The organism is Vibrio sabulosilitoris (assembly GCF_055391395.1).
Genome location: NZ_AP029599.1, coordinates 1,434,333 through 1,492,003 on the forward strand (window position 1 = coordinate 1,434,333; position 57,671 = coordinate 1,492,003).

54 protein-coding genes (2 of these 54 cut by a window edge) are annotated in these 57,671 nt (G+C 50.3%); 44 read left to right on the forward strand and 10 right to left on the reverse strand.

The window, feature by feature from the left end:
- The 4 genes in view from fliP to flhB are tightly spaced (at most 27 nt apart) and all read left to right on the forward strand, a layout consistent with a single transcriptional unit that may run on beyond the window.
- On the forward strand, positions 1-298 hold the final stretch of the coding sequence (gene fliP / locus ACZ5R2_RS06885) for a flagellar type III secretion system pore protein FliP (protein ID WP_464901569.1). Its footprint begins 560 nt before the window's first position; 298 of the gene's 858 nt are visible here — the last part of the coding sequence; its start codon lies off the left edge, out of view; it ends in the stop codon at positions 296-298.
- Positions 299-311: 13 nt separating this feature from the next.
- The gene (gene fliQ / locus ACZ5R2_RS06890; protein ID WP_438460647.1) at positions 312-581 is read left to right on the forward strand and encodes a flagellar biosynthesis protein FliQ; all 270 of its coding nucleotides are present in this window, start codon (positions 312-314) and stop codon (positions 579-581) included.
- A gap of 8 nt (positions 582-589) precedes the next feature.
- Entirely contained in the window at positions 590-1,372 is a 783-nt protein-coding gene (gene fliR / locus ACZ5R2_RS06895) for a flagellar biosynthetic protein FliR (RefSeq protein WP_464901570.1), read from the forward strand.
- Between the two features lie 27 nt (positions 1,373-1,399).
- Positions 1,400-2,530 carry a flagellar biosynthesis protein FlhB gene (gene flhB, locus ACZ5R2_RS06900; RefSeq protein ID WP_464901571.1) on the forward strand — a complete coding sequence of 377 codons (1,131 nt, stop codon included), beginning with the start codon at positions 1,400-1,402 and terminating at the stop codon, positions 2,528-2,530.
- A 22-nt stretch (positions 2,531-2,552) separates the two neighbouring features.
- On the opposite strand, the gene smrB is transcribed toward flhB, so the two are convergent.
- Complete coding sequence (gene smrB / locus ACZ5R2_RS06905; protein ID WP_464901572.1) at positions 2,553-3,083, reverse strand: endonuclease SmrB; 531 nt, start codon at positions 3,081-3,083, stop codon at positions 2,553-2,555.
- A gap of 61 nt (positions 3,084-3,144) precedes the next feature.
- Between smrB and prmB the strand changes: the two genes are divergently transcribed.
- Positions 3,145-4,077: a 50S ribosomal protein L3 N(5)-glutamine methyltransferase gene (gene prmB / locus ACZ5R2_RS06910; protein ID WP_464901573.1), complete on the forward strand. Its 933-nt coding sequence runs from the start codon at positions 3,145-3,147 to the stop codon at positions 4,075-4,077.
- Between the two features lie 423 nt (positions 4,078-4,500).
- A complete protein-coding gene (aroC, locus tag ACZ5R2_RS06915) occupies positions 4,501-5,586 on the forward strand; it encodes a chorismate synthase (RefSeq protein WP_464901574.1) in 1,086 nt (361 codons plus the stop codon).
- A 198-nt stretch (positions 5,587-5,784) separates the two neighbouring features.
- Here the strand turns inward: aroC and ACZ5R2_RS06920 are convergent, their stop codons facing one another.
- The 3 genes from ACZ5R2_RS06920 to ACZ5R2_RS06930 are packed head-to-tail and all read right to left on the reverse strand — an operon-like array spanning position 5,785 to position 8,444.
- Positions 5,785-7,158 (reverse strand): sensor histidine kinase, encoded by a 1,374-nt coding sequence (locus tag ACZ5R2_RS06920; protein ID WP_464901575.1) that lies wholly within the window; start codon positions 7,156-7,158, stop codon positions 5,785-5,787.
- A gap of 5 nt (positions 7,159-7,163) precedes the next feature.
- Complete coding sequence (locus ACZ5R2_RS06925; protein WP_464901576.1) at positions 7,164-7,847, reverse strand: response regulator transcription factor; 684 nt, start codon at positions 7,845-7,847, stop codon at positions 7,164-7,166.
- 12 nt (positions 7,848-7,859) lie between these two features.
- Positions 7,860-8,444 carry a PepSY domain-containing protein gene (locus ACZ5R2_RS06930; RefSeq protein WP_464901577.1) on the reverse strand — a complete coding sequence of 195 codons (585 nt, stop codon included), beginning with the start codon at positions 8,442-8,444 and terminating at the stop codon, positions 7,860-7,862.
- A gap of 283 nt (positions 8,445-8,727) precedes the next feature.
- Between ACZ5R2_RS06930 and ACZ5R2_RS06935 the strand changes: the two genes are divergently transcribed.
- The 3 genes from ACZ5R2_RS06935 to ACZ5R2_RS06945 all read left to right on the forward strand — a co-directional run bounded on the left by ACZ5R2_RS06935 (position 8,728) and on the right by ACZ5R2_RS06945 (position 10,295).
- On the forward strand, positions 8,728-9,258 hold the full coding sequence (locus ACZ5R2_RS06935; protein ID WP_464901578.1) for an elongation factor P hydroxylase: 531 nt from the start codon (positions 8,728-8,730) through the stop codon (positions 9,256-9,258).
- A 43-nt stretch (positions 9,259-9,301) separates the two neighbouring features.
- The gene (locus ACZ5R2_RS06940) at positions 9,302-9,565 is read left to right on the forward strand and encodes a YfcL family protein (RefSeq protein WP_464901579.1); all 264 of its coding nucleotides are present in this window, start codon (positions 9,302-9,304) and stop codon (positions 9,563-9,565) included.
- A 205-nt stretch (positions 9,566-9,770) separates the two neighbouring features.
- On the forward strand, positions 9,771-10,295 hold the full coding sequence (locus ACZ5R2_RS06945; protein WP_464901580.1) for an NADPH-dependent FMN reductase: 525 nt from the start codon (positions 9,771-9,773) through the stop codon (positions 10,293-10,295).
- Positions 10,296-10,366: 71 nt separating this feature from the next.
- On the opposite strand, the gene mnmC is transcribed toward ACZ5R2_RS06945, so the two are convergent.
- Positions 10,367-12,397 carry a bifunctional tRNA (5-methylaminomethyl-2-thiouridine)(34)-methyltransferase MnmC2/FAD-dependent 5-carboxymethylaminomethyl-2-thiouridine(34) oxidoreductase MnmC1 gene (gene mnmC, locus ACZ5R2_RS06950; protein WP_464902326.1) on the reverse strand — a complete coding sequence of 677 codons (2,031 nt, stop codon included), beginning with the start codon at positions 12,395-12,397 and terminating at the stop codon, positions 10,367-10,369.
- Positions 12,398-12,579: 182 nt separating this feature from the next.
- Between mnmC and fabB the strand changes: the two genes are divergently transcribed.
- The 10 genes from fabB (at position 12,580) to purF (ending at position 26,025) form a co-directional block, all read left to right on the forward strand.
- Positions 12,580-13,791, forward strand: coding sequence for a beta-ketoacyl-ACP synthase I (gene fabB, locus ACZ5R2_RS06955; RefSeq protein ID WP_464901581.1), 1,212 nt, complete (start codon positions 12,580-12,582; stop codon positions 13,789-13,791).
- 183 nt (positions 13,792-13,974) lie between these two features.
- Positions 13,975-15,108 (forward strand): 4-phosphoerythronate dehydrogenase, encoded by a 1,134-nt coding sequence (locus ACZ5R2_RS06960; RefSeq protein ID WP_464901582.1) that lies wholly within the window; start codon positions 13,975-13,977, stop codon positions 15,106-15,108.
- Positions 15,105-16,118 carry an aspartate-semialdehyde dehydrogenase gene (locus ACZ5R2_RS06965; protein ID WP_438460662.1) on the forward strand — a complete coding sequence of 338 codons (1,014 nt, stop codon included), beginning with the start codon at positions 15,105-15,107 and terminating at the stop codon, positions 16,116-16,118. The genes ACZ5R2_RS06960 and ACZ5R2_RS06965 overlap by 4 nt, the downstream gene beginning before the upstream one ends.
- Positions 16,119-16,287: 169 nt before the next feature.
- Positions 16,288-19,716: a FimV/HubP family polar landmark protein gene (locus tag ACZ5R2_RS06970; RefSeq protein WP_464901583.1), complete on the forward strand. Its 3,429-nt coding sequence runs from the start codon at positions 16,288-16,290 to the stop codon at positions 19,714-19,716.
- Between the two features lie 302 nt (positions 19,717-20,018).
- Positions 20,019-20,813, forward strand: coding sequence for a tRNA pseudouridine(38-40) synthase TruA (gene truA, locus ACZ5R2_RS06975; RefSeq protein WP_438460664.1), 795 nt, complete (start codon positions 20,019-20,021; stop codon positions 20,811-20,813).
- A 298-nt stretch (positions 20,814-21,111) separates the two neighbouring features.
- A complete protein-coding gene (gene accD, locus ACZ5R2_RS06980) occupies positions 21,112-22,038 on the forward strand; it encodes an acetyl-CoA carboxylase, carboxyltransferase subunit beta (RefSeq protein ID WP_464901584.1) in 927 nt (308 codons plus the stop codon).
- Between the two features lie 37 nt (positions 22,039-22,075).
- Positions 22,076-23,344, forward strand: a complete 1,269-nt coding sequence (gene folC / locus ACZ5R2_RS06985) for a bifunctional tetrahydrofolate synthase/dihydrofolate synthase (protein ID WP_464901585.1) — start codon at positions 22,076-22,078, stop codon at positions 23,342-23,344.
- Positions 23,345-23,923, forward strand: a complete 579-nt coding sequence (locus tag ACZ5R2_RS06990; protein ID WP_464901586.1) for an SPOR domain-containing protein — start codon at positions 23,345-23,347, stop codon at positions 23,921-23,923. It begins immediately after the preceding gene.
- A gap of 62 nt (positions 23,924-23,985) precedes the next feature.
- Positions 23,986-24,477: a CvpA family protein gene (locus ACZ5R2_RS06995; protein WP_438460668.1), complete on the forward strand. Its 492-nt coding sequence runs from the start codon at positions 23,986-23,988 to the stop codon at positions 24,475-24,477.
- Between the two features lie 30 nt (positions 24,478-24,507).
- Complete coding sequence (purF, locus tag ACZ5R2_RS07000) at positions 24,508-26,025, forward strand: amidophosphoribosyltransferase (protein WP_464901587.1); 1,518 nt, start codon at positions 24,508-24,510, stop codon at positions 26,023-26,025.
- Between the two features lie 80 nt (positions 26,026-26,105).
- Here the strand turns inward: purF and znuB are convergent, their stop codons facing one another.
- Together znuB and znuC are read right to left on the reverse strand one after the other, a co-directional pair.
- On the reverse strand, positions 26,106-26,891 hold the full coding sequence (gene znuB, locus ACZ5R2_RS07005) for a zinc ABC transporter permease subunit ZnuB (RefSeq protein ID WP_464902327.1): 786 nt from the start codon (positions 26,889-26,891) through the stop codon (positions 26,106-26,108).
- Positions 26,884-27,666, reverse strand: coding sequence for a zinc ABC transporter ATP-binding protein ZnuC (gene znuC, locus ACZ5R2_RS07010; RefSeq protein WP_464901588.1), 783 nt, complete (start codon positions 27,664-27,666; stop codon positions 26,884-26,886). The genes znuB and znuC overlap by 8 nt, the downstream gene beginning before the upstream one ends.
- Before the next feature lie 87 nt (positions 27,667-27,753).
- Between znuC and ACZ5R2_RS07015 the strand changes: the two genes are divergently transcribed.
- From ACZ5R2_RS07015 to ACZ5R2_RS07035, 5 genes are all read left to right on the forward strand, one after another.
- On the forward strand, positions 27,754-28,629 hold the full coding sequence (locus tag ACZ5R2_RS07015) for a zinc ABC transporter substrate-binding protein (protein WP_464901589.1): 876 nt from the start codon (positions 27,754-27,756) through the stop codon (positions 28,627-28,629).
- A gap of 492 nt (positions 28,630-29,121) precedes the next feature.
- Positions 29,122-29,958, forward strand: coding sequence for a helix-turn-helix transcriptional regulator (locus ACZ5R2_RS07020; RefSeq protein ID WP_464901590.1), 837 nt, complete (start codon positions 29,122-29,124; stop codon positions 29,956-29,958).
- A gap of 621 nt (positions 29,959-30,579) precedes the next feature.
- Positions 30,580-30,810 (forward strand): FeoA family protein, encoded by a 231-nt coding sequence (locus ACZ5R2_RS07025; protein WP_464901591.1) that lies wholly within the window; start codon positions 30,580-30,582, stop codon positions 30,808-30,810.
- Positions 30,807-33,083, forward strand: a complete 2,277-nt coding sequence (gene feoB, locus ACZ5R2_RS07030) for a Fe(2+) transporter permease subunit FeoB (RefSeq protein ID WP_464901592.1) — start codon at positions 30,807-30,809, stop codon at positions 33,081-33,083. Before ACZ5R2_RS07025 ends, feoB begins: the two co-directional genes overlap by 4 nt.
- Positions 33,080-33,310, forward strand: a complete 231-nt coding sequence (locus tag ACZ5R2_RS07035) for a FeoC-like transcriptional regulator (RefSeq protein ID WP_464901593.1) — start codon at positions 33,080-33,082, stop codon at positions 33,308-33,310. Before feoB ends, ACZ5R2_RS07035 begins: the two co-directional genes overlap by 4 nt.
- Positions 33,311-33,412: 102 nt before the next feature.
- On the opposite strand, the gene ACZ5R2_RS07040 is transcribed toward ACZ5R2_RS07035, so the two are convergent.
- On the reverse strand, positions 33,413-33,841 hold the full coding sequence (locus ACZ5R2_RS07040; RefSeq protein ID WP_464902328.1) for an HIT family protein: 429 nt from the start codon (positions 33,839-33,841) through the stop codon (positions 33,413-33,415).
- 132 nt (positions 33,842-33,973) lie between these two features.
- On the reverse strand, positions 33,974-35,707 hold the full coding sequence (gene argS / locus ACZ5R2_RS07045) for an arginine--tRNA ligase (protein WP_464901594.1): 1,734 nt from the start codon (positions 35,705-35,707) through the stop codon (positions 33,974-33,976).
- 178 nt (positions 35,708-35,885) lie between these two features.
- Between argS and ACZ5R2_RS07050 the strand changes: the two genes are divergently transcribed.
- Positions 35,886-36,476 carry a VOC family protein gene (locus ACZ5R2_RS07050; protein ID WP_464901595.1) on the forward strand — a complete coding sequence of 197 codons (591 nt, stop codon included), beginning with the start codon at positions 35,886-35,888 and terminating at the stop codon, positions 36,474-36,476.
- On the opposite strand, the gene ACZ5R2_RS07055 is transcribed toward ACZ5R2_RS07050, so the two are convergent.
- Complete coding sequence (locus ACZ5R2_RS07055) at positions 36,473-39,250, reverse strand: insulinase family protein (RefSeq protein WP_464901596.1); 2,778 nt, start codon at positions 39,248-39,250, stop codon at positions 36,473-36,475. The two genes, ACZ5R2_RS07050 and ACZ5R2_RS07055, sit on opposite strands and share 4 nt — an antisense overlap.
- A gap of 368 nt (positions 39,251-39,618) precedes the next feature.
- Between ACZ5R2_RS07055 and sixA the strand changes: the two genes are divergently transcribed.
- The 19 genes from sixA to ACZ5R2_RS07150 all read left to right on the forward strand — a co-directional run.
- The gene (sixA, locus tag ACZ5R2_RS07060) at positions 39,619-40,077 is read left to right on the forward strand and encodes a phosphohistidine phosphatase SixA (protein ID WP_464901597.1); all 459 of its coding nucleotides are present in this window, start codon (positions 39,619-39,621) and stop codon (positions 40,075-40,077) included.
- A 149-nt stretch (positions 40,078-40,226) separates the two neighbouring features.
- Complete coding sequence (flhA, locus tag ACZ5R2_RS07065) at positions 40,227-42,320, forward strand: flagellar biosynthesis protein FlhA (RefSeq protein WP_464901598.1); 2,094 nt, start codon at positions 40,227-40,229, stop codon at positions 42,318-42,320.
- Positions 42,321-42,425: 105 nt separating this feature from the next.
- Positions 42,426-43,988, forward strand: coding sequence for a flagellar biosynthesis protein FlhF (gene flhF, locus ACZ5R2_RS07070; RefSeq protein WP_464901599.1), 1,563 nt, complete (start codon positions 42,426-42,428; stop codon positions 43,986-43,988).
- A gap of 12 nt (positions 43,989-44,000) precedes the next feature.
- The gene (locus tag ACZ5R2_RS07075) at positions 44,001-44,888 is read left to right on the forward strand and encodes a MinD/ParA family protein (protein WP_464901600.1); all 888 of its coding nucleotides are present in this window, start codon (positions 44,001-44,003) and stop codon (positions 44,886-44,888) included.
- On the forward strand, positions 44,881-45,615 hold the full coding sequence (locus tag ACZ5R2_RS07080; RefSeq protein ID WP_464901601.1) for an RNA polymerase sigma factor FliA: 735 nt from the start codon (positions 44,881-44,883) through the stop codon (positions 45,613-45,615). The genes ACZ5R2_RS07075 and ACZ5R2_RS07080 overlap by 8 nt, the downstream gene beginning before the upstream one ends.
- 42 nt (positions 45,616-45,657) lie before the next feature.
- Positions 45,658-46,026 (forward strand): chemotaxis response regulator CheY, encoded by a 369-nt coding sequence (cheY, locus tag ACZ5R2_RS07085; RefSeq protein WP_438460787.1) that lies wholly within the window; start codon positions 45,658-45,660, stop codon positions 46,024-46,026.
- A gap of 63 nt (positions 46,027-46,089) precedes the next feature.
- Complete coding sequence (locus tag ACZ5R2_RS07090) at positions 46,090-46,806, forward strand: protein phosphatase CheZ (RefSeq protein WP_464901602.1); 717 nt, start codon at positions 46,090-46,092, stop codon at positions 46,804-46,806.
- Between the two features lie 9 nt (positions 46,807-46,815).
- Entirely contained in the window at positions 46,816-49,014 is a 2,199-nt protein-coding gene (locus ACZ5R2_RS07095) for a chemotaxis protein CheA (protein ID WP_464901603.1), read from the forward strand.
- Between the two features lie 26 nt (positions 49,015-49,040).
- Positions 49,041-50,171: a protein-glutamate methylesterase/protein-glutamine glutaminase gene (locus tag ACZ5R2_RS07100; protein WP_464901604.1), complete on the forward strand. Its 1,131-nt coding sequence runs from the start codon at positions 49,041-49,043 to the stop codon at positions 50,169-50,171.
- A 1-nt stretch (position 50,172) separates the two neighbouring features.
- Positions 50,173-50,949 carry a ParA family protein gene (locus ACZ5R2_RS07105; RefSeq protein WP_464901605.1) on the forward strand — a complete coding sequence of 259 codons (777 nt, stop codon included), beginning with the start codon at positions 50,173-50,175 and terminating at the stop codon, positions 50,947-50,949.
- Positions 50,942-51,919: a chemotaxis protein CheW gene (locus ACZ5R2_RS07110; RefSeq protein WP_464901606.1), complete on the forward strand. Its 978-nt coding sequence runs from the start codon at positions 50,942-50,944 to the stop codon at positions 51,917-51,919. The genes ACZ5R2_RS07105 and ACZ5R2_RS07110 overlap by 8 nt, the downstream gene beginning before the upstream one ends.
- 34 nt (positions 51,920-51,953) lie before the next feature.
- Positions 51,954-52,448, forward strand: coding sequence for a chemotaxis protein CheW (locus ACZ5R2_RS07115; protein WP_438460690.1), 495 nt, complete (start codon positions 51,954-51,956; stop codon positions 52,446-52,448).
- Between the two features lie 36 nt (positions 52,449-52,484).
- Positions 52,485-52,970 (forward strand): DUF2802 domain-containing protein, encoded by a 486-nt coding sequence (locus ACZ5R2_RS07120; RefSeq protein WP_464901607.1) that lies wholly within the window; start codon positions 52,485-52,487, stop codon positions 52,968-52,970.
- A gap of 177 nt (positions 52,971-53,147) precedes the next feature.
- Complete coding sequence (ccmA, locus tag ACZ5R2_RS07125; protein WP_464901608.1) at positions 53,148-53,771, forward strand: cytochrome c biogenesis heme-transporting ATPase CcmA; 624 nt, start codon at positions 53,148-53,150, stop codon at positions 53,769-53,771.
- Positions 53,771-54,439: a heme exporter protein CcmB gene (gene ccmB, locus ACZ5R2_RS07130; protein ID WP_464901609.1), complete on the forward strand. Its 669-nt coding sequence runs from the start codon at positions 53,771-53,773 to the stop codon at positions 54,437-54,439. Before ccmA ends, ccmB begins: the two co-directional genes overlap by 1 nt.
- Before the next feature lie 89 nt (positions 54,440-54,528).
- Entirely contained in the window at positions 54,529-55,296 is a 768-nt protein-coding gene (locus ACZ5R2_RS07135) for a heme ABC transporter permease (protein ID WP_464901610.1), read from the forward strand.
- A gap of 10 nt (positions 55,297-55,306) precedes the next feature.
- A complete protein-coding gene (gene ccmD / locus ACZ5R2_RS07140; RefSeq protein WP_464901611.1) occupies positions 55,307-55,513 on the forward strand; it encodes a heme exporter protein CcmD in 207 nt (68 codons plus the stop codon).
- Between the two features lie 16 nt (positions 55,514-55,529).
- Complete coding sequence (gene ccmE / locus ACZ5R2_RS07145) at positions 55,530-56,009, forward strand: cytochrome c maturation protein CcmE (RefSeq protein WP_464901612.1); 480 nt, start codon at positions 55,530-55,532, stop codon at positions 56,007-56,009.
- Positions 56,009-57,671: the 5' portion of a heme lyase CcmF/NrfE family subunit gene (locus ACZ5R2_RS07150; protein WP_464901613.1), read on the forward strand. Its footprint extends 320 nt past the window's final position; the window shows 1,663 of its 1,983 coding nt (coding positions 1-1,663); its start codon is at positions 56,009-56,011; the stop codon falls past the right edge of the window. Before ccmE ends, ACZ5R2_RS07150 begins: the two co-directional genes overlap by 1 nt.

Consider the following 57,671-nt stretch of genomic DNA (forward strand, 5'->3'; position numbering starts at 1 on the left):
TCTCGAGACCTTCGTTGGTATCTCGGGCGCCGAGGCGCAAAACCCAGAAGATGTCTCGATGGCGATCTTGATCCCGGCGTTTATTACCTCTGAGCTAAAAACCGCGTTTCAGATTGGCTTTATGCTGTTCTTACCGTTTTTGATCATCGATTTGGTTGTCGCCTCGGTATTGATGGCGATGGGTATGATGATGCTGTCACCGATGATTGTCTCCTTGCCGTTTAAGCTGATGCTGTTTGTCCTCGTTGATGGCTGGAATCTGATCTTATCCACGCTTGCCGGCAGCTTTGCCCTATGACGGAGCCCACCCTATGACCCCAGAGCTGTTTGTTGAGCTGTTTCGTGAGGCACTTTGGCTAGTGCTTATGCTGGTGTGCGCGATCATTATTCCTAGTCTGTTGGTGGGTCTAATTGTGGCGATTTTCCAAGCCGCTACCTCGATCAACGAGCAGACCCTGTCGTTTCTGCCACGTTTGATTGTCACCATATTGGCACTGATGACCTTTGCCCATTGGGGCACTCAGGTGATGATGGAGTTCTTCTTTAGCCTTATCGAGCGCGTGCCGAATATCGTCTACTAGGAGTCGGCATGGAGTACCCAACCTCAGTCGTATTAGATTGGATTGCCAACTACTTTTGGCCGCTCACGCGTATCTCCTCGATGCTAATGGTGATGACGGTAACCGGGGCGCGTTTTGTGCCCGCTAGAATCCGGCTCTACCTCAGCCTGGCCATCACATTGGCTGTGATGCCCGCTATCCCCGCTGTACCAAACGATATTGAGCTGCTGTCACTGGGTGGGTTTATCCTCCTGTTTGAGCAGATCGTGATTGGCGTGGCCATGGGCACGATTACCACCTTTATTCTGCAGACTTTTGTTTTGCTCGGTCAGATCCTCGGCATGCAGTCCAGTTTGGGCTTTGCCTCTATGGTTGACCCGGCTAACGGACAAAATACGCCGGTACTTGGTCAGCTATTTATGATGGTGGCGACCCTGTTTTTCCTCGGTACAGATGGGCATCTAAAGATGATCCAGCTGGTGGTAATGAGCTTTAAAAGCCTGCCGATTGGCAGTGGGGGGATCAGTACACTGGGGTTTGAGGAGATTGCCTCTTGGCTTGGGATCATGTTCAAGGTCGCGCTGAGCATGGCACTGTCTGGGATTATCGCGCTATTAACCATCAATCTTTCGTTTGGTGTGATGACCCGTGCCGCGCCCCAACTGAATATCTTTTCACTTGGCTTTGCCTTTGCTCTGATGGTAGGGCTGTTTATTTGTTGGTATTTGCTCAGCGGTTTACTGAATCATTATGAGTTGTTTTGGGTCGATGGGGAGCAGCAGGTATGCCGACTGATCAATATCGACTGCTAGTTATCAAGCTTGAATTAGGAGGCTGATTTGGCAGAATCTGACGGCCAAGAACGCACTGAAGAGGCCACCCCCCGAAGGAAACAGCAAGCCCAGGAGAAGGGACAAGTCGCCCGCTCCAAGGAGCTTGCATCGGTATCGGTTTTAATTGTCGGCTCGGTGGCCTTGATGTGGTTTGGCGAGTTTCTTGCCAGCGGTCTTGGTCAGGCGATGGCCCGTTTATTCTCACTTAGCCGCGAAGAGATCTATGATCTCGGTAAGCTAAGCCATATTGCCTTTAGTGCCTTGGGCAACTTGATTTTGCCTCTGCTGTTGATCCTGATTATTCTGTTTTGCGCCGCACTAGCTGGAGCTGCGGGGCTAGGCGGTATTCGCTTCTCAGCAGAAGCGGCAAGACCAAAACTGTCTAAGCTCAACCCCCTTAGCGGCTTTAAGCGTATGCTGGGTAAGCAGAGCTTTGTCGAGCTGATCAAGTCGATTCTTAAGGTTAGCCTTGTTGCAGGAGTAGCGTTCTTTTTGATCCTGCAGTCCCAAGCTTCATTGATGCAATTGAGTACCGATGTTTTTCCACAAAATATCTTTCATGCTCTGGATATCCTGCTGAATTTTGTCTTGTTGATCAGTTGCTCTCTGCTGGTGGTGGTAGCAATCGATATTCCGTTTCAGATTTGGCAGCACAACGAACAGCTTAAGATGACCAAGCAAGAGGTTAAGGATGAGTTTAAAGACACCGAGGGTAAGCCCGAGGTGAAAGGGCGTATTCGTATGCTCCAGCGTGAGGCGGCTCAGCGACGGATGATGGCCGATGTCCCTCAGGCGGATGTGATCGTGACCAATCCGGAGCACTTCTCAGTGGCACTGCGCTACAAGCAGAAAACCGATAAGGCGCCGGTGGTGGTGGCGAAAGGGGTTGATCACATGGCACTCAAGATCCGTGAAGTGGCGCGCGAGCACGATATCTACGTGATCCCCGCGCCGCCGCTAGCCCGAGCGCTGTATCATACCACCGAGCTCGAGCAGGAGATCCCTGATGGGCTGTTTGCAGCCGTCGCGCAGATACTCGCTTATGTCTTCCAGCTTAAGCAATATCGCAGAAGTGGCGGCCAGCGCCCGGTGCTCAAGAGCGAAAATATGCCGATCCCACCAGAACTGCGCCACTAGCGAAAATAACGCCAACAGCGGATTATTTTTCTGGGATAGAGAGCAGAACCAACAGGGCACCATCACCGCCAAACTCAAGCGGCGCCTGGTGGAAGGCCATCACATCTGGGTGCTGTGCTAACCACAATGGCACCTTCTGTTTTAGAATATGCTTGCCGATACCGTGCTGCACGCAGGCACAACTTACCTTCTGTTTTACGCAGTAGGCTATCATTGATCCAAGCTCGCGTTTCGCTTCCATTTGGGTCATGCCATGCATATCGAGAAACACGTCGGGAACATAGACGCCGCGACGCAGGCGCTTGACCTCGTATTTGGAGACATCATCGCGCGCATAGCGAGTCGGTCCCTCGTCACTGAGCAGGGGAACAAACTCATCGGAGAAATAAAACTCGGTATCAGAGGCCTCACGGGCAGTGCGAGTGACTTCTTTCTGCTTTGTGTTTCTTTTTGGTGCCTGGACTATGGTATCCTGTGCGAACTTTTTTACGCCCTTTACTTCTTCATAAAACAGCGAGAAGTCATCGTCAAAATCGGTGTCTTTGTAGCTCATGGGTAAATCTTTACTTAATTACAACTTATGAAGGGTATTGTAGCGCTTTTTGGAGGCAACTTTGGATAAGATTTTTGTAGAAGAAGCAGTATCAGAGCTTCACACGCTTCAAGACATGATTCGTTGGACGGTGAGTCGTTTCAACGCCGCGAATTTATTTTATGGTCACGGCACCGATAATGCTTGGGATGAAGCGGTTCAATTGATCCTACCAACGCTGTATTTGCCGATCGACGTGCCTCCGCATGTATTGAATTCACGCCTGACCAGCAGCGAGCGCCTGCGTATTGTTGAGCGTGTGGTTAAGCGCATCAATGAGCGCACACCAACGGCGTACCTCACCAACCGAGCTTGGTTCTGCGGTCTTGAGTTTTTCGTTGATGAGCGCGTCTTGGTGCCACGTTCGCCAATCGGTGAGTTAATCCAAGCAAGTTTTGAGCCGTGGCTTGTAGAAGAGCCAACGCGTATCATGGATATGTGTACCGGCAGTGGTTGTATCGCGATTGCTTGTGCCCACGCCTTCCCGGACGCTGAGGTGGATGCGATTGATATCTCAACCGACGCGCTGCAAGTCGCTGAGCAGAACGTGCAAGACCACGGTATGGAGCAACAGGTGTTCCCAATCCGCTCGGACCTGTTCCGTGATCTGCCAAAAGAGGCGTACAACCTGATCGTGACCAATCCACCTTACGTGGATGAAGAGGACATGAACAGTCTGCCAGATGAGTTTACTCACGAGCCTGAACTTGGCCTAGCCGCTGGCAGCGATGGCCTAAAATTGGTCCGCCGCATCCTAGCTAATGCGCCAGACTACCTAACCGAAAAAGGCATCTTGGTGTGTGAAGTTGGCAACTCAATGGTGCACATGATGGAGCAGTACCCAGAGATCCCATTCACCTGGATCGAGTTCGCAAACGGCGGCCACGGCGTATTCATGATCACGCGCGAGCAAATGATCGAACATGCTGAGCATTTTGCGTTGTACAAAGACTAACCAAAGTCGATGGCTGATAGCGCTGCCCTAGGGTGGCGCTTTTTTATTTCCCTTTAGCTAAGAGGCGAGAAGCGAGATCGCTGCGCTGCGAGAGGCGAGGAGGTAACCGCGTGTGGTTAACTCCTCGCCTCTCACTTATATTTCCTGTGGATAGGGTAACGTGAACTTCACTAGTGCCCCTTTGCCCTGCCAAGTTCACTAGATGTTAGTGATAGGCGAGAGGCAAGATCGTTGTGTTGCGAGAGGCGAGGAGTGAGCCGCGCGAGTCAAACTTCCTCGATTTTCGCCTCTAGATTCTCGCTTCTTTTTCCTTTACTTCCCAAGCCAATAAAGACACTATGATTCCATTAACAACAGGATGAAGGTTGTGTTACGTGCTAGCTTAAGTAGATAGCGCCTAACCAGCGAGAGATAGAGGAAAAAATGGCAGGTAATAGCATAGGACAGCATTTTCGTGTCACCACGTTTGGTGAGAGTCATGGTATCGCATTGGGGTGTGTGGTGGATGGCTGTCCTCCAGGTCTTGAGCTGACTGAGGCTGATCTTCAAACCGACTTAGATCGTCGCCGTCCCGGCACATCAAAATACACCACTCAGCGCCGCGAACCGGATGAAGTCAAGATTCTGTCTGGGGTATTTGAGGGCCGAACCACAGGTACATCAATTGGGTTGCTGATAGAAAACACCGACCAACGCTCAAAAGACTACTCTGAGATCAAAGATAAGTTCCGTCCAGGTCACGCCGATTACACCTACCATCAAAAGTATGGCAACCGCGACTATCGTGGTGGTGGTCGTTCATCGGCGCGTGAGACTGCGATGCGCGTTGCCGCCGGTGCCGTGGCGAAAAAGTACCTTAAGCAAGAGTTTGGCATCGAGATCCGAGCCTACCTATCACAGATGGGTGACGTCGCGATTGATAAAGTCGATTGGGATGAGATTGAGAACAATGCCTTCTTTTGTCCTGATGTGGATAAGGTTGAGGCATTTGATCAGCTGATCCGTGACCTAAAAAAGCAGGGTGACTCCATTGGAGCCAAGCTGCAAGTGGTTGCGACCAACGTGCCAGTAGGACTTGGCGAGCCAGTTTTTGATCGCCTAGATGCTGACATCGCGCATGCGCTAATGAGCATTAACGCCGTTAAAGGCGTTGAAATCGGCGATGGTTTTGATGTGGTTGCTCAAAAGGGCAGCGAGCACCGCGATACCCTATCGCCACAAGGTTTTGGCAGTAATCACGCTGGCGGCATCCTCGGTGGCATCTCTACTGGTCAAGATATTGTTGCGAGCATCGCACTCAAGCCAACCTCAAGCATTACGGTGCCGGGTAAGACGATCACCAAGCAGGGTGAGCCAACCGAACTGATCACTAAGGGCCGTCACGACCCATGTGTTGGCATCCGAGCTGTGCCTATCGCTGAGGCAATGTTGGCCATTGTGGTGATGGATCACCTGCTGCGCCATCGTGGTCAGAATTACGGAGTGGTTACCGAAACCCCGGTTATCTGACGGACTTTGTTTGAACAATGGAAGCCCCTAAAGCGTGCTAGCGTTTTGGGGGCTTTTATGTTTTTCCTTTGGAAAAGAAGCGAGAGGCGAGATCGCTTTGCTGCGAGAGGCGAGGATGAATCGCGCGTGACTCACTCCTCGAGCCCCGGAGGGCAAAGCCCGTCCTCGACCCTCGCACCCTAAAGAGGCTTTGCCCGCTTAAAATTGGATTGTAACTTTTAGACCTGTAGCGTTTTTGTCGTCTGTGTAATCGAGTGAGATATGGGCTTGATGGAGCTTGGCGACGACGGCAACTAACGATAGACCAAGGCCGTGTCCTGGGGTGTGGCGGCTTTTGTCTACGCGAAATAGGCGGCGAAAGACTTTTTGTCGATGCTCTGGGGCGATGCCGGGGCCGTTATCGGCGACGATGAGCTGACGGTGATTGAGAGCAATAGAGATCTTGGCTCCTTCATTGCAGTGGTGGTGAGCATTTTCTATCAGGTTGTACACCAGGCGAAATAGAAGTGACGGTTGGCCCTTAAAAGGGGTAGGGGTGAGGCTTGCTTGAATCGTCTGGTGTTTTTGTTCAAGCTGTAGCTCGGCTAATTCGATGGCATCGTTGACAATCTTTGTTAGGTCAAGGGTGGTAAAAGCAGAGCGGTCATGCATGGTCTCGAGCTTGCTCAGCTCAAGCATAGCGTTGAAGGTGCGCAGCATCGAGTCAAACTCTTGGTTGAGCTGGTGGATGTGCTGCTGTTGTTGAGTTGGGTCGGCACAGCTATCTAGTAGATCGAGTCGGTTTTTTATCCGCGTCATCGGCGTTCTTAAGTCGTGGGCGATCGCGTCGGTTGCCGCTTGTATCTGGCTGATTGACGATTCAATCTCGTCGAGCATTTGATTGATATACAGAGCAATATTGTCCCACTCATCCTCGCGACCCCGCAGTGCGATTCGACTGCTAAATTGCCCTTGCTCTATCTGTGCGACGACACGGTGAATCTGATCAAGTTGACGAGTAAGCTGACGTTGTACCACAAGACCTGGCAGAAAAGCGATCAGCGAGGTACATGCCATCACAATCAGGGCGGCATTGATAAAGTTTTCTTGGATTTGGTGGATGTAGCTGTTGTCAGTCGCCACCAAGATTTGATTATCAGCGACCTCAAACGTACAGCCCTCGAGGGTGGTAAAGGTATCATTTGAGTCGAGATAGACGGGAAAGCGCTTGAGCATAGGGCATGGAGTGAGAAAGCTTGGCACATGCGTTAGTGAGCCTTGTACGTGGCCTTGTGGGTCTTTAATGACGGTTAAGATGCTCTCGTTTTGATACAAGGAGTCTCTCAACTGGTCCTCTAAAGGCTCGGCTGGATTAAGCTCGTGGGCGCTTTGGATCTGCTCAACGTGCTGAGCAATCAGTTGGCGCTGCGAGTGGAGCAGCGGTTGGATGCTTAATTGGTAGATGGCCAGCAGCGCTAGGGCAACAATCAACCACAACATCACGGCGATGCTCAGCGACAATCGCCACAGGGAGTGACGGTGCCAAAGTCGACTTGTCTGACTCAAGAGTCGTGTCAGCGACAAACGACGCATCGTATTCAGTCCAACTTGATCATGCGATAGCCAGAGCCTCGCACGGTTTCAATAAGGTCGGGATAGTCTGGGCGTTCAAGCTTCTTGCGTAACCTTGCAATATGCACATCAATTACATTGGTTTGCGGATCAAAATTGTACTCCCACACGGCCTCAAAAAGTAGCGAGCGAGTGACCACTTGACCGATATGCTGCATCAGATAGCGCAGTAGTTTGAACTCTTTGGCCTGAAGATCAACTTTCTCCCCAGCAAGGTTGGCATGATGACAGAGTAGGTCGAGCTCAAGATGTCCATTAGCAAGCTTGTGCTCGACCCCACTTTGAACGGACTGGGAACGGTTGGCTAAGATCTCGATTCGCGCGATCAATTCAGCCAAAGCAAACGGCTTGGTCAGGTAGTCGTCACCACCCTGTTTCAGCCCCTTTACTCGCTCGTCTACGCTATCAAGGGCACTCAAGATTAGCACACGCGCACCAACATTGGCGGCGCGCAGGGTGCTTAATACTGTTAGTCCATCGAGGTTTGGCAGCATACGATCCAAGACAATAACATCGTATTGTCCCTCGAGCCCTAAAAACAGGCCATCTTGACCATTTTCGGCTGTGTCAACTGCCCAGCCTTGCTGGCGCAGCGACTGGCACAGGTAGGCATTGGTTTCCTTATCGTCTTCAACGACCAGTAGCTTCATGTCCACTCCTACTTAATGGTTGCGCTGTTTTTTGAGCATTGGTATCTCTTCACCAGAGGCCACATCAACCAGCAGCTTGTGTTTGCCCGTCTCTGTTGAGGCAAGTTTCACCTCATAAAAGACCAAGCCATCTTTGGTTTCTAGCTCTGCTTCCACCAACTTGGCGGCGTATTTCTCTTCGAGTTTAGGTATTACACTGAGAATATCAAACTGAGACTTGGCGACCTCTTGTATAGCAACTTGTTCATCTTTATCAATTTTACTAAATCCAAAACTACTCAAGTCGCTGGTCTTTTGCTCCAACACCGTCAGGTCATTGACTGCATAACTGACTTTGTGATGGCTGTTTTCATCAAGATCAACCCACTCAAATTGATAGGCAACTTGCTCGTCGCGGTGATCATCCAGCTCAACCTCGGTGATCACGCCATTGATCAGCTCACGAACAGCAGGCGATAGGGACTCGATGCTGGTATTGGATGATTCGAGCGCGAGCAAGTGAAAGCGCGTATCATCATCGGCGATGGTATACCCAGACATACCTAGGGTTGAGATTAGAATGGCCGTCGTCATTGGTTTCATATTCAGCGGGTTCATAGTTAAGTTCCTCACGGTTAGTGAACAGTCACGAGGGCGATCAAATTGGTCAGGGCGAATAGTCCCAAACCAGCACCACCACAAATAGCAAGGGCTCTTCTTTGTCTGGCTTTCATAGTGCTCTCCTCTCGTTGATGGGGTGACTATACCGAGAGTGAATAAACTCAAAGTGGAGCGAAGATGAAATAAAGTTAATCTTGTTTGTAACCTCTCTCGATGCCGCTTTACCCGTGAGGTAAAAAGAGTAAGAATAGCCAAATAATTTTTATAACACTAAGTCAGCATGAAACACCGTTATCAAGACTTGATTAACCTGTTCAACGATACCTTTTTTATCGAATTTAACACCAAGCTAGAGCTAGGCGGAGATGAGCCGATCTATCTTCCCGCCGGGCAAGGTGCCAGCCACCATCGGATTATTTTTGCCCGTGGCTTTTATGCCTCAGCATTGCATGAAATTGCCCATTGGTGTGTAGCAGGGCCACAAAGGCGCCTACTCGAGGACTTTGGCTATTGGTACGAACCCGACGGCCGAACAGCCGAGGTTCAGGCAAGATTTGAGCAGGTGGAAGTTCGTCCCCAGGCGTACGAGTGGATTTTGGCTCGCAGCGCTGGGTTTGAGTTTAATGTCAGCTGTGACAACCTGCATGGCGATTTTGAGCCGGACCGTCTCGGCTTTATGACCAAAGTGCAGGCTGAAGTCATCGCAATTTTAGCCCAAGGGCTGCCACCGCGTGTTCTTGCCCTGTCTGAGGCGCTACGTGGTTTCTATCAAACCCCGCCGCTTAAGTCCCAACACTTTACTGTGAGCTGATTAATGGCTCTAAACACAATTTGATAGCTCAAAAGGAAATCCTGTGATCATTGATTTTGAAGAAAAGCTCCTAAACCTAATTGATCAACGTATTGAAACCGCCTCCGACGATGAACTGTTCGCCGGTGGTTATCTGCGTGGTCATATCTCACTCTCAGCCGCCGATTGCGAAGAGCAAGGCATCAATGACGTTGAGGTGCTAAAGCAGCAAATCGAGAACAGTTTAGAAGCGGCTAAAGCGGAACTAACCCCAGCCGACCGCGTTATTGTCCAAGATTTATGGCATGAACTCGCGGCTCACGCCTGACGGCTAAGAGCAGAGGCGAGAATCGAGAGGCGAGAAATTTAACGCGTGTGGTGTACTCCTCGCACCTCGGAACGAAGTGTAACCCGCCCCTCGAACCTGTCTCTTAGGTGGAAATTTTCGAACAAGTTGATGAAATTAATCGTATTGTGAATTTAGACTGAGCGGCGTAGGCTTAATGTAAACCTGTTTAGGAGAGGAAAACAGTATGAAGATCATAGCTTTCGGTGCGTCTACTAGCTCAACATCAATTAATCGTGCACTAGCCACATACGCGGCGAACTTGGTCGAGGGGGCGGAGGTGACCGTGCTCGATATTAGTGATTATCAAGTACCGCTATTTAGTGAAGACATGGAAAAGGAGATCGGTCAGGCCGAGGGCGCTCAGGCGTTTTTGCGCGACTTGGCGCAGGCGGACGCGTATGTGATCTCCTTTGCTGAGCACAATGCTCATCATCCTGCGGCGTATAAAAACCTGTTTGATTGGTCGACACGTATTGACCGCGCCGTGTTCAAGGATAAACCCGCGGTTTATCTAGCCACCTCTCCAGGCCCTGGTGGCGGCCAGCTAGTGCTAGCGGCAGCGACCAACTCGGCGCCTTATTTTGGCGGTAACGTCAAAGCCTCGGTTTCCTTGCCGAGCTTTTATGATAACTTCGACCCAGAGTCAGGCAAAGTCACCAATCAAGACTATGCTGAGCAGATTGCTCAAGCAATGCAGAAGTTGGTTTAGGCGTTAAACAAAACCCTTCAAACAAAAAAGGATCGCACTGGGCGATCCTTTTTTATGCTTAGCTAGTTAACCTATCGGGTGATGGCCTTGCCTTTACGCAGCTTTCGCACCCACATTCGCGCGGGATGAATGGCCTCAAGTAGGTCGACGGCGAGAGGAAGTGGGTCGCCATGAATTTGCGAAGCCAGTACCTCGGCTAGAAGCGGGGCAGAGCTTAGACCACGTGAGCCCAGCCCCAGCATGCAGTAGAGGTCTGGGTGGCACGGAAGCTCTGGTGCACTGTCTTCATCGAGCTGTTGCAGGTTGTGATAGTGCTGAGTCACCGACTCAAGCTGGCTAAGATTACCCACCATCGGCAGGTGATCGCGACTGACGCAGCGGATCCCTTGGCGAGACTCATCATCACTGACATCAACGCTGAGTGGCCAACTTGCATTAGGTAGGCAACGAATGAGTTTTTCTCGATTATCATGCTGAGCCTGTGGGTCAAATTCGGTATCGAGATGGGCTCGGTCGTATGAAGCGCCGATGCAGTGGTGTTGATTAGCCGGATTGACCGGGGTCATATAGCCGTCATAGCACAATACGGTATTGAGCTGGGTCAGTTGTTCATTGGTCGGGATATGGCTCACTTGACCTTTGACTTTTCCTAGTGGCAGCGATTGGGTCAGGTTCAATTGGTCAAATTGCGCCCCATTGGCGACGATAACAATCTGATGTTCAAACGTTTGCTCGCCACTGGTTAAATGCCAACCCGCCTCGCTGCGCTCTAGCGCATTAATCTCAGTGTCAAAATGCGCGTTAAACATCGCATTCTGGGCTAACTGCGCCAAGATGCCACTGGTCATCTGTGCTGGGCTAAGCCAGCCGCCAAGTGGGTAGTGGACACTGGCCATGTTCACATCCAGCCCAAGTGTTTGGTTGGTTTGAGCGGTATCTAGCGCCTGGACCAACGCATCATCGAAAGGACCGGCGGCCATTTTAGACAGCTTAGTGGTTGATGCCTCGTCCCACATCAGTTGGGTAACACCGCACCAATCATGGTCAAACTCAAACTGCTCGGCCATTTGATTAACAAACTGACGGGCGTAAAGAAAACTCGGCGCGAAAATGCGCGATACCGTGTCATGCTGGCCGTTGAGTAGCGGATAGACCGCGCCTTGGCGATTACCTGACGCGCCCTGCGCCGGCTGGCTATCTTTGCAGTATAAGGTGACCTTAGCGCCACGCCGTATAAGGCTTTGGGCGAGCGTCGCTGAGGCAATGCCCCCACCGATGATCGCAATATCAAGCGCTTGGCTACCGCTGTCAGCAAGGTGAGCACTGCCTTGGTAGTGATACCACGGCTTGCTGTTGCCCCGTTGGGTTCGGGTAGGGAATTGGCCGGCGAGCATCTCACGCTTGGTGCCAAAGCCCTTGACTTTCTTCATCGCAAAGCCAGATTCAATCAGACCACGACGCACAAAGCCTGCAGCGGTAAAGGTGGCGCAGGTTGCCTCAGACTTGGCGAGATTGGCCATGCCATCGAACAGTTGTTGGTTCCACATTTCAGGGTTTTTGCTCGGCGCGAAACCGTCCAAGAACCACGCGTCGACAACACCTTGGTCACTGGTTGGCACTAAGGGCATACAGTCCTTGATGTCGCCAAACCAGAGATCGAGTGTGATCGCGCCATCGGCCAGCACAATACGATGACATTCTGGCACAGCGATAGGGTAGTGGGCTTGGAGCTGCTCGGCGTACTTCGCCAGCTCAGGCCAGGCCTGATGGGCCTTGACTAAGTCATCGAGTTTAACTGGGAACTTTTCAAAGCTGATGAAGTGCAACTCTCTCAACGCTGCTTCTGGGTGTTGCTGGCAAAATTGCTCAAAGGCTTGCCAGGTAGCAAGAAAGTTGAGACCGGTACCAAAGCCGGTTTCTGCGACCACAAAGCGTCTTTGTTCATACGATTGCCATCTTGATGGCAGATGATTTTGCTCGATAAACACATAACGTGTTTCCTCAAGCCCGTTGACGTTGGAGAAGTAGACATCGTCGAATTGATCTGAGACGGGTGTTCCGGCTTCGTTCCAGCCAAGTTGTGCATTGGTGATGGATGGCATAATGTAGGGAGTGCTTGACAATAATCGCCTAATTGTACTCATAACACGTCGTCTCGGCTAGGTGACGATGCCTCGCTGGCACAAAAGTACACTCAGGACGGTTTTTGTTACGGAAAGCTGACCACTTTGGGTGGTCAACTTAGTTATTATCTAGCGGATTTCAAAAATTTTAGGATATGTTCATGAAACGAGTCGTCATCACCGGTATGGGTATTGTATCGAGTATCGGTAACAACGTTGAAGAAGTACTTGCATCGTTGAAAGCAGGGAAGTCAGGAATCACCGCCTCTGAGCAGTTTAAGGAGCAAGGCTTGCGCTCTCAGGTATGGGGTGATCTTAAGATGAACCCGGCTGAACATATTGACCGTAAAAAAATGCGCTTTATGGGTGATGCGGCGGCATACGCCTACCTGTCGATGGAGCAGGCGATTGCCGACTCTGGCCTGACAGAAGAGCAGGTTTCCAATGAACGCACCGGTATCGTGGCGGGCTCTGGTGGCGCATCATCACTTAACCAAGTCGCGGCGGTTGATATCTTGCGTGAGAAGGGTGTTAAGCGTGTGGGTCCTTACATGGTGCCTCGCACTATGGCGTCAACGGTATCGGCTTGTTTGGCCACACCGTTTAAAATTCGTGGCGTTAACTACTCGATGAGCTCAGCCTGTGCAACTTCTGCACACTGTATCGGTCACGCGATGGAGCTTATCCAGCTTGGCAAACAGGACGTAGTGTTCGCCGGTGGTGGTGAAGAGCTTGATTGGTCATTGACCATGATGTTCGATGCGATGGGTGCATTATCGACCAAGTACAACGACACCCCAGATCAGGCGTCACGTACTTACGATGCCAATCGCGATGGTTTTGTTATCTCGGGCGGCGGCGGTATGCTGGTCGTCGAAGAGCTGGAACACGCTCTAGCTCGCGGTGCGAAGATCTACGGTGAGATCGTGGGTTACGGTGCAACATCAGATGGTTATGACATGGTAGCGCCATCAGGCGAAGGCGCCATTCGCTGTATGAAGATGGCGATGCAGGACGTGGACTCGGTGGATTATGTCAACACCCATGGCACCTCAACGCCAGTCGGTGATGTGAAAGAGCTGGGCGCGATTCAGGAAGTGTTTGCTGGTAACAGCCCGGCTATCTCAGCGACGAAAGCGATGACTGGCCATGCACTAGGCGCGGCCGGTGTACACGAAGCGATCTATTCTACCCTGATGCTTGAGCACGGCTTTATTGCGCCGAGCATCAATGTTGAGCAGTTGGACGAAGCCGCACAAGGCCTGGATATTGTGACTCAGGCGCGCGAAGCAGACTTGACGACCGTGATGTCAAACAGCTTTGGTTTTGGCGGCACTAACGCCACGCTAGTGATTAAGAAATACCAAGGCTAACCTGTTTCCAGAGCGGACTAGCACTGCTAGTCGAACAGACGCAGGCACTATTCCATGGAGAGCGGAATAGACGCCTTTTGTTCTGGAAGATTGCCCGGCTAATTTAGCCGGGCTTTTTTATGGACACCAGGCGGTGAATTTTGCACAATCTGGCCAAAACCACCGATAGAAGAAGTCATTACAATGAAAATCATAGTCGATGAGAATATGCCTTACGCGCAGGCGCTGTTTGAACAGCTCGGTGAGGTGGTATTAAAACCCGGGCGCAGCCTGACCGCTGATGACCTTGTCGATGTGGATGCCTTGATGATCCGCTCTGTCACTAAGGTGAACCAATCCTTGATCAGTAAAGCCAACAAGCTCAAGTTTGTTGGCACTGCAACCGCGGGTATGGATCATGTTGACCAAGCGCTGCTTGCCGAGCGGGGTATCCACTTTACGGCAGCACCAGGTTGCAACAAAGTGGGCGTCGCGGAGTACGTGTTCAGTGTGATGATGGTACTGGCTCAGCAGCAAGGATTTTCGGTGTTTGATAAAACCGTGGGTATCGTCGGTGCTGGCCAAGTCGGCAGCTACTTGGCACAGTGTTTACGCGGGATTGGTATCAAGGTGTTGCTTAACGATCCACCTAAGCAAGCGATGGGCGACCAGCGTGAGTTCACGCCGCTTGATACGCTGCTTGAACAAGCGGATATCATTACCCTACATACGCCAATCACCCGTGACGGTGAGCATCCAACGCACCATCTTATCGATCAATCGGTACTGGATAACCTGCGTGGTGAGCAAATCTTGATTAATGCCGCGCGTGGACCGGTAGTGGACAATCAAGCCCTCAGGCAGCGACTAGAGGCCAACGACGGCTTTACAGCAGCGCTAGATGTATTTGAATTTGAGCCTCAAGTGGATATGCAATTGCTGCCGCTATTAGCCTTCGCAACTCCCCATGTCGCTGGCTATGGCCTTGAGGGGAAAGCTCGTGGTACGACTATGATCTATAACTCTTTTTGTGAGTTCTTAGGCCGAGAGCAGCGTGCCGATGCGGCGCAATTGCTGCCCACTGCACCCGTGCCGAGCGTCAAGCTAGATCGTGCTTGGGATGAAGCAACGCTGCACAATTTAACCCAAATCATCTATGATGTGCGCAAAGACGATAGCCTGTTCCGTCGTGAGATCGCCAAGCCTGGCGCCTTTGACCAAATGCGCAAGCAGTATTGGGACCGACGCGAATACAGCGCTATTACCCTAACTGGGGATGAAACGTGCAATCTTGCACCGTTGAATAAACTAGGTTTTCAAATCGAGGAAAGAAAATGAGTCAACAATTTAATGTAGCGGTTCTAGGCGCGACTGGCGCGGTGGGTGAGACCATTCTAGAGGTGTTACAAGAGCGTCAATTTCCTGTTGGTGAGATTTTTCTTCTAGCGAGTGAGCGCAGTGCCGGCAAGACGGTGCGCTTTAACGGTAAAACGGTTATCGTACAGAACGTGGAAGAGTTTGATTGGTCTCAGGCGCACATTGGCCTGTTCTCGGCGGGTGGTGAGCTCTCTGAGAAGTGGGCGCCAATCGCAGCGGATGCGGGTGTGGTGGTGATCGACAACACCTCTCACTTCCGTTACGACTACGATATTCCACTTGTTGTGCCAGAGGTTAACCCTGAGGCGATCGCGGAGTTCCGTAACCGCAATATTATTGCCAACCCGAACTGTTCAACGATTCAGATGTTGGTGGCGCTTAAGCCAATTCATGATGCTGTGGGTATCGAGCGCATCAATGTGTCAACCTACCAATCGGTATCGGGTGCGGGCAAATCAGGCATTGATGAGCTGGCAGGTCAAACGGCCAAGCTGCTTAATGGTCGCCCAGCAGAGCCTGAGCAGTTCTCTCAGCAGATCGCATTCAACTGTATCCCACAGATCGATAAGTTCATGGATAACGGCTACACCAAAGAAGAGATGAAGATGGTGTGGGAGACGCAAAAAATCTTTAATGACCCGTCGATCACGGTCAACCCAACCTGCGTACGTGTACCTGTCTTTTACGGTCATGCTGAGGCGGTGCATTTAGAAACCAGCTCACCGATTGATGCCCAGGAAGTGGCTCAACTGCTTGAGCAAACTGAGGGGGTTGAGGTGTTCCACGGTGAAGACTTCCCAACCCAAGTGCGAGATTCTGGTGGCAAAGACCACGTTATGGTCGGTCGTATTCGCAACGACATTAGTCACCATAGCGGTGTTAATCTGTGGGTGGTGGCTGATAATGTGCGTAAAGGCGCAGCGACTAACGCAGTGCAGATTGCTGAAGTATTAATCCGCGATTACTACTAATCGCTGGTTAAGAAAACACCAAGGCTCACATTCGTGGGCCTTTTTTGTGAGTTTGATGCGGGATTCCCCGCTAAATCACTATTTTTTATTATTTTCCCTCTAGTTTTGCCCCTAGTATCCGATATATTTAATAGTTAACATTCTGCTATTGCCTTCTACTGAGCTTTCTATGCAATTTTCATCTTCACGTCTTTGGCTTCCGATCGCGATTCTATTCGGAGTCGGGATTACTCAAGTCAGCGCCGACACCATTCGTGTCAAAGGCCCTAATGGTGAGGTGCTTGCGGCACCGCAGTACTCGCAGGTTATCACCCGTGAAGTCATTCCATCAGCAGAACCCTCTCAATTTTATGGTCCTGTCAGCAGCGAAGAAACGCTGTGGCAGATAGCCATGCGTTTTCGTCCCGATGCGCAGGTCTCAACTCAACAGATGTTGCTGGCGATCTATCAGCTAAACCCTGGTGCATTCGAAGCGCAGAATATCCACAAGTTGATCCCGGGAAGTCGCCTAAGGATCCCATCGCCTGCTCAAGTGCAAAGTGTCACGACCGAGCAAGCGGTTCGAGTTATGAACTCACATCAAGCACGGTTGACGGCCACGCCGGCAGTGACCCCAGAGCCGGTGGTCACGCCTGAGCACTTGCCAGAGCCAGCGCCGATTGTCGCCGCGCAGCCTGAGGTAACGCATCCTGAGGTGATTGAGCCGCCACAAACCGCAGCCCCAGCATCAGAGCAAGTTGTATCGCCAGTACTGGAACCAGCGGTAGAGCCGAGTGTGACGGCTGAGCCCACCCAGGTCAAAGCGCTAAAACAAGAGCTTGAACTCTCTGAGAGCGAATTGATGGCGCTAGAAGAGCGCAATCACCAGCTGCGTCTAATGCTTGCTGATGTGCAAAATGAGCTGTCAGTACTGCGTGACGAGGTCACTGATGAGCAGCGTATACGTAGCGAAGTGGAAAAAATGCTCCAACTCGAGCGTGAGCGCTTGGCCGAGCAGCAGCGCCTGGCACCCTCTGGGTTAGACAAGCTGGCCAACTCACCAGTGTGGTTAACCCTGTTGGCGGTGATACCGGGTCTATTGATCCTTGCTGGTGTGATAGCGTTTATCAAGCGTCGCACTCAACAGTCGGCAGAACCACAGCCTGACTCTGCTGAGCCACAGGCACCTATGGCAGGAGCACCACAAGTGCTCGCTTTAGATAGTGACGACGAAGAGGAAGGGTTGTTACTCGATGAAGAGTTGTTTGCCGATGCAGACTTGTACACGGGTGACCAAGACGGTGAAACTGACAAGCAACCAGATATTTTTGCTGACCTTGGCGATGACGATAGCCTCGATCTGAGTCTAGATGACGACAGCATGTTTGATGTGCTGGACGGCGGTGATATTGATGAGGAGCTTGATCAACTGGCGCGCAATGCCAGCAACACTACGGTAGGCAGTGATGAAAAACCGCTTGGTCTTGAGGAGATGGAGCGAGTTCTGGATGACGTTGACTTGGATACCAACCTCAGTGACGACTTTGATCTCTCAGAAGATGAAGAGATTGATATGCCGTTCATCACGGCAGATGAGGAGCCGTTGCTAGGTGATACTCTCGATCAGCAGATGCTGGATGAACTGCTACAAGACTTGACGCCAAGTACGTCTGACTCACCTGAGCAAGCCTTAGACGATGAGCTTGAACTCACCAGCGACAGTCTTGAGCTGGGAAGCAATAGTCTAGAGCCCGACTCGCTTGACGACAGCACGGCCCTTCTCGATGAACTGCTTGATGAACAAGAGTTGACCAGCATTGACCAGGAGAGCACCGATTTACTCGATGAACTGGTTGCCTCATCAGAGCAAGATTTGGATTTGTCCGACTCTGAGCAGATGCTTGACGAGCTCTTCAGTGAGGATGACGAAAGCTGGGCCGACACACTACTCAATGGTGATGATGACCACTTATCTGATGGGACTGAACTGTTTGATGAGTTGCTTGAAATTGAACAGAGTTCGGTGAGTCAAACGCAGCAACCGTCAGTGGAAATTGACACACCGTCGCGTACACCAGAGCAGGATCCCTTAGCTGAGCAGACCAGCGAACTATCAACGGAAATCGATCTATCACACTCGCGAGAGCCAGAATCATCGTTGATTGAGACGCAAGACGCTGGTTTAACCCATGAGCAAGACAATCAATTTGATACAGATTCAGGGGCGAACGAAATCCAGCCAGCAGAGGTGATTGATCTCGAGTCCGCCAATGAATTTGGCGTGCCTCAGGATGACGATTGGCTGATTGAGTCAGCGATAGAGAGCGAAGCAGAGCCAACTGCAGAAGAGCAGGCTCTGGAACCCATTGAACTGGATAGCTCGCAAACCGAATCAGAGACAGAAGCGCTAGACATTGAGTCCATGCACGATGATTTCCATTGTTTGGATGACAGCAAGCGAGTAGAACTTACTGAGCAGGACACGCGTGATAGCGCGGAAGAGCTGGTATCGCAGACAACACCACAACCTGATGCGATGCAAACTTTGACGGATGAGGCACTTCACTTTGATGAAGAGCAGCTGCCGGAGTTTACGGAGCAGGATGCACTAGGCAGTATTGATGAAATGCCTGAGCCTATGGTAGAGCTTGAGCCTGTGCTCGAATCTCAGCCATCGATGGATGAGCCACTGCATTTCGACGATGCACAACTGCCACAGTTTACTGAACAAGAAGCGCTTGGTGAGGATTGGTCGGATGAGGGGAATTCGATTAGCTTCGATCAAACGCCATTACCAGAGCCCCGGACTAATGAGGCTGAAGAGGTGGCGCATGCGTCTGAAGGTGTAGTGAACACAGCGGATGAAGACGGCTCTACTCATGCAGGGCAACCCAATGACTTCCTCGATGATTCATTGCAGTTGGATCCTGAACAAGCTCAAGAGCAGGATGCACTGTTCGATCTCTTCCAGTCCGGTGATGTCTCGAGCGATGCCGCGCAACAAATCGATGAAGATGTTCTCAACGATTGGCTGAGTGAGACGGAAACAGAGCCTTCAACGCCACTAGAATCGGCAAACTTCTCACCAGAGCAGGTGGATACGGCAGGGCTGGATATTGATTCCATGCTCGAGATGGGCGGTGAGGATTGGGATGGTTTCCAACTTGACCAAGCCACAGATGATGTTGCCGAGGCCAAGTCAGACATTCCGGCTGAGGAGCAACCCATTTGGCAGCAAGACAACCCAGTTGCACAGGCTCAGCTTGAGGATGAAGACTGGTCTCAACAGCAAGATTTCAACCCGAGCGATGCACAGTTTAAGACCATCGAACAACTAATGGCCGAAGCTGATGAGCAGGCAAGTGTTGACGCTCAAGAGCAAGAAGAGGAGCTTGATCTGAACGTCGGTTTGGATGAGTTTCCAGACGTGATTGGTGAGGTAGACTTTGCCGATGTCGATCTCGATGCAGAGGCGTCAGGAAAGATTGATCTGGCGAAAATTTATTTAGAAATGAACGATACCCAAGGCGCAATCAAGCTGCTCGAAGAGGCCATTGTTGATGGTGACGATCAAGTTCGCCGCGAAGCGAAGAACCTCATCGACGATATAAGATCTTAAAAACAGGGGCTGGGTTCGGGGACGGGCTTCGCCCTACGAGGTGCGAGCTGCCCATCGCGCGGCTTGCTCCTCGCTACCCAGAATGCAGTGTAGCTTGAAACCGTCTACGCTCATAATGTAAAGATATGTGTTCGGGTACAGCTAGAGTGAGTGAGGCGTTTGAAGCGTGTATCAGACTCCTCGCGACTCGGAACGAAGTGTAACCCGCCCCTCGAAACTGCTTCTCGAACCTGTTTTGTAATTCTGGCAACTTAGATTGACTTGGGTATAATTCCCGACCCGGATCACAAAGCGAGAGAAACATGAGAATAGCGTTAGGTATTGAATACGATGGTGCGAACTACTTTGGCTGGCAACGTCAGCGAGAGGTGATCAGTGTTCAAGCGTGCTTAGAAAAAGCCCTGAGTAAGGTTGCCAATCACCCGGTTGAGGTTCAATGTGCTGGGCGTACGGACGCTGGGGTTCATGGCACCGGGCAAGTGGTGCACTTTGATACCACGGCTAAGCGCAACATGGCGGCCTGGACGATGGGCGTAAACACCAATATGCCTAAAGATATCGCTGTGCGCTGGGCCAAAGAGGTACCAGAAGAGTTTCATGCTCGTTTTAGTGCGACTGCACGTCGCTACCGCTATGTGATTTTCAACTCCCCCTTTCGTGGCGGCATACTCGCAAAAGGCGTGAGCCATTATCATGGTGAGCTTGATGTGGCTCTGATGCAAAAAGCCGGACAGTTCCTGCTCGGCGAGAATGACTTCACCTCATTCCGTGCCGTGCATTGTCAATCAAATAGTCCTTGGCGTAACTTGATGCATCTGAATGTTACTCGTCACGGCCAGTATGTGGTGATTGACATTAAGGCCAATGCGTTTGTCCATCATATGGTGCGCAACATCACAGGTTCACTGATCACCGTCGGTCGCGGTGAGCAACCGCCGGAGTGGATTGAATGGCTATTGGCAGCCAAAGATCGCAAACTAGCTTCCGCAACCGCCAAAGCAGAAGGGCTTTATCTGGTGGATGTTGATTACCCCCAAGACTTCGAATTACCTCGCTTGCCAATGGGGCCACTGTTTTTGCCGGAGAATTTGAACTAGACTGACAAAACAGTGAACCATAGGCGACATTTGCTGGTGTTTAAGTAATATTATACTAACGGCAAGTGGTTGATTAGCTTGTCGCTTTAGTCATGGGTTGTAGTGAAAACAGGAAGTGTTTCATGACGCTTACGTGTCTTCGTCGGGTGAGTAAAAACCCAGCGTTTAACCTGTCGTGAAATAGGTACAACCAGTTTTTGATCCACAGTTTATCGTTAATATGCTTTAATCCTCCAGCATATTTAAAGAATTGATATCTTTTGCAAGGTTGCGAAAGAAAAGAGAAAAAAGGTCCTCCATGAGTTGGCTCGAAAAGATTTTAGACAAGACTAATATTGTTAGCTCTCGCAAAGCGTCTATCCCCGAAGGGGTTTGGACCAAGTGTACATCCTGTGAGCAGGTGCTTTATCACGCTGAGCTTGAGCGCAACCTAGAAGTATGTCCTAAGTGTGACCACCATATGCGCATGCCCGCACGTCGTCGTTTAGAAACCTTTTTGGATGAAGGGAATCGACAAGAACTGGCGACAGAGTTGGAACCAACCGACAAGTTGAAGTTCAAGGATTCTAAGCGCTACAAAGATCGTCTAGCCGCGGCACAAAAGGCCAGCGGTGAGAAAGACGCTTTGGTGGTGATGAAAGGCGAACTGCTTGGCTTGCCAGTGGTCGCATGTGCGTTTGAGTTCTCGTTTATGGGTGGCTCGATGGGTTCTGTGGTTGGCGCTCGCTTTGTCAAAGCGGTTGAAGCGGCGATGGAGAACGAGTGTGGCTTGGTATGTTTTTCTGCCAGTGGCGGTGCACGTATGCAAGAGGCACTGATGTCGCTGATGCAGATGGCAAAAACCAGCGCTGCATTAGAGCGACTCACGGCGAAAGGGCTACCGTTTATTTCTGTGATGACTGACCCGACCATGGGTGGCGTGTCAGCCAGTTTGGCGATGCTGGGTGATATCAATATCGGTGAGCCGAATGCTCTGATTGGTTTTGCGGGCCGTCGCGTGATTGAGCAAACCGTGCGCGAAGACCTACCAGAAGGCTTCCAGCGCAGCGAGTTCCTACTTGAGCACGGTGCGATTGATATGATCGTCGACCGACGTGAAATGCGTCAGCGTGTTGGTGGTTTGATCGCCAAGATGACCAATACTGACTCACCTTTGGTGGTTTCTGTGGACCAAACTCCCGTAGAAGCCCCTTATGAAGTACCAGAAGCAGAAGAAAAAGGGTAAAGTAGAGCTAATTCAAACCGCTATTTTGGTTGATTAGATGACCCAACAAATTGCACCACAAGCCACATCGCCTCTTTCGGTGTGGCTTGATTATTTAAACCATATCCATACCTCTGCGATCGACCTTGGTCTAGAGCGTGTCTCTCAGGTTTGCCAGCGAGCGAGCCTAACCAAACCAGCCCCAACGGTAATAACGGTTGCCGGCACTAATGGCAAGGGATCAACCTGTGCCTTGATGGAAGCGATCCTGCTTGATGCAGGATACTCCGTTGGCGTGTATAGCTCTCCTCATCTTATTCGCTATAACGAGCGGGTGAGAATCAATGGCGTTGATCAACCTGATGAGGCGCATACAGAGGCATTTGCCTATATCGAGCAGCAGCGTGGTGATATCAGCTTAAGCTTATTTGAATTTGGCACCTTAGCCGCCCTTTACCAATTCAAGCAGCAGCAAGTGGATGTTGTCCTGCTAGAAGTGGGGCTCGGTGGTCGTTTGGATGCGACTAATGTGGTTGAGCATGACGTGTCGGTGATCACTAGTTTGGCGATTGACCATGTCGATTGGCTGGGTGATGACATCAATGTGATTGGCTTTGAAAAAGCCGGGATCTTTCGCAGCAACAAACCGGCAGTGTGTGGTCAGCCGCAGGCTCCGGCGACCGTGGCCGGTCACGCCGATGATATCGGTGCTAAGCTGCATCAAGTCGGGATTCAATATGACTACGCGCTCGAGCCAGGGAATAAGACTTGGTGCTGGAAGAGTGGCTCATTTAGCCTCGACGATCTACCGGTTCCAGCGCTTCCGCTGGCTAACGCGGCAACTGCCTTGATGGCACTGGGTTGTGCTGAGCTGGACATCAGTGATGTCAATATTGTTAAGGGTCTTGAAACCGCTGAGCTTCCAGGGCGGATGCAAAAAATCGCCGCGAATCCAGAGGTACTCTTGGATGTGGCGCACAACCCTCATTCGGCGCAGTACTTAGTCGAGCAGATCAAACAGCAATACCCAAATACGGTGATTCATACCGTGGTGGCGATGCTGCACGATAAAGACATTGCCGCCACCCTCACGCAATTGAGCGAGATCTCAGCCAATTGGTACCCTGCTTCCCTAGAGGGGCCGCGAGCGGCTACCGCTAAGGAGCTGTGTCAGCATTTGCCACAAGTTGTCGCCAGTTATGACAACCCAGCGGCGGCATTCCAAGCTGCACAAGTAAAGGCGCAGCCTGGTGAGCTGATTTTGGTGGTGGGCTCTTTCCATACGGTTGGCGAGGTGCTGGCGTTTATTGAGCAACAAGGAGACTAAATGGTCAGTAAGTTTCAAAGCCGCTTGGTCGGTACCATTATCTTAGTGGCGGTGGGGATCATCGTCCTACCCGATGTGTTTGATGGCAAGAAGCAGCACTATACCGATGAGGTTGCTAGTATACCGATCAAACCATTGGTGGATGAAAACCCTGAGGTGTTTGAGGTGCTAGAGCCTGAAGTGGATGAGATAAAGCTACCGGACTCACCCGTTGAGATGGTGATTGCGGATGTGCCTTCCGTTGAGCCGAGTGAGTCTGAGGTCGATGACAAAGCCACGCAGCCTGTGGAGGATATTGTCGAGGTGGTGGTGAGCGAAGTGCCAGAGCGAAACCAATACCAGGACTCTGGCTGGATAATCCAGTTGGTGGCGCTGCGCAATAAAGACAACGCGATCAATATGGCAAAAGACTTGCGAGACCGCGGCTATCGAGCTCATACCAAAGATGAAAATGGTCTGACTCGGGTGATTATCGGCCCTGATGTGTCAAAAACTAACCTTGAGAAACAACTGACCGAGCTGGAAGGAATTACCAGCTTAAAAGGTCAATTGCTTAAGTTTAAACCACTAAACCCTTAAGAAAACGTTTGCGTCAGCGTTTTTTCTGTTAAAATGCGCGCCAACTTAATAATGAAGCTGCCATGAATACATTAGATATTGTCATTTTGAGTGTGATCGGCCTATCGGCGTTGATCAGTTTGGTTAGAGGATTCACCAAAGAGGCGCTGTCTCTGGTGGTGTGGTTTGGCGCCTTTTTTATCGCCAGTAATTACTATGCCAAACTTGCGGTCTACTTTGACAATATTCAGGATGACCTTGTGCGCAACGGTGCCGCGATTGCAGCCTTGTTTATAGCGACCCTAGTCGTTGGCGCAGTGGTGAACTACGTAATCGGACAGCTAGTACAAAAAACCGGTCTTTCTGGAACAGACCGCGTTTTAGGGATTGTCTTTGGTGGGTTACGTGGGGTACTGATTGTATCGGCAGCACTATTTTTTTTGGATGCGTTCACTTCGTTTCCAGAGTCAGAGTGGTGGAAAAACTCGCAATTGGTCAGTGAATTTAGACTGATCATCGCGCCGTTTTTCGAGCACTTAACTGAAACTTCAAGCTTTTTATCCGGCGCATTATAGCGCCGTCACAGTTAAACCGAGGGTAAACACATGTGTGGTATCGTAGGAATCGTTGGGAATTCCCTGGTAAATCAGTCAATCTATGACGCTTTGACTGTTTTGCAGCACCGTGGTCAAGATGCGGCGGGAATTTGTACCATCGATAGCAATCGTTTTCGTCTACGCAAAGCCAATGGATTGGTAAAAGATGTGTTTGAAGCAAAACACATGCAGCGCTTGCAGGGAACGGTGGGTATTGGTCACGTGCGTTACCCAACGGCTGGCAGCTCAAGCGCATCTGAGGCTCAGCCTTTTTACGTCAACTCTCCATTTGGTATCTCACTGGCGCATAACGGTAACCTAACCAATGCCCATAAAGTTCGTGAGAAGCTATTCGAAAAAGACCGTCGTCACGTTAACACCACATCAGATTCAGAGGTTCTACTTAACGTACTCGCTCATGAAATCGACATGGTGAAAGGCAATGTGACCGTGGAAGACGTGTTCCGCGCGATCACTAACGTTCATCGCACGATTCGTGGCGCTTATGCGGTTGTAGCAATGATCATTGGCCATGGCCTTGTGGCGTTTCGCGATCCAAATGGTATCCGTCCACTTTGCCTTGGTAAGCGTGAGACGCAAGATGGCCGTATTGAGTACATGGTAGCCTCTGAGTCGGTTGCACTTGATGCGGTAGGCTTTGACTTTATGCGTGATGTGGCGCCCGGTGAAGCGGTTTACATTACCTTTGATGGCCAACTTCACACTCAGCAGTGTGCCGACAACCCATCTCTAAACCCATGTATCTTCGAATTTGTTTACTTCGCTCGTCCGGACTCGTTTATCGATAAGATCTCGGTATACAGTGCGCGTCTTGAGATGGGTAAAAAGCTGGGTGAGCGTATCGAGCGAGATTACGCTGATCTCGACATCGATGTGGTGATCCCAATCCCAGAGACCTCGTGTGATATTGCTCTGCAGATTGCTCAAGCGATCGACAAGCCATACCGCCAAGGTTTCGTTAAAAACCGCTATGTTGGCCGTACCTTTATCATGCCGGGTCAACAACAGCGTAAAAAGTCAGTTCGTCGTAAGCTCAACGCCATTCGCTCAGAGTTCAAGGGTAAGAATGTGCTGTTGGTTGATGACTCAATCGTTCGTGGCACGACCTCAGAGCAGATCATTGAGATGGCTCGTGACTCGGGTGCAAACAAGGTTTACATGGTCTCTGCTGCGCCGGAAATTCGTTTCCCTAACGTGTACGGCATCGATATGCCAAGCGCGACTGAGCTGATTGCGCATGGTCGTGATAACCAACAGATCTGTGAGAAAATCGGTGCTGATGAGCTGATCTACCAAACCTTGGAAGATCTTGTGGCCGCAGTCGGCACTGGTAACCCGGATGTGGCATTGTTTGAGACGTCTGTCTTCAATGGCGAGTACGTAACCGGTGATATTGACCAAGCTTACCTTGATTTCCTTGACGGCCTGCGTAACGATGACGCTAAAGTGCAGCGTGAAATCCAGCAAGACCTCGCTAATCTAGAGCTGCATAACGAAGGCGCGTAATCGCCCTCGATAAAGGTTATTTCTCATAATGCCGAAGCTTTGCTTCGGCATTTTTTTATCTGGGGAAGCGTTGTATCAGGTCAGGTCCGCTTTGGCGCCAGTTGTGAGACAGCAAACACCGCGGTAGCCGCCAGAACAACGGAAGGACCTGCAGGGGTATCCCAGTTCCAAGACATATACAGTCCAGAAAAAACGGCAAAGACGCCAATGACCGCCGCCACTAAGGCCATTTGTTCCGGTGAACGAGATACGCACCTTGCCGCTGCAGCCGGGATAATCAGTAGTGAGGTAATGATCAGAGCGCCGACAAACTTCATTCCCACCGCGATCACCATACCGACCAGCAACATCAGAACTAGGCGCATTAGGTCGACGTTGACCCCTTCAACAGCGGCTAACTCCTCATTGACGGTCGAATTGAGTAAAGGGTGCCAAACGAGGCCGAGGACGACGAGCACCAATATCACACCTGCGTAAATAAACCACAAATCACTTGGGCTGATAGCCAAAAGATCGCCAAAAAGATAGCTCATTAAGTCGATGCGCACGTCATCCAAGAAACTAACCGCTACTAGGCCAAACGATAACGCGCTGTGGGCGAGGATACCCAGCAGTGTATCGGTCGCTATCAAGCGTTGCTTTTGTAATACTACCAGCAAGGCTGCGAGCACGAGGCAGCAGAAGGTCAGGGCAAGATACAGATTGATGTCCAATAACAATCCTAGAGCAAGGCCCATCAGTGATGCGTGGGCGAGGGTATCGCCAAAATAGGCCATTCTTCGCCATACCACAAATGACCCTAATGGCCCAGCGATGAGCGCGACACCCAATCCAGCCAATAGTGAGGGAAGGAGAAAATCAATCATGATGATGTCCGTGTTGAGGGTTATGACACTCATTTGCATGACCGGCCACAGGATTGCCTGACAAGTCATGATGATGTTGATGGTGGTGGGTATACAGCGCTAGCCCTTCATTGCAGGTATGACCAAACAGTGCCAAGTACTCCGGGTGGCGTGAGATCACATCAGGCGCACCTGAGCAGCAGATATGGTGTTGCAAACAAACCACGTGATCGGTTTTCGCCATCACTAGGTGCAGGTCATGGGATACCATTAAGATGGCGCAGTTAAAGCGGTGACGAACGTTATCAATGAGCTCATACAAGTCGATCTGCCCCTGAACATCCACCCCCTGGGCAGGCTCATCAAGTACCAATACATCGGGCCGCTGTAACAGAGCACGGGCGAGCAGGACTCGTTGCGTTTCACCACCGGACAGTGTAGCCATCGTGTGTTGTTGAAGGTGCTCGGCACCAACGAGCTTGAGGGAGTCTTGGATTTCTTGCTGGCTGTGGCGATGAGCCAGCTTTAAAAATCGCTCGACTCGTAGTGGCAGGGTTTCATTCAAGGTGAGTTTTTGCGGCACGTAGCCATAGCGAAGCGATGCTGGGCTATCGATCGTTCCTGAATGGGGCTTGATGATGCCTAATAAGACCTTTACTAGTGTGGATTTTCCGGCACCGTTTGGCCCAATCAAGGTGGTGATTTTGCCTCGCTCAAGTGAGAGGGAAACACGGTCCAATATGCTTCGCTGCGCGAAGCTGACGCTGATGTCTTGTAAAGCCAGTATCGGGGTCATAGATGAAACTCATTTGCATCCAGTGAATGTTATAATGTAACATCAATTCAACGCTCAATACCAACTTCAGCCGTGAAAAGGTCAAAGATGATCAAACATATAACGTCAGTATGCTTGCTTTGCTGCTTGTTTTCTTTCCCAGCAAGAGCGGTAGAAATCCTCACCAGTATCAAGCCAATTCAAATGATCACGTTAGAGCTTACCCAGGGTGTGAGCCAGCCAAGGGTGCTAATGAATTCGAGTGCGTCTCCTCACGATTACGCCATGCGACCCTCCGATGCGAAAAAAATCCGTGACGCGGATGTGATCATCTGGTTTGGTCCAGAGCTTGAGACATTTATGAGTCGTATGGTCAAAAATGACCGTCGGGTAATTACGCTCAGTGAGTTGGAAGGCATCAAATTTCGAGAGTTTGCAGATTTGCAGGCCCATGATGGACATAATCATGGCTCCATCGATCCCCATTTTTGGCTCGGTATCAGTTTCACCGATCGTATTGCTGAGGCTATCGCTGAGCAACTTGCTCTACTAGACCCAGAGAACGAGCAGCAATATCTTGATAACTATCAGGTATTTTCTTCTCAACTCCAAGTGGTCAAACAGGAGTTAGTTGAGGCTCTATCCCCGGTCCGTGAACACGGCTATTTCGTCTTTCATGATGCTTATGGTTACTTTGAAGAGGAGTTTGGTCTTAATAAACTGGGGCATTTTACGGTCAGCCCTGAGAGAAAGCCCGGAGCAAAAACCTTGATCCAAATCCGCACCACGTTGGCGAAAGGAGAGGCAAAATGTGTGTTTGCTGAGCCACAATTTACCCCGGCTGTGATTCAATCTGTTACTCGCGGCACGGATGTGCCCGTTGGTATTCTTGACCCAGTTGCTTCGACTATAGAGGCAAAATCAGGAAGTTATATTGAGTATGCTCGCCAAATAGCCTCGAGCTTTACTGACTGTTTACTATAAACCACGTCGACTAAATTTGCAGTGTGTCGCAAATTTAGTCGCAACACTAATCCTTGCTACCTTATCCACAGTGATCCTGATATAACTTTTCTCTAGTATGCAGCACATTGTCTATGTGCATCGGAATACAGCCAGTAGTTGGGTGCGGATCATTTGCGAGAATATATTTTAATCGTGTTTATAACAGGCTTGCTTTGTGGGTTTTGCGCCACCGGGCTAGCCTCAGAACAGCCAGTTTTCTCTCTCCTCCCTAATCATTTACCTGTACAGGAAAGCAGTAGCCATAGACTATTTGAACGGCCAAACGGTGGGATTTGGACCTATGAGCATATTGAAAAAAGTCGTTTGCTTGTTAATCGACAGCTTGGCTCTCTAAGCCAAGGTTCCTCCGAGCCGCCTTGGTTGCACTTAAGCGATTCCAACGATGATTTTTGGAGTTTTGAAGATCGAAAAATTATACGTTTCAGCCCCTATCGTGAGGCACAAATTGAGATGACCTTGCCTCCAGGGCCTGCGATAACCTCGATGGGAGAGATCCAAGATTGGTTATGGTTTAGTGATAACAAGTATCTTTACTTTTATCAGCCCTCTAGTCAGCAACTGAGCTCCTTCTTGTTGGCAGATATAGTTAAGGTCGAGAGCGATGCTCACCTCAGTATCACAGATATTCATTGGGGCCAAATCACTTTGGATCAATTTCTTCGTCCGGATGCTAGCTTTAAAGATAAGCTTAAAGCCACGGGGATCCTCCCCAAGCACGATGATGTTGTACCCCAATCCATACTTATAGTGGTTGAAAGCTCTTGGCTGAATTCAAATTATCGATACATTTTACTCCTGGTTGGTATTCTGCTGGCAACGGCAACTATTGTCCTTTGGCGAAGGCTCAGTCGCATACACCACTTACAAAAAGGCAAAGTCGTTAGGAATACGCAAACAGCAGCTATCACTGAGAAATCAGCCGGATTTAAAGCCATTGATCGCCACCCTTCAGGTTTTAATGACGAGCAGCAGCAATGGTTAACTCAGGTCATGGGTATAATCGAGTCACAGTGCAATGATGCCAGTTTCACTACAGCAAAATTGGCCAAACAGCTATTTATCTCCGAGCGAAGTCTGCAGCGCAGGTTTAAACAGATGACGGGCAGTACAGTCACAGAGGCGGTCAATTTACTTCGCTTGGCCAAGGCGAGCAAACTACTGCTCGAAGGGGCTTCGGTATCTTATGTAGCCTATCAATGCGGATTCAATGATCACTCCTACTTTAGCCAAAAATTCAAACAGCAGTACGGCGTAACCCCCAGCCAGTTCGCACTGCAACGTCAATAAAAGCACCGTGGTACGGGAACAGGCATTGCCCCTAGAGTAGCGAGGAATTTCATGCGCGTGATAGCCGCGTTGTAAGAACTCCCAAACGCAATTACAGCCAGTACAAACCGTATCGTTAGAGTAAGGATAAACAACGATCACATCTCGCCTCTCGCAGCACCGCGATCTCGCTTCTCGACTCTTCGAACACAGAGAGAAAAAATAACGTGGCACGACCGGGGGACAATGCCACGGGTACCAAAGGTACCTTCGCATACTGCCATAGTGATGCCACTTAGGGCCCACCTCTGGTTCGACTTTCCACTATCGCGTTAGGCGTTTACGTGGATTAGTAGAATATAAGTCACTGAAAAAAATTATTTATTGGTAATGCGACAGGGACTATAACTTCAACGACAGTCTTAGAATGAGCGGGATGAAATTATATTTTTGAACCATTTTGGCCGCTAATGCACTAGCCTGTGCGCTCTGTTGGTGCACCAAATTCAACTAGCCTATCTTAATTGATGCAACATTTTGATACACATTGTGTAAAGAATGATCTCGATCAATTGTATCGGCTCTGCCACGAGTATGATGATTCAAATACGAATTCTTTTCATTATTACTAGGTGGTATAGGATGGACTTATTTCAACTGCAGCCAGGAAAAGAAGCCAAGGTCGTCGATATGGCACTGCTTTGCGGCGACATCCGTAGAAAATTGATGATCATGGGACTGCTCCCTGGCACACCCATTCGCATGATCCGTAAAGCACCTATGGGTGACCCAGTTCAGATCGAAGCTCGCGGCGTCTCCCTCGCGATTCGCAGCAGTGTTGCTGAGATGATCAAGGTTCAGGTGACGTCATGAATTATCAGATACTTACCGTAGGTAATCCTAATAGTGGCAAAACCACCCTATTCAACGCGCTGACTGGTGCCAAGCAGCAGGTGGGTAACTGGGCAGGCGTGACGGTAGAAAAGAAAACTGGCCGTTTGGAGCACCAAGGCCAACAGATTACGCTGATCGATTTGCCGGGTATCTATTCGCTCGATAGCGGCAATGATCACAATAGCCTTGATGAGCATATCGCCAGTTCAGCGATTCTCCACTCTAATGCCGACTTAATCATCAATGTCGTTGATGCAACTAGCTTGGAGCGAAGTTTGTATATGACGACGCAACTGCGTGAGTTGGGGCGACCAATGATTGTGGTGCTCAACAAACACGATGCGCTTGAGCGTGAGCGTCAGCGAATCGATATCCGTGCGCTTGAGGCCGAGCTAGGTTGCCCGGTTTTGTTACTATCGGCGACCAATAAACAAGACATCGCTCAGCTCAAACTAAGCCTGCTTGAGTATCTCGACCAAGGTGTCGCGGTCGAGCCGTTTAGCCTAGATTATGGTCAGCCCATGACGCGCGCGATTGAGGCCTTGACCAACTGTTTTAAATCGTCACACGTTGCAGCGCGAGCACTGGCGATCAGAGCCTTGACCAAGGATGACGTGTTGTTACGGGAGCTTTCTGACTCAGTTCATCAGTCGGTCAACCATCAACTCTCGCAGCTGGATGTTGATATCGATCTGCAGCTTGCCAACGTTCGCTATACCTTCTTGCATCAGCTGTGTAAAACCGTCCGCCGTAGAGAAGGGCATACTAGCCGCAAGGTCAGTGAGTCCATCGACCGAGTACTATTAAATCGCTGGCTCGGCATCCCACTGTTTTTCGCCATCATGTACCTAATGTTCATGTTTTCTATCAATGTGGGCAGCGCGTTTATCGACTTTTTTGATATTGGCGTCGGCGCACTATTAGTTGACGGGGGACACTACCTACTGGATGACCTATTACCTGTATGGCTGGTGACGATCCTTGCGGATGGCATTGGTGGCGGGGTACAAACCGTTGCGACCTTCATCCCTGTGATAGCGGCGTTGTATCTTTTCTTAGCCATGCTCGAGAGCTCAGGTTATATGGCACGTGCCGCGTTTGTGTTGGATAAGGTGATGCAAAAGGTCGGTTTACCCGGCAAAGCGTTTGTCCCATTGGTACTGGGTTTTGGCTGTAATGTCCCATCGATTATGGCGACTCGAACCCTAGATCAAGAGCGTGAGCGTAAGCTGGCTGCAGCGATGGCCCCTTTTATGTCTTGTGGTGCAAGGCTGCCCGTATATGCGTTATTCGCTGCGGCGTTTTTCCCAAACTCTGGGCAAAACGTGGTGTTTGGTCTGTACGTCATTGGCATCCTAGCGGCGGTACTCACCGGGTTGGTATTGAAGCATACTCTCTATCCTGGCAGCAGTGATAGCTTTGTTATGGAGATGCCAGACTATGAGTTGCCGAGCGCTCAGAATGTATTGATTAAGACCTGGCTGAAGCTTAAACGCTTCGTGCTGGGGGCAGGAAAAACTATCGTGGTGGTAGTCACCATCCTAAGCTTCTTCAATTCGCTGGGTACTGATGGCACCTTTGGTAATGAGGACAGCGAAAAATCAGTATTGTCGCAAGTCGCTCAGGTGGTCACTCCGGTCTTTAGCCCTATGGGAATAGAGCAAGAAAACTGGCCTGCGACGGTCGGGATCATCACGGGTATCTTTGCCAAAGAAGCGGTCGTTGGTACGTTGAATAACCTCTACACTTCGGAAGAGGGTGACGAGGAGGAGTATGATCTTTTGGCTAGCCTAGAAGAAGCGGTGATGTCCATTCCACAAAACCTCGCGGATCTTAGCTTTAGTGATCCATTGGGGGTTGAGGTTGGTGATCTGAGTGATTTGACCATATTCGCTGAGGAACAAGAAGTAGATCGTTCTATTTTTTCTAATATAAATCAACAGTTTGCATCTGTTCATGCAGCATTTGCTTACTTGGTATTTATCTTGTTGTACACCCCGTGTATCGCCGCAATGGGGGCCTATGTGAGAGAGTTTGGTCAGACATTCGCTCGCTATATTGCGATTTACACCATGGGGCTTGCGTATGGGGCCGCGACTTTCTATCACCAGTTGATGCACTTTAGCCAGCACCCGATGACAAGTGCCGTTTGGCTGTTTGCGATTGTTGCGGTGGGCGGTGCAAGCGTGTTAGTTCTCAAGCGTGTTGCCGCTAAACAAGCTGACGCAAGGGCGCAGGTGCAACTGGTATGATATTGACGCAGCTGCTGGATTATCTTGCCGAGTTTGGGCCCAGTACTCAGTCACACTTAGCAGGTCACTTTGCCCTGAGCGAGGATGGTGTTGATGCCATGATGGCAGTTTGGATCAATAAAGGCCGTGTCACGCGCACGATTAATCAATCCACCTCTGGGCAAGCGGCGCAGGTTAAGTACAGCCTGGTTAAGCCAGGCAGTTTAAGTGTGACAGTGACCATTTAAACGGCAGCATCGAATGCTGCGTTCAACCCAATGGTCAATGATCTTGTCTGGCAATCGCTACGAGCTGGGCAAGATCAAAGGTGCACCAGGCTTGCCATTGGGCTAGGCTTTTTTAAACAGTGAACTTAGTGACAGCACGTTTTGTATCCTAGTCAGCATCGCTTGCTGATCCTGTTCAGAGCGAAACTTGCCCGGTGTGTTGCCCCATACAGGGCCAGGCCAAGCAACATCGTCTTTGAAGCGAGCGATATGATGAAAATGCAACTGAGGCACCATGTTGCCAAGTGCGCCTAGATTGAGCTTATCTGGACGAAAGGTGGCCTCAAGCGCTTGGCTCACCGCTTGTGATTCAAGCAGAAATTGTTGTTGCTCTTTCATTGGCAGGTGGTGAAGCTCTTTAAGGTGATTGCGTCTCGGCACTAAGATAACCCAAGGCACTGCGTTGTCACGGTGGAGTAGGGCAACACACAAGGGAAAGTGGCCGATAACACTGGTATCCGCACTGAGCTGTGGATGCAATTCAAAACTCATGGTATTCATTCCATCTTCTCTCCATGGTTCTTGGCTATATAAAACAAAAGGTTGACGCTCTCGCGTCAACCTTTTTACGTTCTTATTGCTTCAAGCTTCTTGCCTAAAGCTCATTACATCAAGAAGCGACGCTTACATGCGCTCAAGTGTATCGATACCGAGCAGCGCCAAGCCTTGCTTAATAGTTTTCGCCGTCAGTGCAGCCAGTTTTAGGCGGCTCTGCTTAACCGATTCGTCTTCAGCGGTCAGGATTGGGCAAGCCTCGTAGAAGCTTGAGAACTGACCTGCAAGCTCGAACAGGTAGCTACACATGATGTGTGGCTGACCTTCGCGAGCCACCGCTTGTACGGCTTCTTCAAACTGAAGCAACTTGGCGATTAGGGCTTTTTCTTTCTCGTCGGTAACCTTGATCTCACCCTCTAGCGAGTCCATGGCTACGCCAGCTTTGGCAAACACAGAAGCAACACGCGTGTAGGCATACTGCATGTATGGCGCGGTGTTGCCCTCAAAGGCCAGCATGTTATCCCAATCGAACACGTAGTCGGTGGTGCGGTGCTTAGAAAGATCTGCGTACTTGACCGCAGCCATCGCTACTGTGTTAGCAATCTTGGTTTTCTCGTCCGCATCCAACTCTGGATTTTTCGATTCAATTAGTTTTGCTGCACGCTCTTCGGCTTCATCAAGCAGGTCTGCCAGACGGACAGTACCACCAGCACGAGTCTTGAATGGTTTGCCATCTTTGCCCAGCATCATACCAAACGCATGGTGCTCAAGAGAGACATGCTCTGGCAAGTAACCCGCTTTACGTACGATAGTCCAAGCCTGCATAAGGTGTTGGTGCTGACGCGAGTCGATGAAGTACAGCACGCGGTCTGCGCCAAACTCTTCATAGCGGTACTTGGCACAAGCGATATCTGTGGTGGTGTAGAGGAAGCCACCATCACGTTTTTGGATGATAACACCCATAGGGTCACCATCTTTGTTTTTGTATTCGTCTAGGAACACCACTTGCGCGCCGTCATCTTCAACCGCTAGGCCCTGCGCTTTTAGGTCAGCCACGATGCCAGGCAGCATGTGGTTGTACTGACTCTCACCCATGACATCATCACGAGACAGTGACACGTTCAGGCGGTCGTAGTTGCGTTGGTTCTGGATCATAGTGATGTCGACTAGCTTCTTCCACATCTCGCCGCAGAACTCATCGCCACCTTGCAGTTTCACCACGTAGTTACGTGCCTTAACTGCGAACTCTTCGTCTTCATCGTAGAGTTTTTTCGATTCACGGTAGAAAGCCTCAAGATCCGACAGCTCCATAGAGACCTCACCAGACTCTTGCTGTACACGCTCAAGGTTAGCGATCAACATGCCAAACTGGGTGCCCCAGTCACCGATATGGTTCGCACGGATCACATCATGCCCGAGGAACTCAAGTGTACGCACAACCGCATCACCAATGATGGTTGAGCGCAGGTGACCTACGTGCATCTCTTTGGCTACGTTTGGTGCAGAGTAGTCGGCAACGATGGTTTGTGGGAATTCGGCGGCCACACCTAAGCGAGCGTCAGCCAGCGCCACATCAGCCTGCTGAGCCAAAAACGCTTCATCTAGGAAGATATTGATAAAGCCAGGGCCAGCAATCTCAACTTTGCTCGCGATACCATCTAGGTCTAGAACATCGAGCACTTTCTGAGCAAATTCTCGTGGATTGGTGCCAAGTTTCTTCGCAACACCCATCACACCGTTAGCTTGGTAGTCACCAAATTGTGGCTTTGCAGATTGGCGGACAGCAGCAGGGCTGCCTGCAGGTGCGCCAGCGGCTTCGAGAGCCTGAGATACTTTGTCATTAATAAGTGCTTGGATATTCACACGCGTTTCCTTCATTTCAAGGACGAAAGCCCAGTATAAGCAGACTGAGATTTGTAGTAGTTCACAAAAATGGCGCTAATGATAACAACTTTATTGGTTGTCATACAGAGAGGATTTAGGGAAATTTTTCGTTAGAAGCGCTATAGTGCCAAGCATTGCGTCGAATTAGAGAAAAAATATGACCTCACTGGATACCTTACGCCTTGCACCTCAGCAAATGTTAGAAGATTTGCCTCACTTTATGCAAAAAATTACCCAGCTCGCGGACTTGCTGGATATAGACCTTAGTCCCTATCAGGCGGATCATATTGCAATGAGGATCAATGATACTGATATTGCCGAGCAAGCGAGGCTAGCTTGGCAGGCGTATGGGGAGGAAATCTCCTCTGCGGAGATCAATCAACGGCCAATCATCGTCAGTCGTTTCCACCAACCCCTTATTGTTGATGCTTGGCAGATAGAGTGCCTTGAGTTGCCTTTTCCCGCTGAGGGTAAGCTATATCCACAGCAAGGATGGGAGCACGTAGAGTTTGTTATTCCATCGGATGCTCAGACGATGGAGGATTTCGTCAGCGATCTAGAGCGTATTGAGGGCTTGAGTGATCTGCAGCGCAAGGCCGAGCAGCTCGGTGCTACGCTCAAGTTATCCAGCCCCAAAGGGGAGGGTGAGCGCCTCGCTAACCCTACCTTGGCGATAAAATATCAAGGTGTGTGCATCAAGCTGCATCCGCACAGTCTGCGTTTGATTGTCGCCTCTGAACAAGATTAGCCCAGCTCGCAGTCTTTGGGTTTAAGCTGAAATTCGTCGATAGAGCCGATTTGGTGACCAAGCACCAAGGGCTCACTGTCTTGATGAGCGGCCCCGGTGCAGTGCATAACTAAGCGGTTAGATGCACGGGGTTTGAGCTCGTTGACGACAAAACGAATCATATCGGCACGCGTGAGCGATTTCAGCTCATTGAGCACCTGCTCCTTCTGATCAAAATCATGGTCTTTGTTGCCAATCGCGACCCAGAGACGCTGCCCTCGGCTGCGCATGGTTTGATCTGGCGTTGCGATCTGATTCCATAAACCGCGTTTACTGCTGTGCCATTGGTATTCATTTAACTCAATCAGCAGCAGATAGAAAGCATTGAGGAACTCGTCTATCGAGTGCATCAGGGCACTCGGGCCCTCTTTTGGCGACTGGACGTAAAGGACAATCCCAGGGTGTCGATTAAGCGGCATATTACCGGTGCCTACCATGTAGCCAAGTTGCTGCTTGGTACGGATCTCATTAAAGAATGCGGCTGACATCAGGTGGTTGGCAAGTGAGTACAAGGCGATTGAGCGGGTGTCGTTACTTGGACATTGGTAGTACACCACCACCGCAGAGTCGTCTTGACCACACTGGTGTTCACGCTGATAAGTCCCTTCGCTACCAAGCATGATCAGCGGGCGCAGGGATTCCTTGTAGGTTTGATTCTTGACTCGCAAGGCATCTTTGATCGTCTCACCCAGAGCCAGAGCCTCAGAGCGGGTCCAGTCGCCGTAGACAAACATCTCAACATGCAAAGTGGCAAGTAGCTGTTCGACAAACGGCGGCAGTTGATCAAGCTCTATCGATTCGAGCGCCGCAGCGAGTACAGAAGCAGGCGGGTTATTGGGTTGCAATAAGCCAGTCATGGTATTGAACAATTGGGATATTGGACGGTCTTTGGCCGCATTATTCCAACTGCGGGCCAGCAAAGTCTTAATAGTTTGAAAGCGCGCTGGGTTGAAACTACGCTCGGTAAATTTACGCAGGATCATTTTGAGCAGCTCCGGCTGCTTTTGTGAAAAACCTGACACAGTGAGGGTCACGCCACCCTGATGGGTATAGAGGTTGTAGCCCATTCCAGCAATCTCGGCTTGGTAGGTGTCCTCGGAGAGGGAGTCTAGGAGCATTTCGACGCACAAACGCGTTTTTACAATATTGCTGGGTGATGAAACCGCATGTGGACTGTCGATGGCAATATAGCTCATGCCTTTTGGCACGCGATAGTGATCATCTTGCAGGTGCCACAAGGCGAATCCTTCAGCTTCTTCGATGATCTTGGGCACCTCCTCATGTGCCTCGACTGCTTTAGGCTCTAGGTCGTAGCAGATAAACGGGTTTTGCTGAGGCAAACCGCAAACGAACCTTGGGTCATCGGTGGCATAAAGCTCGTGCTCGGCAGCGGAAATAGAGCGACTGGCATAGGGGGTAAAATACCACTGCGCTTCTTGGTCGAACTCAAGCCCTTTTGCAACCAATGATATTCTTGCATTGTTGGTGGTAAAAAAGCTCAGAGCTTGTTTGATGGCCACTGAATCATAGTTGAGCATCATGTAATCACCGTAGACATAATCGTCGCTGTGATAGTGCTGCATATTGACCACCAGGTGGCTGGCTTTGTCTAGCGTGCGAGTTGGTTCTTGAAAGCGAAAAGCCGCCTCAAGCACTGCACGCTTCTCGTCGTAGCGCCAAGCATCCAGTCCCTCATTCTCAATTAAGCGAATGTACTGCATGATGGCCTGGACAATTTCATCGACATGCTCCAATCCGAGCTCAGTGAGGGAGCAACCAATCGTAAACTCGCGGTAATTGCTGCCACTGACGCCGCCGCCAGCAGACAGACTGACGATCCAACCGAGCTGCTTGAGCTTGATCATCAAGCTTTCCGGTCCTTCATAGCCAATCATATGCGCAATGTACGACAGCGGCTTGGTTTGATAATAGCTGTCCATGGCCGGTAGGACGAAAGAGATGGATAATTTGCGCATCTCTTTGATGGGCTCGATATTCACCCTCAAACCTATGGTCTCATCAGTGACAAAAGGTGGCTTCACTTGTTTGTCTGCCTTGGCGATATTAGAGATGGGACTGAAATAGGTCTTCGCCAACCCGGTCAGTAGTTCAAGGCTCAATGGGCTGATAAGCACCAGAGTCATGAGATCGGCGGAGTACTCCTGCTGGTGAAATTGCATCACGACGTCACGGATGGATTGGCTATCTCGATCCTCGAGGGTATCAATACTGCCGACGGAGAACTGGCTGAAGGGGTGTTCTTGGTTAATCAGCTCTTTGTGCACCTGATAAATGCGACGGCTATCGTCACTGATTTTCATCTTATATTCTGAGTCAACCGCGTGGCGCTCTTTGTCGGCTGCGTTTGGATTAAACAGCGGGGCGACAAAAAACTGACTAAAGCGTTCTAGGCCTGGCTCAAAGTGCTCGTTGCTGATATCAAAAAAATAGCAGGTGTGCTCGGTACCCGTCCAAGCATTGTTGCTGCCGCCATGCTGACTGATAAAGCGTTGAAAGTCGCCCACTACAGGGAACCGCTCTGTACCCAAAAACAACATGTGCTCGAGATAATGCGCCAACCCTTGTCTGTCTTGGGGGTCGTCAAAGTGCCCGACGTTAACCGCTAGTGCCGCAGCCGACTTTTGCGCATTCTCATCGCTGATTACAAGAACCCTGAGTTGATTATCTAGGGTCAGAGCTTGGTAGTGGCTGTTATCGTTTGGGCTAATGTGCACGGGAGGGCTCCGGTGGTTGTCTGGTGATTGAAGTGGTACTCCCATTACGACCTAAAATGGACAGTCTCGCGTTGCCTACTAGTATGGCGGCAAAGTTGTGCTAGGTAAAATTGTTAATAAAAAAACTTGTTACAGAGTGGTAGTTTAAGCAAATATACTAGACGCTTAAAGTCGCTTGGGTTTCACTTGTTAATGATTGATTGGCGGCAACCAAGGTATGATTAAAACGTGTAGCGTGATCCGTGCGACAATCACTGTTTGAGTCAATGACACTTGTATGTCGTACCAATAAATAACACAATACAGACAGGATCGTGACAGCACTGGATTGGGTATATCCAGGCCCATCGCAATATTAGGTTAGAATAATGAAAGTAATTATTATGCGTCACGGCGAAGCCGAGATGTTCGCCGCCACAGACGCCGAGCGACAATTGACTGCCAAAGGTATCGACAAAAGTTTGGCGGCCGCTGACCAGTTGCTGACCTTCGCTGGCCAAGAGGTCGATAAGGTACTGGTTAGCCCCTACGTGCGTGCTCAACAAACCTGGGACACTATCAAGGAAAAATTTGATGTCGGAAGCGTAGAAACATTTGACGATATTACCCCTTATGGTGACGCCGATGATGTACTCGAATATGTATGCGCAGTCGCAGAGCTTGAGAGTTTGCAGAGTGTTCTGCTGGTCTCTCATCTTCCTCTCGTCAGTTACATGACCTCTGCATTTGCTTCAGGCTCAACTCCTCCGATGTTTTTCACCTCCGGTATCGCTGTGGTTGATTTTGACCCAGCGGCACGCCGCGGGGAATTAACCCATCAAATCTGATCTCTGGTACTTGACCATGGCCTGAGTGTGTCGAAATTTTGACGTTTATCTGGAATGCTTTTTGCATCTCCATTGCTTTAGTGCAGTTTATTTGCCATCGATTCCACGCCCACTACCTTGAACCAACGTCAGCTTGAACTAACGTCAGTATGAAACTCTCTCTCCCATTTGCCGACAAATTACCGCCTTTACCTCGTCAAGCGATCCCTGCGATAGGGGCGCCGGTTATGGTACTTGCTACTCTGGCGATGGTGGTGCTGCCGATGCCAGCGCTGCTGCTCGACTTAGCGTTTACCTTCAATATTGCCCTAGCAATGGTGGTGCTGTTGGTCACTGTCTACACTCGCAGGCCGTTGGATTTTGCTGCTTTCCCAACTGTGCTGTTGATCGCCACTTTGCTCCGGTTGGCGTTAAACGTGGCGTCTACCCGAGTAGTACTGCTACGCGGTCATGAGGGGCCAGGCGCAGCGGGTAATGTGATTGAGGCGTTCGGTAACGTGGTGATTGGCGGCAACTATGCCGTGGGTTTAGTGGTGTTTTTGATCTTAATGATCATCAATTTCATGGTCGTTACCAAGGGTGCTGGACGTATCTCAGAGGTGAGTGCTCGCTTTACACTTGATGCTTTGCCGGGTAAACAGATGGCGATTGATGCGGACCTCAACGCCGGTCTTATCGACCAAGAACAAGCCAGAACTCGGCGCATGGAAGTGACCAAAGAGGCAGACTTTTATGGTTCGATGGATGGTGCGTCAAAGTTTGTTAAAGGTGATGCCATTGCCGGTATTCTGATCTTAATACTCAACATTGTTGGTGGCTTGGTGATCGGTATGATTCAGTATGACCTAGCCTTTGGCCAAGCGATTGAGATCTATACTTTGCTTACCATCGGTGATGGTCTGGTTGCCCAAATCCCATCTCTGCTGCTCTCGATTGGCGCTGCCATTATGGTGACACGACAAAATACTGACGAAGACATGGGTGAGCAACTGGCATTTCAGATGTTCGATAATCCCAAGGCTTTGGCCATCACTGCTGGCATCCTTGGCGTGATGGGGATTGTGCCCGGTATGCCACATTTTGCTTTTTTGTTGCTCGCGACAATGGCAGGTGGCTGGGCATACTGGATCAACAAAAAGCACCAACGCCGCAAGGATGAGCCCAACCTTCCCGCCACCACGGACGCAGAGTCAACCATGCCGAAAGATCTGTCATGGGATGATGTGCAACCAGTGGATATCATTGGACTAGAGGTTGGTTATCGATTAATCCCACTGGTGGATCGCGATCAAGGCGGTGAGTTGCTTGAGCGGGTTAAAGGCGTGCGTAAGAAGCTGTCGCAAGACTTTGGCTTTCTCATCCCAGCAGTCCACATACGTGACAATCTTGAGCTGACGCCTAATAGCTACCGGATCACTCTGATGGGGGTTGCTGTGGGTGAGGCCGAAATTCGTCCTGATCAAGAGCTGGCGATCAACCCCGGACAAGTCTACGGTATGATCGATGGTGAGCCCACAATTGACCCTGCTTTCGGCCTTGAGGCGGTGTGGATCCGCGGTGAACAACAAGAGCACGCACAAGCTTTAGGCTACACCGTGGTCGACTCCTCAACAGTATTGGCGACACACCTCAGCCAGCTGTTGGTCAACAATGCTTCTCAGCTTATTGGTCATGAAGAGGTACAAAACCTGCTTGAGATGCTTGGCCGCAGTGCTCCCAAGCTGGTGGAGAACTTCGTCCCAGATCAATTGCAGTTGGGTGTAGTGGTTAAAGTTCTGCAGAACCTACTTAACGAGGCGATCCCAATTCGCGATATCCGCACAATCGTTCAAACGCTCTCTGAGTACTCGGTCAAGAGTCAAGAACCTGACATTCTCACCGCTGCAGTGCGCATCGCACTCAAACGCCTGATTGTTCAAGAAATCAATGGTATAGAGCCTGAGCTACCGGTAATTACTTTGATTCCAGAGTTGGAACAAATATTGCATCAAACGATGCAGGCATCCGGTGGTGAATCGGCAGGCATCGAACCGGGCCTCGCGGAGCGTTTGCAGTCGTCTTTGAGCCAGGCAACCCAAGAGCAAGAGTTAAAAGGTGAGCCTGCTGTGCTACTGACCTCGGGTGTGTTGCGCGGTACCTTGGCAAAATTTGTTAAAAATACTATTCCAACGTTGCGTGTGCTCTCATACCAGGAGATCCCAGATGAGAAGCAAATCCGCATTGTTCAGGCGGTGGGAAACTAGACCCTATTTGATTTGAGTGGTATTGACCGCTCATTGTAACTTTAAACTTACGGGTATTCCTTCCACTCAGGATTTGGATGACACCCGGTTAGACGGAAAACCATCGTGAAAATCAAACGATTTTTCGCTAAGGACATGAGAACAGCACTCCTGCAAGTAAAAGAAGAGCTTGGGGATGATGCAGTCATCATGTCAAATAAGCGAGTGGCTGGTGGTGTGGAGATTGTTGCTGCCATCGACGCAGAACCGGCTGATCGCAGCCCGGCTGGTCGCAGCCCAGCTAGCCTTAGTGCGGCTAATCGAGCCCCTGCCAGTAGAGGCCTAGGCAAGCTTGCGGCACGTAACGCACAATTAAGCCCGCCAACCCGTACGACAGAGCGTCAACTCGATGAGGATCGCGTGAGTCTGCAAGGTGGTGAGAAGTCCAGTTCATCAATGACTCAACGCTTTGCCAATATGCTCAGACACTACAAGTCTGCTGAGGGTGATGCTGAGCTGCCACCTGCGGAGAACGAGGATTCTCTCTCTGCACTGCTTAAGCGCCAATCCGACAGTCAGGCCCACAACGACAGTCAGACTCATGCGCCAAGTCTAGGTCGAGCACCCATCTCACGTTTTAAAGATCAAGCACCCAGTGAGCCAGCGCCTAATTTGTCCAATATGTTAGGCGACAATCGACCAGCCTCTCGTAAACCTATGCTCGACCCAAGTCGATATGAACGTGGCCGCGTTGATGAGTCGGTATCGGCAGAGGAACTCGAAAATATGCGCGAAGAGATGGCGTCGATCCGCCGTCTGCTTGAGCACCAGGTTTCGGGACTGATGTGGCAAGAAGTTGAGCGCCGAGAGCCGCTGAGAGCAATGCTGATCAAGCGCTTAACACGCATGGGGCTTTCGGAAGAGCTAGCGGACCAGCTTGCTTGTTACATACCCGAAGATACACCACCACCCAAAGCATGGAAGGCATTACTCGGGTTGGTTGCTGATCAGATCCCGGCTGCCAAGAGCGATATTTTGCGCAAAGGTGGGGTTGTAGCATTGCTCGGACCAACCGGTGTGGGTAAGACTACTACGATTGCCAAACTCGCTGCGCGTGCTGCGATGGAATATGGCGCGGACAACGTTGCGTTGGTGACCACAGACACCTATCGAATAGGCGCTCATGAGCAGTTGGCGATCTATGGTCGCATCATGGGTTGCCCTGTGAGAGTCGCTAAAGATTCAAATGAATTGGCCGATGTTATATATCAGCTGAGAAATCGTCGTTTAATACTAGTTGATACTGCAGGTATGGGGCAGCGTGATGTGCGCTTGTCTGAGCAACTTGATACCTTGATGCAAGAGAGCGGTGAGGTGATCCACAGCTATTTGGTGCTACCTGCAACAGCGCAGCGCAAGGTTTTACAAGAGACGATTGACCACTTTAAACGAATCCCATTGTCCGGTTGCATTCTGACCAAACTGGATGAGTCATTGAGCCTGGGTGAGTTCATTGGCGTGGTGATAGAAAACGCGTTGCCGGTGGCGTATATCGCCAACGGGCAGCGGGTGCCCGAGGATATCGTGTTGGCTCAACCAAAATATTTGGTGGCCAAGGCTAATGAGCTACTGGAGAAGTCACGAGAAAATGAACCTCACTATTGGAATAGTGACGTGGAGGCACCTTAAGGGGTAACAATTATGCTAGAGAATATGATTCAAGACCAAGCGAGTGGTCTACGTCGCCTGACCCAGCCTTCACTGACTAAGGTTATTGCTGTCACCGGTGGAAAAGGTGGTGTGGGTAAATCAAATGTCAGCCTGGGCATGGCGATCTGTATGGCGCGCCAAGGCAAAAAGGTGATGGTACTGGATGCTGACCTTGGCTTGGCCAACGTTGATGTGATGCTCGGCCTTCGTCCTAAGCGCAACCTTGGCCACGTCCTTGCTGGCGAGTGTGACCTTAAAGATGCCATCGTCGAGGGACCTCATGGGATCAAGATCATCCCGGCCACCTCTGGTACGCAAAAGATGGCGGAGCTATCCCATGCTCAACATGCTGGACTTATCCGCGCATTCGGCAGCCTTGAAGATGAAATGGACGTGCTGATTGTTGATACCGCAGCGGGTATTTCAGACATGGTGGTAAGCTTCTCACGCGCCGCTCAAGACGTGGTTGTGGTGGTGTGTGATGAACCGACGTCGATCACCGATGCGTACGCGCTGATTAAGCTATTGAGCAAAGAGCACCAAGTACAGAGATTTAAAGTGGTGGCGAATATGGTGCGCAGTTATCGCGAAGGGCGAGAATTGTTTGCAAAGCTGACCCTGGTCACAGAGAGATTTCTTAATGTGAGTCTTGAACTAGTGGCATGCATTCCATTAGATGATAAAGTGCGACAAGCTGTTAAAAAACAAAGGATTGTTGTCGATGCATTTCCTCGTTCACCGGCGGCGTTAGCGCTTGGCACACTGGCGGGTAAAGCGTTAGGTTGGCCACTACCGAAAACACCAACCGGTCATCTGGAGTTTTTTGTAGAGCGCCTGTTGAACCGCTCGCAGATATCGGGAGAGCCGTTCTTTGAATAAAGCATTAACCTATGGTCACCTGGCTCATCAAAATAGCCAGAAGGTGTTCTTGGAGAAGTATTCTGCTTTGGTGAAACGGATCGCTCACCATTTGATTGGTCGCCTGCCACCGAGTGTACAGGTCGATGATTTGATTCAAGCAGGCATGATTGGTTTGCTTGAGGCTCAGAAAAATTATGATGGGAGTAAGGGCGCTAGCTTTGAAACCTATGCGGGAATTCGTATTCGCGGTGCGATGCTTGACGATATTCGTCGAGGTGACTGGGTACCTCGGTCAGTGCACCGCAACAGTCGCGAGATCACACAAGCGATAGCGACCCTAGAAGGACAGCTTAACCGCAACCCAACCGATATTGAGGTCGCGGAATTTCTCGAAATGTCGCTGGACCAATACCACGCTGCACTGACAGACATTAACTGTTCGAAAATCGTGGGTATTGATGATCTGGGTGTTTCTGATGATGTCATCAACACCGCTAATGATGATGATAACGTTCCTTTTCAAGGAGTTGCAGATGAATCTTTTCGCCAGGCGTTAATAGATTCGATAAAATCGCTACCGGAACGAGAAGCTTTGGTGCTTTCGTTGTATTACGACGAGGAGCTCAATCTAAAAGAAATTGGTGAGGTGATCGGCGTGAGTGAATCACGTGTGAGTCAAATCCTCAGCCAATCTATGCAGCGTTTACGTTCGAAACTTCGAGCGTGGACTGACAATGACGAATAAACACTGACGCTTGAATCAGTGGAGGCAATTTTGAATAAAAACATGAAGATCCTTATTGTTGATGATTTTTCAACAATGCGACGTATCGTAAAGAACCTGCTCCGAGACCTGGGTTTTAGTAACACCCAAGAAGCGGATGATGGTTTGACCGCGCTGCCAATGCTTAAGAAAGGCGATTTTGACTTTGTCGTGACCGACTGGAATATGCCGGGCATGCAAGGCATTGATCTGCTTAAGCATATTCGTTCTGATGCTGATCTTAAGCACCTGCCAGTGCTGATGATCACCGCAGAGGCGAAGCGTGAGCAGATCATTGAAGCCGCCCAAGCTGGGGTGAACGGTTACATTGTGAAGCCATTTACTGCACAGACGCTAAAAGAAAAACTCGACAAAATCTTCGAGCGCTTATAAGCGTTTGGCAATAGATAGTCGCAACAATCATTGAATCAACAATCTAGGCTAGGTCAATTTAGGATGATTTCATTACAACAAGCGCAGCAGCTGGTGGCATTACTGGAAAACCAGCAGCAGCAAGACGCCAATGCACTGCTGTTAGACATCTATCGGGCAAGTGAGAATGACATTCTAAATGAGATTGGATTACTGACCCGTGAATTGCATGACTCGTTAAAGCAGTTTACTCAAGACGAAAGGCTGGGAGAGATAGCCAACGACGAGATCCCAGATGCAAAGGATCGCTTAAAGTACGTGATTCAGAAAACGGAACTGGCGGCGAATACCACGATGGATGCGGTTGAGCGATGTCTACCAATGGCAGACTCACTGAATCAGCACCTAACGGAGGTCCGCCCTCAGTGGAATCGGCTAATGCATGGTCGTATCGAGTTGGCGGATTTCAAGAGCCTCTGTTACGACATTGACGCGTTGCTTACGCGCGTTGAAGGCGACAGCACAGAGGTTCGTGGTCAGTTAACCGAGATTCTGATGGCACAGGACTTTCAAGATCTAACCGGACAGACCATCCATCGGGTTATCAATCTGGTGAATGAAGTTGAGGGGCGCTTGGTGGACATCCTAACCGTCTTCAGTGCTTCAGAGGTAAAACCAGTCGAAAACAAACAACGAACAACGCTGGCTGCTGAGGGGCCTATTATTGATCCCGAGCAGCGAATGGATGCAGTTTCATCTCAAGACGAAGTCGATGACCTCCTCTCAAGTCTTGGGTTTTAGGGGTATTTTATGAGTTACGAATTAGATGAAGACATTCTACAGGACTTTTTAGTAGAAGCCGGCGAAATCCTTGAGCTACTCTCAGAGCAACTGGTTGAGCTCGAAAACAATCCCGACGACAACGATCTGCTCAATGCCATATTTCGTGGTTTCCACACGGTAAAAGGCGGGGCAGGCTTTCTGTCTCTGACTGAGCTTGTAGATACTTGTCACGGTGCAGAGAATGTCTTCGACATTTTGCGTAATGGTCAACGCACGCTAACTTCCAGCCTAATGGACACTATGCTCAGTGCTTTGGATACGGTGAACTTGCAGTTTGCCGCGGTGCAGTCTCAGCAACCGATGCCTATCGCTGAGCAGGCGCTACTCGACGAGTTGCATCGCCTGTCCACACCCGAAACACAAGACAGCGAGACTGCGTCATCAATTGCAGCAGTAGAGTTGCCACAGCCGGTAGTCACGCCGAGTATGAGTGATGTCGGTCCTGTGGATGAAATCACTCAAGATGAGTTTGATCGCCTACTGGACGAGTTGCATGGCAAAGGCAGTGCGCCTGGTCGTGACGCATCAGCAGTTAATGCCTCTCAAGGCGATCTATCAGCGAGTGAACGATCAGCCTCGACACCAACCGCTTGTCCGGAGGTCACGGGTGATATCACTGATGATGAGTTTGAGCGTTTGTTAGATGAACTGCACGGTGCCGGTAACGGACCATCTGCGGGAGAGGCCAGTGAGGAAACCACACCGCTCGTGTCGACAGAGGCAGTTGAACCATCGCCAATTCTGGCGGCAGCACAAGACGATGACCTAATGACTGACGAGGAGTTCGAAAAGCTTCTCGATGAACTGCATGGCACGGGCAAGGGCCCTTCGGTTGAAGAGCTAGAAATGGCGACCAAACCAGCAGCGGCTAACCTACAGCCATCATTGCCAAGCAGTCCGGCCAGCTTGCCAGCAGCGCCAGTTGTCGCCGCAAAAGAACCCACATCGGTGTCGGCTAAGGCTGAGCCACAGCTGAAGAAACCTCAGGCTGAGGCGACTGTGCGTGTCGATACCTCAACGCTTGACACCATCATGAATATGGTCGGAGAGCTGGTTTTGGTGCGCAATCGCTTGCTCAGTCTCGGTCTAAATAGTAACGATGAAGAGATGGCTAAAGCGGTCGCTAATCTTGATGTGGTGACAGCGGATCTTCAAGGCGCTGTGATGAAGACACGGATGCAGCCGATCAAGAAAGTCTTTGGTCGCTTCCCTCGCGTGGTACGCGATCTGGCGCGCAACCTCAACAAAGAAATCACCCTAGAGATGCGCGGTGAAGATACCGATCTCGATAAGAATTTGGTTGAAGCGCTGGCGGATCCATTGATCCACTTGGTGCGTAACTCGGTTGATCATGGCGTCGAAATGCCTGATGTACGTGAGGCGAATGGTAAGCCACGCGCGGGTAAGGTCATCTTATCGGCGGCGCAGGAAGGGGATCATATTGAGCTGGCGATCATCGATGATGGCGGCGGTATGGATCCGAATAAACTGCGCAGCATTGCCGTCAAACGTGGCATGATGGATGATGATGCCGCGTCGCGTTTGTCGGATAAAGAGTGTTTTAATCTGATCCTGATGCCAGGCTTCTCGAGTAAAGAGCAGATCTCAGATATCTCAGGACGTGGCGTGGGGATGGATGTGGTCAAGACCGCGATCAACACCCTCAATGGTTCCATCGATATCGACTCAGAGATGGGTAAGGGAACTCGCATTACTATCAAGGTGCCTCTGACCTTAGCGATACTACCGACTCTGATGGTTGGCGTAGGGGGGAACCCATTTGCTCTGCCACTCGCAAGCGTGAATGAGATCTTCCATCTCGATCTTAGTCGCACCAACGTGGTGGACGGCCAGCTGACGATTATTGTGCGTGATAAATCGATTCCATTGTTTTACTTACAAAACTGGCTTGCCCCACACGCCGGTCAAGTCGAGTTACGTAAGGGGCATGGTCACGTGGTGATCGTTCAGATTGGCAGCCAACGCGTCGGTTTTGTGGTCGACACTCTGATTGGTCAAGAAGAGGTGGTGATCAAGCCACTGGATAGACTTCTGCAGGGCACTCCGGGCATGGCTGGGGCGACGATCACCAGTGATGGTCATATCGCTTTGATTCTCGATGTACCCGATCTGCTCAAGCAGTACGCGGCTGCCTCACGTATTTAGCCTTTAGGTAAGATCAAAGGAATGCAATGGCAATAAAAGTATTAGTTGTTGATGATTCGAGCTTTTTCCGTCGTCGAGTCAGTGAGATCATCAACGCATCTCCGCGCTTGGAAGTCATTGATGTCGCCGTCAATGGGCAAGAGGCCGTCGAAAAGGCAGAGCAGCTCAAGCCCGACGTGATCACGATGGACATCGAGATGCCCGTGATGGATGGGATCACTGCGGTGAAAAAGATCATGGCAGCGACGCCAACGCCGATCTTGATGTTCTCTTCTCTTACCCATGAGGGAGCCAAGGCGACGTTGGATGCGCTTGATGCGGGGGCCGTGGATTTTTTACCCAAGAAGTTTGAAGACATCGCGCGTAATCGCGACGAGGCCGTAAGCCTGTTACAGCAGCGCGTGAGTTATATTGCTTCACGGCGCAGCTTTATGCGACGTCAAGTTACGACCGAAGTGCGAAACTCTTCTGTAGCTCCTGTGCTGCGAGAGAAGGCAGTCGCGACGCAACCGAGTGATCGAACACCTCACAGTGCGTCCTCGTCGGTGCGCAGTCGTTTTAAACGAACTGGAAAAGATTACCTATTGACCGCGATTGGTTGCTCTACGGGTGGCCCAGTCGCTCTGCAGACCATCTTGACGCGACTGCCTGCCAATTATCCACATCCTATTGTACTGGTTCAGCATATGCCGGGGACTTTTACTAATGCGTTCGCGTCTCGCCTCAATAGCCTGTGCAAGATTACCGTTAAAGAAGCACAGGATGGTGACGTCTTACGACCCGGTGTGGCCTATCTTGCCCCTGGTGGCAAGCAGATGATGCTGGATGGGCGCTCCAGTTCACCCCGCGTGCGGATCATCGATGGTGGTGAGCGAATGAATTATAAGCCGTGTGTCGACGTCACATTTGGCAGTGCATCTAAGGTGTTTGGCTCCAAAGTACTGTCTCTAGTACTAACGGGGATGGGGGCCGATGGCCGTGAAGGCTGCCGAATGCTCAAATCGGCTGGTGCGACTATCTGGGCGCAAGACGAAGAGAGCTGTGTTGTGTACGGCATGCCACAAGCAGTGACTAAGGTTGGGCTTTCGTCTGAGAGCCTACCGCTAGAGCGAATCGCCGAACGAATACTGGTCGAACTAGGAATGGCGCAGAGTTAAGATGAAGATCTGGAGCGTAGCAAATCAAAAGGGTGGCGTAGGGAAAACCACGACAACCATTACTTTAGCTGGCTTACTCGCCAAGCAAGGTAAGCGTGTATTGTTGGTGGATACCGACCCACATGCCTCACTGAGTTCTTATTTGGGGATCGACAGTGATGAACTCGATTCAAGCCTTTTTGACTTGTTTCAATTGAAAACACTCAGCGAAGTGACCGTAAAACCCTTGGTTCATTCGACACCCGTTGACGGCATTGATCTTATTCCAGCCCATATGTCACTGGCTACCCTTGACCGCGTTATGGGTAATCGCAGCGGTATGGGGCTGATCCTGAAAAAAAGCCTGATTACCCTGCGTGAATACTATGATCACGTGATCATCGATTGCCCTCCAATCCTTGGCGTTATGATGGTCAATGCGTTGGCGGCCAGCGATCGTATCTTGATACCAGTGCAAACTGAGTTTCTTGCGATGAAGGGGCTGGAGCGAATGATGCGTACCCTGAAGATAATGCAAAAATCGCGCAGCAAAGGCTTTGCCGTCACTATCGTGCCAACCATGTACGACAAACGCACCAAGGCATCATTACAGACATTGACCCAGCTAAAAAAAGATTACCCTGAGCAGGTGTGGAATTCGGCGATACCCATCGACACTAAATTCCGTGACGCCAGCTTAAAGCACCTTCCGGTATCCCACTTTGCACCTGGGAGTCGAGGCGTATTTGCCTATAAACAGTTACTGCTGCATCTTGAGAGGTTAATGTTTGATGAGTAACCAACCCAGTCTATCGGGTGAACAGGCGCTGGACGATTACTTTACGGCACTGCTTGATGACAGTGAAATGGAAGTGGGCGAAGATAATACCAGCTTGATTGACACTGTAGCCCAGCTCGATAACCTTGCTCCAGAGCCAGAGCCAGAGCCAGAGCCAGAGCCAGAGCCAGAGCCAGAGCCAGAGCCAGAGCCAGAGCCAGAGCCAGAGCCAGAGCCAGAATATCTAGCTAACTCAGATTCTTTAAGTTGGCTGGAGGATGAGCCTGGGTTAGCGGGCTCGGACCTAGGCGACGTTGAGAAACTGCTTGCCCAGCTCGAGCTGCAAAATCAAATGGTTGATCATCACTTTGAGCCGATGGCCGAAGAGGTTAGGCAAAAGACGTATCCAGCGCAGGCACTAACCCCGGCAGAGGCAGAATCAGTATCGTTCGCGCAACAGCCAGAGGTTGAGCTCTCGGTTCAATCGGTTTCGCCAGTTGAGACCGCGCAGCAGGTATCTGTTTGGCAGAGCACCAAGCGATCGCAGGTGTTTCAGGTGCTGTATTTTGATGTCAATGGTATGACGTTTGCGGTTCCCCTCGACGAGCTTGGTGGAATCCACAAAATGGGCGACTTAACCCATCTGGTTGGTCGACCGGAATGGTATTTAGGTTTGAATACCACCCGTGAGAATCAGTACGATGTGGTGGATACCGCTCGCTGGGTGATGGCCGATAAGCTCGTCGATGATCACTATAAATCAGATTACCAGTATATCGTCATGTTGGGGCAGAGCGCTTGGGGGCTGGCAAGTAGCGCGCTTAAAGGCACTGAAGCACTCAATCCGGACATGATAAATTGGCGTGAGACTGCGGGTAAACGCCCTTGGCTTGCGGGAATGGTTAGAGAAAAAATGTGTGCATTGGTTCATGTTGAAGAACTGATCAAGATGCTTGATGCTGGATTGGATGTCCAGGCCGTCATTCGTTAGACAGCACAACACGCTTTTAGTAGAGGATTAAGGTATGTCTCAATTAAATGAAATTGAAGTAAGAAAAGAGCAAGCCAACGATGAAGTGCTGCAATGGGTGACCTTTCAGCTTGAGGAAGAAACCTACGGCATCAATGTTATGCAGGTCCGTGAGGTACTGCGTTACACTGAGATCGCCCCAGTCCCGGGTGCGCCGAGCTATGTGTTGGGTATTATTAACCTACGCGGGAATGTCGTGACCGTGATAGATACACGCTCACGTTTTGGCCTTGCTGGTGGTGAGGTAACGGATAACACGCGTATCATCGTTATTGAATCAGAGCGTCAAGTGATTGGTATCTTGGTTGACAGTGTCGCTGAGGTTGTATATCTGCGCTCATCTGAAATCGATACCACACCAAGTGTTGGTGCCGATGAGAGCTCGAAGTTTATTCAAGGTGTGAGTAACCGTGAAGGTAAACTTTTGATCTTGGTTGACCTAAATAAGCTACTTTCAGATGAAGAATGGGATGAGATGGCTTACCTGTAAGCTTGGTTGACTAGCGAATATGAATAAGATCGCCCAATGAATAGTGCTTTGTTTACTACCCCGATGATAATCGGGTCGATTGCTTTTGTGTGCCTGCTGTTTGTTGTGGTGCGGATAGCATTTGCCAGCCGTAAGCACTTTGAGCAGCTTAGTACTCAGAACCGAAAGCTGGATAGAGAGCTCGATAAAACCTCGAAGCAGTTGCTCGAGGTGCGCTCAGTAGTTGTTGGGCTTGGCCAGCGAGTGACTGAGCAGCAAGATATTATTCAGCACCTGCACGAACGTGTATTGGAACTTGAGCAAGCTGATACCGATGGGCGCTTGTACACCCGTGCGACTAAAATGGTTCAGCTCGGGGCCGAGCTCGATGAGTTGATTCATGAGTGTGAGCTGCCCAAAGCAGAGGCTGAACTGATGATGTCACTGCAGAAAAAACTCGCTGGCCAAGAGTCGGTTCCACCTCTGGAGAGCTTACCAGAACAGCGTCGCGGGCATGGGCAACACAAACTCAAACGAACGTAATCGATTTGTAACAAAAATGAGTTGATTAGATTGTATTTTTGAGTGGGTATCTTTTGTATCAACATGTTAAGGGGGCTTGGGCCCCCTTTCGTTTTTTTACATTTCTAGAGGTCACGCCGTAGATATCAGCGCCTCCTGTGCTAATATGGTTGTTCATAAATTGTAAATTGAAAACGGATGTTAGAAGTCAATCAACTGACGGCCCTTCGAGGAGAACGAGTGCTCTTTGCAGACCTTTCTTTTTCTATCCAACAGGGAGAGTTGGTGCAGATAGAAGGCCGCAATGGCACTGGAAAGACAACTTTGCTGCGGATTATTGCTGGTCTCGGTGACAAGGAATCGGGCGTGGTCAGTTGGAATCAGCTCCCTATTACCGATGATCGTGAAGCGTATCATCGAGATCTGCTGTACCTTGGTCACCAAACAGGGATCAAACGTGAGCTGACAGCCTTTGAGAATCTCTTCTTTTATCACTCAGTCCATTCAAGTAACTCAATCAGTCGTGAAGCTCTCTACCGAGCCCTTGCTCAGGTCGGTTTGGCTGGGCGTGAAGACATTCCAGTGGCCAAACTCTCAGCAGGTCAACAGCGTCGGGTTGCTTTGGCTCGGTTATGGTTGAGTGACAAAACGCTATGGATCTTAGATGAGCCACTGACTGCGATCGATAAACAAGGTGTAAAGGTCTTAGAAGCCCTATTTCTTCGCCATATGCAAGCGGGCGGTATAGTGTTATTAACGACCCATCAAGATATGTTTAGCGATGATCAACCGATGCGCAAAATAACGTTGGGAGCGGTATAGTGAGCACGATTTTTATTTTGGTCATCAAGCGCGAGCTGCTTAGAGCCTTGCGCCGACAAGCCGACCTGTTCAATCCGTTGTGGTTCTTTATTTTAGTTATCACCCTTTTTCCCCTCAGTATCGGTCCTGAGCCCAATTTGCTGGCACGCATCTCACCGGGCATCATCTGGGTGGCAGCTTTACTGGCGGCCTTACTTTCACTTGAGCGTCTGTTTCGTGATGATTTCCAAGATGGTGCGTTGGAGCAGCTGATGTTATTACCGATACCGCTAAGCCTTACCGTGATTGCAAAAGTCGTCGCACATTGGTTATTAACGGGCCTGCCATTGTTAGTCATAAGCCCGCTGTTGGGTATTCTCTTATCCCTCGATTTTAATACTTGGCTTGCCGTGGCATGTACTTTGCTCATCGGCACGCCAATACTGAGCTTTATTGGGGCGATCGGCGTCGCCTTGACCGTTGGATTGCAAAAAGGCGGTGTGTTGCTAAGTCTGGTGGTACTGCCGCTGTATATACCAATTTTGATCTTTGCCACTTCGGCAATTGAATCGGCATCCATGGGTGCTACGTATAATGGCCAGTTAGCCATCTTAATGGCCATGTTAGTTGCTGCAGTGACGGCGACGCCTTTTGCAATCAGTGCGTCGTTGCGCGTGAGCGTAAACTAATTGATTAACCAAAAAACTCTTTGATAACGATGGGAGTAGCATTTGCAGGACTTCCATTGCACAAAGGACAGTGAGAGTGAGATATACCAATGTGGAAATGGCTTCATCCCTATTCAAAGCCTGAGATGACGTACCAGTTGTGCGGCAGACTGCTTCCGTGGTTTGCACTGGGGACCTTGTTTTCGTTGTCCGTTGGTACAATCTGGGGGCTTGCGTTCGCACCAGCCGACTATCAGCAGGGTGACAGCTTTCGTATTATCTACATCCATGTGCCAGCCGCCATTTGGTCGATGGGTGTCTACATGTCAATGGCGATAGCAGCTTTTATCGGTCTTGTATGGCAACTCAAATTATCCAGCCTTGCAGCTTCAGCAATGGCCCCTATCGGTGCAGTCTATACTTTTATTGCGCTGGTAACCGGAGCGGTCTGGGGTAAACCTATGTGGGGGGCATGGTGGGTGTGGGATGCAAGGTTAACCTCAGAGCTGATATTGCTGTTTCTGTATCTTGGTGTTATCGCTCTTTACCATGCCTTTGACGATCAAAAAACGGCAGCAAAGGCGGCGGGGATCTTGGCGATTGTTGGTGTGATCAATCTGCCCATTATTCATTTTTCAGTGGAGTGGTGGAACACCCTCCATCAAGGTGCCACGATCACTAAGTTTGCAAAGCCGTCGATTTCCAACGACATGTTGTGGCCTCTGCTGCTCAACCTGCTCGGCTTTGCACTGTTTTTTGCCACAGTGACCATGATTCGCTTGCGTAATGAGATTATTGAGAGAGAAAGTCACCGCCCTTGGGTATTGGCTTTAGCAACGAAAGCATTGGACAGTAAAACGTTGGCAGTGAAAAAGTAAGGGAGAAACTATGCATTTTGAATCTTTAGGTGACTTTCTTGCTATGGGTGGTTATAGCGGCTACGTGTGGAGTGCGTTTGGCATCACCTTTGGCGCCTTAGCTGCTTTGTTGTTGCTCAGTGTGCGTCGAGGCCAGCAGCTTTTGAGAAATGTGAATCGTAAAATTGAGCGTCAAGCGCGCATTGATGCTGCCAAAGACCTAGAAAACACGCTTTAAGTTAGGAGAACAAATCGTGAATCCAAGACGTAAAAAACGATTAGGGGTGATCTCTGCCATTTTTGTTGGGGCGTTGCTCACGGTAGGGCTAGTGATCTATGCGTTGAATCAAAATATGGACCTTTTCTATACTCCGACGGAACTGGTTAATGGCAAGTCTGGCGTTAAACCCGAAGTTGGGCAGCGCCTTCGTATTGGTGGCATGGTCGTAGAAGGCTCGGTGTCACGCGATCCAAGCTCACTGCGCGTCTCATTTGACTTGCACGATATCGGACCGAAGGTCACGGTTCTCTACAATGGCATTCTTCCCGACTTGTTCCGAGAAGGGCAGGGTATTGTCGCTCAAGGCGTGTTGGTTGATCCAACCACCATAGAGGCATTTGAGGTACTAGCGAAGCACGATGAAGAGTATATGCCGCCAGAGATTGCCGATGCTATGCAGAAAACGCATCAGCCGCTGCAATATAGCCAAGAGCAGACGCAAGGAAATTTGTGATGATAGTCGAAGTTGGACATGTTGCACTGATCATCTCGTTAGGACTGGCCCTTCTATTAAGTGCCTTGCCGGTCCTCGGTGCATCTCGCAACAATACGCTGTTGATGAACAGTGCGCGCCCTCTGTCTTGGGGGATGTTTGTAATGCTGTTCATCTCATTTATTGTCTTGTGCTGGGCCTTCTATACCAATGATTTTACCGTCGAGTATGTGGCCAACAATTCTAATAGTAAGCTGCCATGGTTTTATCGCATCACTGCGGTGTGGGGAGCACACGAAGGCTCACTGCTATTGTGGGTGCTGATCCAGGCCATCTGGACAGTGGCCGTCGCCTCATTCAGCCGTGGTATGCCGCAAGAATCGGTGGCGCGCGTGCTGGGTGTGATGGGTATGATCACCGTTGGCTTTTTACTGTTTATCATCTTCACCTCCAACCCGTTTGACCGCACATTACCTTATTTCCCGGTCGATGGGCGAGATTTAAATCCCCTCTTGCAGGACCCGGGCTTAATCGTTCACCCACCCATGCTTTACATGGGCTATGTTGGCTTCTCTGTCGCGTTTGCGTTTGCTATCGCTTCATTGATGTCCGGGCGCTTAGATACCGCCTGGGCTCGCTGGTCGCGTCCTTGGACGACCGCCGCCTGGTTGTTTTTGACCGTCGGGATAGCGCTAGGCTCATGGTGGGCCTATTACGAACTGGGCTGGGGGGGCTGGTGGTTCTGGGATCCCGTCGAGAACGCGTCGTTTATGCCTTGGCTGGCAGGCACCGCTCTAATGCATTCGTTGGCCGTGACCGAAAAGCGAGGCACGTTTAAGGCTTGGACGGTACTTCTCGCCATTATGGCCTTCTCGCTGAGCTTACTGGGCACCTTTTTGGTCCGTTCGGGTATTTTGGTTTCGGTGCACGCCTTTGCCTCAGATCCTTCACGAGGGATGTTTATCCTAGGTTTCTTGGTGGTGGTGATTGGGGGGTCGTTACTGCTGTTTGCGCTAAAAGGGGCCTCAGTGCGTGCGCGTGGCAACTTTGACCTGATTTCACGTGAAAATGCCTTGCTCGCGAACAACGTGATTTTGATGGCGGCGCTGGTTGTGGTCCTTGTTGGCACCCTGCTTCCGCTGGTGCACAAGCAAATCGGCTTGGGGTCGGTCTCGATTGGTGCCCCTTTCTTTGACATGCTCTTCGCTTGGCTGATGATCCCATTCGCCTTTATCCTCGGCATTGGTCCGTTGCTGCGCTGGAAGCGAGATAGCTTGAGTAAGCTGTTCAAGCCCATGTTGACATCGGGTGTGGCAGCGATTGTTGTCGGTGCACTGTGCGTGGTGTTATTTGCCGACTTCTTCAGCACCATGGCGTATATTGGCTGGATTATGGCGCTGTGGATCACCTTTATGCATGGTTATGAGCTTCACCAGCGCGCCACTCACCGTCATACGTTCTGGGCAGGCGTGCAAAAACTGCAGCGCAGTCACTGGGCGATGATGTTGGGGCACATTGGGCTTGCGGTGAGTGTCATTGGGATTGCGATGGTGCAAAACTACAGTATCGAGCGAGATGTGCGCTTGGCGCCGGGAGAGCATTATCAAATCAAGGGTTACGACTTCCACTTTAAGCGCTTAAGAGATAACGATGGCCCCAATTATGATGGCTATATTGCTGATT

Bases quoted from the DNA above. Each gene is read 5' to 3' on its own strand.
- ACZ5R2_RS07105 (WP_464901605.1), top strand. From the start codon at position 50,173: ATGAAGATCTGGAGCGTAGCAAATCAAAAGGGTGGCGTAGGGAAAACC.
- fliQ (WP_438460647.1), top strand. From the start codon at position 312: ATGACCCCAGAGCTGTTTGTTGAGCTGTTTCGTGAGGCACTTTGGCTA.
- ACZ5R2_RS06935 (WP_464901578.1), top strand. From the start codon at position 8,728: ATGAAACACCGTTATCAAGACTTGATTAACCTGTTCAACGATACCTTT.
- ACZ5R2_RS07050 (WP_464901595.1), top strand. From the start codon at position 35,886: ATGACCTCACTGGATACCTTACGCCTTGCACCTCAGCAAATGTTAGAA.
- znuC (WP_464901588.1), bottom strand. From the start codon at position 27,666: ATGACCCCGATACTGGCTTTACAAGACATCAGCGTCAGCTTCGCGCAG.
- znuB (WP_464902327.1), bottom strand. From the start codon at position 26,891: ATGATTGATTTTCTCCTTCCCTCACTATTGGCTGGATTGGGTGTCGCG.
- cheY (WP_438460787.1), top strand. From the start codon at position 45,658: ATGAAGATCCTTATTGTTGATGATTTTTCAACAATGCGACGTATCGTA.
- truA (WP_438460664.1), top strand. From the start codon at position 20,019: ATGAGAATAGCGTTAGGTATTGAATACGATGGTGCGAACTACTTTGGC.
- ACZ5R2_RS06960 (WP_464901582.1), top strand. From the start codon at position 13,975: ATGAAAATCATAGTCGATGAGAATATGCCTTACGCGCAGGCGCTGTTT.
- ACZ5R2_RS07095 (WP_464901603.1), top strand. From the start codon at position 46,816: ATGAGTTACGAATTAGATGAAGACATTCTACAGGACTTTTTAGTAGAA.
- ACZ5R2_RS06970 (WP_464901583.1), top strand. From the start codon at position 16,288: ATGCAATTTTCATCTTCACGTCTTTGGCTTCCGATCGCGATTCTATTC.
- ACZ5R2_RS07040 (WP_464902328.1), bottom strand. From the start codon at position 33,841: ATGAGTTTTGAATTGCATCCACAGCTCAGTGCGGATACCAGTGTTATC.
- ACZ5R2_RS06965 (WP_438460662.1), top strand. From the start codon at position 15,105: ATGAGTCAACAATTTAATGTAGCGGTTCTAGGCGCGACTGGCGCGGTG.
- flhA (WP_464901598.1), top strand. From the start codon at position 40,227: ATGAAACTCTCTCTCCCATTTGCCGACAAATTACCGCCTTTACCTCGT.
- smrB (WP_464901572.1), bottom strand. From the start codon at position 3,083: ATGAGCTACAAAGACACCGATTTTGACGATGACTTCTCGCTGTTTTAT.
- accD (WP_464901584.1), top strand. From the start codon at position 21,112: ATGAGTTGGCTCGAAAAGATTTTAGACAAGACTAATATTGTTAGCTCT.
- ACZ5R2_RS07100 (WP_464901604.1), top strand. From the start codon at position 49,041: ATGGCAATAAAAGTATTAGTTGTTGATGATTCGAGCTTTTTCCGTCGT.
- ACZ5R2_RS06995 (WP_438460668.1), top strand. From the start codon at position 23,986: ATGAATACATTAGATATTGTCATTTTGAGTGTGATCGGCCTATCGGCG.
- ACZ5R2_RS07135 (WP_464901610.1), top strand. From the start codon at position 54,529: ATGTGGAAATGGCTTCATCCCTATTCAAAGCCTGAGATGACGTACCAG.
- feoB (WP_464901592.1), top strand. From the start codon at position 30,807: ATGAATTATCAGATACTTACCGTAGGTAATCCTAATAGTGGCAAAACC.
- ACZ5R2_RS06945 (WP_464901580.1), top strand. From the start codon at position 9,771: ATGAAGATCATAGCTTTCGGTGCGTCTACTAGCTCAACATCAATTAAT.
- ACZ5R2_RS07020 (WP_464901590.1), top strand. From the start codon at position 29,122: ATGACCTTGCCTCCAGGGCCTGCGATAACCTCGATGGGAGAGATCCAA.
- sixA (WP_464901597.1), top strand. From the start codon at position 39,619: ATGAAAGTAATTATTATGCGTCACGGCGAAGCCGAGATGTTCGCCGCC.
- ACZ5R2_RS06930 (WP_464901577.1), bottom strand. From the start codon at position 8,444: ATGAACCCGCTGAATATGAAACCAATGACGACGGCCATTCTAATCTCA.
- ACZ5R2_RS07090 (WP_464901602.1), top strand. From the start codon at position 46,090: ATGATTTCATTACAACAAGCGCAGCAGCTGGTGGCATTACTGGAAAAC.
- ACZ5R2_RS06990 (WP_464901586.1), top strand. From the start codon at position 23,345: ATGGTCAGTAAGTTTCAAAGCCGCTTGGTCGGTACCATTATCTTAGTG.
- mnmC (WP_464902326.1), bottom strand. From the start codon at position 12,397: ATGCCATCCATCACCAATGCACAACTTGGCTGGAACGAAGCCGGAACA.
- ccmA (WP_464901608.1), top strand. From the start codon at position 53,148: ATGTTAGAAGTCAATCAACTGACGGCCCTTCGAGGAGAACGAGTGCTC.
- ccmD (WP_464901611.1), top strand. From the start codon at position 55,307: ATGCATTTTGAATCTTTAGGTGACTTTCTTGCTATGGGTGGTTATAGC.
- ACZ5R2_RS07120 (WP_464901607.1), top strand. From the start codon at position 52,485: ATGAATAGTGCTTTGTTTACTACCCCGATGATAATCGGGTCGATTGCT.
- ACZ5R2_RS06920 (WP_464901575.1), bottom strand. From the start codon at position 7,158: ATGCGTCGTTTGTCGCTGACACGACTCTTGAGTCAGACAAGTCGACTT.
- ACZ5R2_RS07110 (WP_464901606.1), top strand. From the start codon at position 50,942: ATGAGTAACCAACCCAGTCTATCGGGTGAACAGGCGCTGGACGATTAC.
- fabB (WP_464901581.1), top strand. From the start codon at position 12,580: ATGAAACGAGTCGTCATCACCGGTATGGGTATTGTATCGAGTATCGGT.
- ACZ5R2_RS07115 (WP_438460690.1), top strand. From the start codon at position 51,954: ATGTCTCAATTAAATGAAATTGAAGTAAGAAAAGAGCAAGCCAACGAT.
- ACZ5R2_RS07035 (WP_464901593.1), top strand. From the start codon at position 33,080: ATGATATTGACGCAGCTGCTGGATTATCTTGCCGAGTTTGGGCCCAGT.
- ACZ5R2_RS07015 (WP_464901589.1), top strand. From the start codon at position 27,754: ATGATCAAACATATAACGTCAGTATGCTTGCTTTGCTGCTTGTTTTCT.
- ACZ5R2_RS07075 (WP_464901600.1), top strand. From the start codon at position 44,001: ATGCTAGAGAATATGATTCAAGACCAAGCGAGTGGTCTACGTCGCCTG.
- fliR (WP_464901570.1), top strand. From the start codon at position 590: ATGGAGTACCCAACCTCAGTCGTATTAGATTGGATTGCCAACTACTTT.
- folC (WP_464901585.1), top strand. From the start codon at position 22,076: ATGACCCAACAAATTGCACCACAAGCCACATCGCCTCTTTCGGTGTGG.
- ACZ5R2_RS06925 (WP_464901576.1), bottom strand. From the start codon at position 7,847: ATGAAGCTACTGGTCGTTGAAGACGATAAGGAAACCAATGCCTACCTG.
- aroC (WP_464901574.1), top strand. From the start codon at position 4,501: ATGGCAGGTAATAGCATAGGACAGCATTTTCGTGTCACCACGTTTGGT.
- ACZ5R2_RS07025 (WP_464901591.1), top strand. From the start codon at position 30,580: ATGGACTTATTTCAACTGCAGCCAGGAAAAGAAGCCAAGGTCGTCGAT.
- purF (WP_464901587.1), top strand. From the start codon at position 24,508: ATGTGTGGTATCGTAGGAATCGTTGGGAATTCCCTGGTAAATCAGTCA.